Raw genomic sequence first — 57,671 nt, 5'->3', positions numbered from 1 at the left:
TTATCAGCAGCAGTTGAGAATACTTGTGACTTGCTTGTTGGGATAGTTGTATTTCTATCGATCAACTTAGTGAAGACACCACCCATTGTTTCGATACCAAGTGATAGAGGTGTAACATCAAGTAAAACAACATCCTTAACATCACCAGAGATAACACCACCTTGAATAGCAGCACCTAAAGCAACAGCTTCGTCAGGGTTGATTGAGTGATCTGGTGCTTTACCAGTCCACTTAGCAACTGAATCTTGAACAGCAGGAATACGTGTTGAACCACCATTTAAGATAACTTTGTCAATGTCAGAATTTGTTAAGTTAGCATCCTTCAATGCGTTGTCAACAGGAATCTTTGTTCTTTCAACAAGGTCTGATGTCAATTCATCGAATTTAGCACGTGTCAAAGTTTCTTCCAAGTGAAGTGGGCCATTGGCACCTGATGAAATAAATGGAAGACTGATTGATGTTTGAGCAACACCTGATAAGTCTTTCTTAGCCTTTTCAGCGGCATCCTTCAAACGTTGTAAAGCCATCTTGTCTTGACTCAAATCAACGCCATTCTTAGCCTTGAATTGTTCAACTAACCAATCGATGATCTTTTGGTCAAAGTCATCACCACCAAGATGTGTATCACCATTTGTTGAAAGTACTTCGAAGACGCCATCGCCCAATTGAAGTACAGAAACATCAAATGTACCACCACCAAGGTCATAAACAAGGACTTTTTCGTCACCCTTATCATTATCTAGACCATAAGCAAGTGCTGAAGCTGTTGGTTCGTTAACGATACGTTGAACGTTCAAACCAGCAATTTTACCAGCATCTTTAGTAGCTTGTCTTTGTGAATCGTTGAAGTATGCAGGAACTGTGATAACAGCATCTGTAACTTTTTCACCTAAGTAGTCTTCTGAGAACTTCTTGATGTGTTGCAAAATGAATGCTGAAATTTCTTGTGGTGTGTATGACTTGCCGGCTACAGTAACTTTGTAACCTGCTTCACCCATGTGACGCTTGATTGATGAAACTGTATCTGGGTTAGTGATTGCTTGTCTCTTTGCAACTTCACCAACTTGAATTTCACCATCTTTAAAAGCAACAACTGAAGGAGTTGTTCTTGCGCCTTCTGGATTAGTAATAATCTTTGGAGAGCCACCTTCAAGAACGGCTACAGCAGAGTTTGTAGTACCCAAATCAATACCAATAACTTTAGACATAAACCTAAACCTCTTTTATTTTTTATATTTATTAATTTATTTTACTTTATTGTGCAACAACAACCATTGCTGGACGAAGTACACGATCTTCAAGTTTGTAACCCTTTTGAAGAACTTGTACAACTGTATCCTTAGCATGCTTATCATCGGCTGGAACAGTTTGAACGGCTTGACTAAATGTTGGATCAAACTTTTCACCAACATTGTCAATCGCTGTCACATGATTATTTTCAAATGCTTTAACCATGTGTTGTTGAACCATTTCAATACCTTTTTTAAGTTGTTTGCTGGCATCATCGTCAGCTTCAACACTCAAAGCACGTTCAAGATTATCCAAAACAGGTAGAATTTCAGTCGCCAATTTTTGACCGTCATATTTAAGGATGTCAGCGACTTCCTTGCTATGACGCTTATTCATATTTTGCATTTCTGCTTGGCTTCTTAAAAGATTATCTTCTAAGTCGGAATTCTTTTTCTTCAAATCCGCAATTTCTTTATCTTTGGGATCGATTTTTTCAGCCTGTTTTGTTTTAGCTGATTTTTCATCAGTCTTTGGAGCTGCTTCTTTTTTAGAAGTCTTCAAATCCTGGTCTGTTTCTTTATCTGCCATTACTTCCTCCTAAAAATTTCAAGAATCATCATACCTTGAATAATAATCAATTAGTCGTTTGGCTAATTCAACTCTAAATTCTCCGAGCAAACCAATCAATTGTGAATAGTGCATCGTCTGTGGACCAAGCAAGGCAATAACACCCTTACCATGGTTACCGACATCGTAATTCGCAGTGATGATACTGTAATTTTTCAACGCATCACTACCTAATTCACTTCCGAGACGAACACGAATGCCGTCATCAGAAATGCTAGGATCAAGCAGTTTTCTCAAATCAGTACTCTGATTCATAATTGAAAATAGTGATTGAACTTGTGATAAATCATCATTGTTTGCATAATTCAAAAGATTCAATTGTCCGTCGACATAATACTTCTCGGAACCAGCCTTTTTGAAAAGCTGATCCATCATATCCAACAAACCGTCGGATGAGTACATGTACTCGGAAAGAATTGCTGGTACATCGTTGTGCAACATTTGAATAACCTTTGGTAATGGTTGTCCAACTAACTTGTCGTTCACGATGTTAACAATTTTTTCAATTAAAGAAGTATCAAAATCGTCATCTATTGTATAGATATTATTCTCAACATTATTATCGCTTGTAACGATGATTGCCATAAGTTGATGTGGGTTCAAAGGAACAATTCTAAAACCTGTTAAAAGGATTGAACTGCTCTCTGGACCTAAAGTGATAGCTGTGTAACTGGTCAGATGAGATAAGATCTTGGCGGATTGTTCAATAATATCATCAATCTGGTGATACGTTTTGCCAAAATCGTCGTCAATTCTCTGCGCAATATCTTGTGGTACGCTCGTAGGCTGTACCAAATGATCAAGATAATAGCGATATCCCATCGCTGAAGGAATTCTACCAGATGAAAGATGGGTTTTCTCGAGATAACCGACTTCCTCTAGCATTGCCATTTCATTTCTGATTGTCGCAGAACTTACATGGAAAGGTAATTCATTCATCAATGTCTTCGAACCAACCGGCTGGCCGGTATCTGTAAATATGCGCACGACTTCTCTCAAGATTGCATCTTGACGTTGTGATAGCATTATACCGTCCTCCTTTTTAGCACTATTCATACCTGAGTGCTAACAATGTAAAATATAACAATCTATCCTATTAGTGTCAAGTATGCACGCTCAATTTTTCTAATTTTTCCGCGATTATTTTAAAATCGGCATTCTATGGTAAGATTTAGGAAAAATCAAATCAATACGAGGTAAATTATGCTCAATCAAATTATTGGTGTGAAATTTCTTGCTTCCAGATCCTACGAAGAACTTCTCGAAAAGCCTTGGGACATTTTAACTTCTGGAGATCAATACAGTTATGTTAGCCGTGGCTTCAAAGTTAACGTTGATGATTTAGTCATTGTTCCTAATTCTGGATACAATGACACGGTCGTTGTTCCTGCTGTTGTTACTGAAGTTGACATCAACGAGCACGCTGACCGTGCTACTCGTCCAATATTGGCAGTTATTACTAAAGAGCAGCTTATGCATCGTGAAGGACAAGCATATGGCGTACACAAGGAACTGACCAACCGTGAGCTTATTTTCAAGCAGTTAAATAAGGAATACGACCAAGCAGTCAGAATGGAACAAATTGAAAAAATGTCCAAAACCAATCCAACAATCGCTGCCCTTTTGAATGAATTAAATAAGCAAGACAAGATTTTAGAAGAACATCGAGCATTACCCAAAACTCAAATTACTCGAGCTATTGATTCCCAATTGTTTTAATTATTTGAATTGAATTAACAAATACCCTGCAGCCAATATTGCGCTACAGGGTATTATTTTACTTTTTTAAGGCTTTAATAGAATTTTTCTTATCGAGTTCCAACTGTTTAACCAAACCATCAGCATCGTCAAATTTAACCTCGCCACGTAAATAGTGAACCCACTCAATAGCGACGTGTTTGCCATAAATGTCTCGATCAAAGTCGAAAATATTAGTTTCAATCGTTACACCAGTATTTTCTTTAAATGTCACATTATAACCAACTGATGTCATTGCATTGTACCAAACACCGTCAATCTTTATTCGTGTGGCATAAACACCAATAGCTGGAATTACTTGTGACCCATCGACTGCAAGGTTGGCTGTAGGATAACCTAGTGTCCGTCCTCTTTGTAAGCCATGAATAACGGTTCCTTGATTTTGATAGGTGTACCCTAAGAATTCATTTGCAGTACCGATATGACCTTGCAAAATAAACTCTTTGATAGCACTTGAGCCAATCTTTTGGCCATCAATCAATTGCTCAGGAACAGTAACTGTTTCAAATCGTCCTTGCGCGTAATTTGGCAAATTCTGCATATTGGCAATATCTTTTTTGCCATAAGTATAGTCAAATCCAGCTACAACAAACTTAGCCTTGAGACCGACCATATACTGATCAACAAAATCTTGCGGCTTTAGGTGAGCAAAATCATCAGTAAAGTGAACAAAAAAAAGGTAATCGACCCCTAATTGTTCTACCAATTCAGCTTTACGTTGCATAGTTGATAAATACTTAAAATTTGTTTCATGTTGATAAATCGTTCTTGGAGAACAGTCAAACGTCATCAAAGTAGCTTTGAGATGATGCTTTTGAGCTAATTCAACACCAGTTTTAATTACTGCCTGATGTCCTAAGTGCACACCATCAAAGAATCCCATTATCAAGACGGTGTCACTTGCTGGGCGTTGTTGTTCCAATAACGGATGTTTAACGTTTATAATCTGCATTTTTTATCTCTTTTATTTATATTAAGTTAACATTAACTGTTTTATAAATTACTAATATTTAGTTATTTTTCAATAACATCAAATCAGGAATCCACATATCTCTTACTTTATCATACTTGTAAAGGGCTTTCGTAACGCCGCCCCTTTGCACACGTAATTGCTTAGTTTTGTCAGAATCAACATTTTCCAAGAATCCCCCGTGCAATACGCGAACTTCCCACTCTTCGTCATTCAATTCATAACTAGGAACATCTGTTAACACATCATCAATTGATCTCAAAAAACTGTAGTCTTCGTTATCCATCATGTCTGATATTTGACCAAGTGTGAAAGTCTCTTCAATAGGAAAACCCGCACTCTTAACACGTGTCAATTGTGACATAAAAGCTGGTAGTCCAAGCATATGACCAAATTCAACTGCTAGTGTTCTAACATAAGTTCCTTTTGAACACTTAACGTGAAATTTGACAGTCTGATAACCAGTTGTCTCGTCAAAAACAGGTTCACCCATAATGTGAAAGTCATAAATATGAATATGTCTTTCTGGACGTTCAACTTCAAGTCCAGCTCGAGCGTATTCATAAAGTTTCTTCCCATTTACTCGAACGGCAGAAAACATTGGTGGAATCTGCGTTAAATCCCCAGTCATCTTTTCAAAAATTGGGTTCAATTCATCTATCGTAAAAGGCTTAGCTAATTTTTGTTCGTCAACAGTCTCCCCTTCACGATCTTCAGTAGTTGTCGACTTGCCTAAGGTTATTTCACCCTCATACTCTTTAGGAGAGCCTGTCAGCGTGTTTACCAGTTTAGTTGCCTGTCCCACACAAATTGGTAAAACCCCATTGACTAGTGGGTCTAGTGTCCCTGTGTGGCCAATTTTTCTTGTATGTAGTATTTTTCTTAGTTTGTAAACATAATCAGAACTAGTTTGTCCGATTTCTTTATTTAATGGAATTACTCCGTCCATAATAATCTCCGTATCTGTGTAATATCATCAATAATTTTACTAGTATTTGGGAGAAAAAGGTAGAGGATTGTGTTATTTGGCGATTGCCGCATGCGGGTGTCAGTGTTGGAGCCCACATGCTAGGTTGATAACCTACTATAAACATTTCATATCCTAAAACATCTTAAATACTTTTACACTCAACTAATAACGATTAATTAGTCGGAAGAGCTGGGAAATATTTGTGTGCTGTGGTTCGAGACCGAACTTTGGCTCGGACCGTTCCGCACAGCTTGAGAATATTTTCCAGCTCTTCCGACGTCATACTTAATTAAAACAAAAAAATCAGGAGTTCCTAGATATTTTATCTAAGAAAACCTGATTTTTTATTTTGATTCAAAACTAAAATTCGTAATTTTATTATAGTTTCCAAAGATGGATACTCTCTACTCTGAAAACGGCATACTCCAATTAATTAATGATTAGCTTCGTCTTGATGTAACTTAGCAATCAACTTATCAATCTTTTCACCATAGCGAATTGATTGATCTTGTTTGAATTCCAATTCAGGAACTTTGTACAAAGTTAATTTTTGACCAAGCTCACGTCTGATCAAGCCTTTAGCTTTATCCAAACCCGCTTGTGTCTTTTCAACATCACTAGCTTTTTCTGAAAGGATGCTGTAATAGATGGTTGCTTGTTGCAAATCACCTGTCATTTCAACACCTGTAACTGTTACACCTTGAACTCTTGGATCACGAACACGTTTCAAAAGAATATCGTTAACTTCTTTTTGAATTTCTTGTTCCACACGACCAATACGATGTTTAACCATATCGTACCTCCTACGTTATTTAATATATCTATTTCAATATATGGTGTTAGTTAATAATTCGCTTTAAATATCGGTTTTAATTATATTCAACATTTTGAATATTTTTATACTCAACCTATAAAAAATCTAGTCGGAAGATTTGATAGTATTTATCTGCCGTGGAAGTGGCGTTATGGCTTTAGCCATTACACCACCAGGCGTGTTTGGAGACTTACCGATTTTTGGTAAGGCTTCAAACCGAGGTTCGAGACCGCTCTTTGGCTCGGGCCGGTCCGCACAGCAGTAGAATACTATCAGATCTGGAGACGGCAAACCTAACTAACGCTACATGTTTTGCCAGTAATTCTCTATTTATTCATCACTGCTTGATTATATCACATCATGATTTCAAAAAAATAAAGTCAAAATGTTTATTAAACATCGTGACTTTATTTTAATTATCATTTAAATTACGAGTTTACTTTACAGGAACTTCTTCCATTACGTAAGCTTCAACTTCGTCGCCAATCTTAATATCGTTGTAGTTTTCGATTGTGATACCACATTCAAATCCTGAACCAACTTCTTTGACGTCGTCCTTGAAACGTTTAAGTGAAGCAAGCTTGCCTTCGTAGACAACTACGCCATCTCTAACAAGTCTAACACCACTATCACGTTGAATCTTACCACTATCAACGTAACAACCAGCAATTGTACCAATCTTAGAAACGTTGTATGTTTCACGGACTGTTAAGTTACCAGTAATCTTTTCTTCATAGACAGGTTCAAGCATACCCTTCATGGCTGCTTCAATCTCATCGATAGCCTTGTAAATAACTCTGTGTAGACGAATATCAACATTTTCATCCTTAGCTTGTACTTTAGCTTGAGCTGTTGGACGAACATTAAATCCGATGATGATAGCATTACTTGCAGAAGCAAGGTTAACATCACTTTCAGTAATAGCACCAACGGCAGAGTGAATAATATTGACACGAACGCCCTTAACTTCAATCTTCTTCAAACTTCCGGCAATGGCTTCAGCAGAACCTTGTACATCGGCTTTAATAATAACGTCGACTTGTTTAAGTTCTCCCTCTTTCATTGTTTCGAATAAGTTATCAAGTGTAACAGGATTTGTGTTTTGACGTTCCTTTTGAAGGGCACGACTAGCACGTTCCTCACCAGCTGCACGAGCAGTCTTTTCATCATCGAAGACAACGAACTTATCAGCTGATTCTGGCACATCATTTAGACCAGTAACTTCGACTGGCTCTGATGGCTTAGCATCTTCAATGTCTTTACCGTTGTAGTTTGTCATTGTTCTAACACGACCGAAGGTATTACCAACAACGATTGGATCTCCAACATGCAATGTACCTTGTTGTACAAGCAATGTAGCAACAGGTCCACGGCCCTTGTCCAACTTAGCTTCGATAACAGTACCGATAGCTTTTTGTTCAGGGTTAGCTTTCAATTCCAAAACATCAGATTCAAGCAAGATCATTTCTAGCAATTCATCGATGTTTGTTCCCATTTTGGCTGAAATATTAACAAAGATAGTATCTCCACCATAACTTTCAGGAACAAGGTCATACTTCATAAGTTCTTCAGTAACGTGTTGTGGATTAGCACCCGGCTTATCGATCTTATTGATAGCTACGATGATAGGGTCATTTGCGGCCTTAGCATGGTTTATAGCTTCAATAGTCTGTGGCATAACACCATCGTCAGCTGCAACAACTAGGATAACGATATCAGTGATATCAGCACCACGAGCACGCATATTTGTAAAGGCAGCGTGTCCTGGAGTATCCAAGAATGTAATCAATCTATCTTTAAGACGTACTTGATAAGCACCGATATGTTGAGTAATACCACCAGCTTCACCAGCTGTAACGTGTGTATGTCTCAAGTGATCAAGCAATGTAGTCTTACCATGATCAACGTGTCCCATGATAGTAACAACGGGTGGACGTGTAACAAGGTTATCTGCATTGTTAGCTTCAGTATCGAAGTACTTGTCGATATCGGCAACATCTTCTTGAACCTTTTCTTCAGCCTTAATACCATAATCTTCGGCCAACAATTCAATAGTATCTTTATCTAATGACTTGTTTTGGTTGATCATAATACCAAGCATGAATAGCTTCTTAACTAATTCAGCTGGTTCTCTGTGAAGGATCTTACCAATATCTTGAGCGTTCATACCTACTGTATAAGTAAGTGTTTCTGGCAATGGACGTTCTTTTCTTTGTGGCATTGGCTTCTTAGGTTCGGTACGTTGACGTTGTTGACGCTTGCGTTCCTTCTTCTTACGACGACTACCAAATGGATTAGCAAGGTTCATCTTGTGGCCAAAGTCACGGTTGTTATTAGTTGGTTTTGCCTTCTTGTATTCTGGCTTTGGAACTTCAACATGAGCTACAGTTGACTTTGGAGTCTCCTTAGCCTTAGCAGCTACATTGTTGTTATTGTTTGGTCTTCTGTTTTGGTTGTTATTTTGGCTATTGTTGTTACGGTTATTGCTATTGTTATGGTTGTTATTATTGTTTCTGTTAAAACGACTTTGGTTTTCGCCATTGTTGTTTGTATTAGGACGGTGATTGTTCTGATTATTTCTGTGAGTATTATCGCTACTATTGTTGCGATTATTAGGACGATTATTGTTATTTCTAGTTGGATGACTAGGAATACGACTTGCATCAGCGATGTTTGTCTTAAATTGTTCTAGATACTTGTTACCAGCACTTTGTGTTGGACGTGGTGCTTGTGATTGAGTGCCGTTAGAACGATCACGTCGGTTATTGTTGTTACGGTTTCTGTTATCACGTGATTGTGAATTGCGGTTATTATTGTTGTTACGGTTGTTTGTATTGTTGTTACGATTTCCGTTATTATTGCGGTTATCGTTACTACGGTTATCACGTGATGGGGTATTACGGTTGTCGCTTCTGTTATTACTATTAGCATTAGCAGTAGTGTTGTTAGTACGATGGTTAGTATTCGAATTATTGCTGTTTGGACGATTACCATTGGATGTGTGATTGTTGTTGCGATGGTCAAAGTGACCGTTACCCTTATTAGCATCTCTTCTTACAGCAGTAATCTTAATCTTAGTTTTGTGATCACCAGAATTGTGATTACTACCTTCGTGTTTTTCACCGGCTTTTGCAGGTTGTGCAGGTCTTGATGATTGTGTTTGATGTGTTGCAGGTTTTGATGGCTTTGCAGCTGGTCTTGTTGCAGGCTTTGATACAGCCTTTGCAGCTGGTTTGCTACCACCCTTTAAACTACTTACAATCTTCTTCTCTGTGCCTTCATCTACTGATGACATATGGTTCTTAACGTCGATACCTAATTTACTGGCGGCATCTAATACTACTTGATTCTCAACACTATTTTCTTTTGCAATAGTATAAATTCTCTTTTTGACCATCCTATCACTCTCCTTAATTGTCCATAAATTCTTTTAACCTTTTAGCAAATCCGAGATCTGTTATTCCCATAACTTTTCTGTCTTTTCCAATAGCTGTTTTTATGTCATTACTACTTATTGTATCTATCACAGGTACATTATAATAACTTGCCTTGTTGTGCAAATCTTTTTTTGTACGTGGACTACAATCTGAAGCCATAATTACCAACTTAACTTCACCATTACGAATTCCATTAATTGTTAACTCAGTTCCACTAATAACTTTTCGTGCTCTGACGGCAATGCCTAAAAAATTTAAGAAAGATTTCATTAATGTTTCTTACCTAGATCTCCGAAGAGATCCATTCTAGCTTTCTGATGATCGACAAAGTCGAATAGTTCATCATAAAAAGTCTCTGGTACTGCATGTGAGAAGACTTTTTCTAAAGACTTCTTTGACTTAGCATTTTTAATGGCTTCAGGATCCAGACCAACGTAAGCACCGCGACCGGGCTTTTTTCCGGTAGAATCAATTGAAATGTTGCCTTCTTTATCTTTGACAATTCTTACCATTTCTCTTTTTGGATACATCTTGTTTGTCAAAATATCTTTACGCATTGGTATCTTACGAGTTGCCAAATCCATCACCCCTTTTTAATTTTCTGAATCAGTTGAATCAGGTGTATCTGTGTCAGTTGCATCATCGTCTGAATCGTCATTTGAATCTTCAGCTGCTGGATTCTTTGCGTCATCCGCATTAGCTGCATTTTCACGTGTCTTTTCAATATCGATTTTACCACTCTCAACATCAGCAAGATTTACATCTTGATCGTTGTCATCCACAAATTCAACTTGTGATTCCGGTTTGATATCAATCTTATAGCCAGTTAACTTAGCAGCTAAACGGGCGTTTTGACCCTTTTTACCAATTGCCAATGACAAGTGATAATCAGGTACGATAACGATACATTGTTTCTTATCGTCATCATCAAATTGCACAGCAATAACTTCAGCAGGGTTCAAAGCGTTAGCAATGAAGTCTACTGGGTCATCAACGTAAGGCACAACATCAATGTTTTCACCGTTTAATTCATCAACAACAGCTTGAACACGTGAGCCCTTAGGTCCAACACATGTACCAACTGGGTCAACGTCTGGATTGTCTGACTTAACAGCAATCTTAGTTCTGTCCCCGGCTTCACGAGCGATTGAGACGATTTCAACTGTTCCATCATAAATTTCAGGAACTTGTTGTTCGAACAAACGCTTTACCAAACCTGGATCAGTTCTAGAAACGAACACTTGAGGTCCCTTAGTAGCATTTTCAACCTTAGTAACGTAAACACGAATTCTATCACGAGAATTGTATGTTTCACCAGGCATTTGATCAGCTTTAGGCATAACTGTTTCGATACGACCATAAGTGATATAAACATATCTACTATCACTACGTTCAACGGTACCTTGAATGATTTCGTGTTCATATTGGCTATATTCATTATAGATGATATCGCGTTCAGCTTCACGAACTCTTTGCATGATTACTTGCTTAGCAGTTTGGGCTGCAATACGTCCGAAATCTTTAGGTGTAACCTCTTCTTTGATATGATCGCCGATTTCGTAACCCTTGCTCTTTTGTTGTGCATCTTCGAGACTAACCTCTAAACGATCATCAACAACTTCTTCAACGACTTCTTTAACTGCATAAACATGTATATTACCCTTTTTGGCGTCAAATTCAACATCAACGTTTTGGGCTTGGTTGTAATTTCTTTTATAAGCAGCTACTAGAGCGGCTTCGAGTGATTCAATCACATATTCTTTTTTAATACCCTTTTCGCTTTCAAGCGCATCGAGGGCCTCAACCATTTCTTTACTCATGATTTTCTCCTTAGAATTCGATTGCAAGTCGAAGCTTAGCAATGTTATCGCGGCTAATTTCTACTTGTTTCTTTAAATTCTTAACTTTAACAATCAAAGTTATCTTGTCATCTGTTACTTCACTCAATGTTCCTTCAAAAGCTTTTTGACCATCTTGTTTTTGATATAGAGATGCATGAATATAATCATCCACATAATCAGAAAGACTTTCGTCATTCTTTAATGGACGTTCGGCACCTGGAGATGAAACCTCTAGGTAATATGCTGGATCGATTGGATTCAATTCATCCAGCTTTTCTCCGTATTCTTCACTAATAACGGCACAGTCATCAATGTTGATGCCGCCCTTTTTATCAGCATAAACTCTTAAATACCAGTCTCCACGCTCGTGGACAAATTCTAGATCAACAAGAAAGAAATCATGCTTATCTAAAATAGGCTGTAAAATGGCTTTTAATTCTTCAACTTTTGTATCCAAGGACATTCCTCCAAAGTAATTCGGCAATAAAAAGAGTGAGCATCTCTGCTCACTCATTAATCAATAATTAACTAGTAGTTAATTTAACATATATTACTATTTAAATCAACTTATAACAACCATACTAGAATAATGATAGCTGATTTTCTTCCGGCATACCATCTAAAGCATGATTTTCAGTCATATATTCGATAACCGTCTTCGAAACCTTACCACGAGTACTCAAATCTTGTTTAGATAAGAAAGGTTTTTCTTCACGAGCGGCAATGATTTGTTTAGCAACGTTATCACCCAGACCAGGAATGGCATTGAATGGTGCCAAAAGTGTCTTATCATCGATAATCTTGAACTCAAAAGCATCAGATTTTTCGATATCGACCATCTTAATCTTGAAACCACGTTCCAAACACTCATTAGCTAATTCTAACACAGTTAACAAATTCTTTTCTTTCGTTGAAGCATCCATCCCTTTATCATTGATTTCCTTCATCGCTGCTTTGACAGCATCTTTACCAGTTGTCATTGAAACGAGGTCAAAATCATCAGCACGAACTGTGAAGTAAGCACTGTAATAATAAAGTGGGTAGTGAACCTTAAAGTAAGCAATTCGAAGCGCCATGATAATGTAGGCTGTCGCGTGAGCTCGAGGGAACATGTACTTAATCTTCAAACATGAATCAATGTACCAATCAGGAACATCAGCATCCTTCATTGCTTGTTTCCAATCGTCTGGAATACCACGACCTTTACGAACGTGCTCCATAATTTGGAAAGCCATCTGTGAATCCATACCATAGTGAATCAAATCCATCATAATATTATCACGACAACCAATAACTTCCTTCAAAGTAACAATACCCTTGTCGATCAACTCTTCCGCATTTCCTAACCACACATCAGTACCATGTGATAATCCAGAAATTTGTAGCAATTCGGCAAAAGTTGTTGGATGAGTTTTCTCAAGCATTCCACGAACAAAACGAGTACCAAATTCTGGAACTCCTAATGTACCAGTCTTTGAGAAAATCTGTTCTGGTGTAACACCAAGGGATTCAGTACTTCTAAAGAGTTCCATAACTTCAGGATCTTTAACTGGCAATGACTTAGGATCAATGCCTGACAAATCTTGTAACATACGAATCATTGTGGGATCATCATGTCCCAAAATATCGAGTTTCAAGATATTATCATGGATTGAGTGGAAATCAAAGTGAGTTGTTTTCCAAAGAGCTGACTGATCATCAGCTGGATATTGAATTGGCGTGAAATCAAAAATGTCCATGTAATCTGGCACAACGATGATTCCGGCCGGATGTTGTCCAGTTGTTCGTTTAACACCAGTTGAGCCGATAGCTAAACGTTCAACTTCAGCATTACGAAGATTCTTACCAGTCAATTCTTGATAGTTCTTAACGTAACCAAAAGCTGTTCTATCAGCAATTGTACCAATGGTACCAGCACGGAACACGTGGTCTTCCCCGAACAATACTTTTGTATAATTGTGGGCTACTGGTTGGTAGTCACCAGAGAAGTTCAAATCGATATCAGGAACCTTATCACCCTTGAAACCAAGGAAGGTTTCGAACGGAATATCCTGACCATCTTTTTCCAACTCAGTACCACACTTAGGACATTTTTTATCATCCAAGTCATATCCTGAACCAACTTCACCTTTAGTAAAGAATTCGGAATACTTACATTTAGGACAACGATAATGTGGTGGTAGCGGATTAACTTCGGTAATTCCAGTCATGGTAGCAACGAAACTGGAACCAACGGAACCACGGGAACCAACCAAGTATCCATCTTTATTAGATTTGTAAACCAAACGTTGTGAAATCAAATAAATAACTGAGAAACCATTACCAATGATACTTTTTAGCTCTTTATCCATTCGTTCCTGAACAATTTCAGGTAGTGGATCACCATAAAGTTCATGAGCTTTGTTCAAAGTTAAATTCTTAATTTCATCTTCGGCACCCTCCATTTTAGGAGTGTAAAGTTTGTCTTTAACCGGAGAAATTTCATCAATTGAATCCATGATTTTCTTAGGATTATCAACAATAATTTCTTGTTCAGTCGCCTGATCCATATAATTAAATTCATCGAACATTTCATTAGTAGTTCTAAATTGAACATCAGGTAATTCAGGACGACGACCCAAAGCATTACTCTTAACCGCTTTGATGACAATATCACGGTAAACTTTGTCATGATCATCCAAATAGTGAACATCCCCCGTTGCGACAACAGGCTTATTCAATTCCTTACCCAATTTAACGATATTCTTCAAAATTTCTTCCAAAGCATTTTCGTCTTTAATAATCTTAATATCAATCAAGTGTTGATATAACGAACGTGGCATAACTTCCAAGTAATCGTAATATTGAGCTAATTCACGTGTATCGTCATATCCCTTTTGCATCATACTTGTGAAAACTTCACCATTCTCACAGGCAGATCCAACAATAATACCTTCACGATATTTGTTCAATAAACGTCTTGGCACACGAGCTGTTCGGTAATAATACTGTGTCATTGAGTAAGACACAATTTTGAACATATTCTTCAAACCAGCTTGTGTCTTAGCTAACAAAACAGCGTGAGTTGGACGAGCTTGTTTATAAGCTTCTTCCCCACCAATATGATCATTCAATTGTTCAACGTTATTAGTTCCAAACTTATCTTCCAATTCATCAAACAACTTGTACATCAAGTATCCAGTTGTCTCAGCATCAGAATCAGCTCTATGGTGATGTTCCAAAACGATATTGTAACGTTTAGCCAATGAATCCAACTTATGATTACGATATTCAGAATGCAACGTACGTGACATTTCCAACGTATCGATAATTGGCATTGCCAAACGGTCACGTCCCATACGAGTCAAAGCGGCGTTCATGAAACCCATATCGAAGGTAACGTTGTGTCCAACCAAGATATCATCGCCGATAAAGTCCATGAATTCGCCGACAATAACATTTTCGTCAGGTTCATTCTCAACCATTTCAGTCGTGATGCTAGTCAAGTTGGTTGTTATCTCTGACAATGGATGACCGGGATTGATAAATTTATCAAATCGATCAATCACTTCGCCATCTTTCATCTTTGTAGCACCAATTTCAATAATAGAATCGTAAACAGCTGATAGGCCAGTTGTTTCAGTATCAAAAATTACATATTCAGAACCTTCGAGTTTTTGGTCTCGTAAGTTATACGCAATTGGATTACCTTCATCAACTAGGTCAACTTCAACACCGTAAGCAATCTTAACGCCAAACTTTTTACCAGCATTATAAGCTTCTGGAAAGGCCTGCAAAGCACGATGGTCAGTGATAGCAATCCCTGTTTGACCCCAGTCACTAGCACGTTTGATTAAATCAGTGGCACTAGGAATGGCATCCATTTGACTCATATTAGTGTGTGCGTGTAATTCAATTCGTTTATTGCCATCTTCAGCAGTATCTTGACGTGAAGCATGCTTAATAATATTGATATCTTGAGCCATAATAACCAATTCACGTGAGAAATTATCCTCTTGAACACTACCACGAACTCTGATCCAAGCACCCTTGTCGAGTGAATTGAAGAAAGCTTCATCATCTTCGCCATTCGAGAATTTCTTGATACTGAATGAAGAAGTATAGTCGGTTACTTTCAAAATCAACAGTGAACGACCAGATTTCAATTTACGGACATCAATGTCAAAGACATTACCTTCAACAACCTTGCCACGATCTTCTTCAATGATATCAACCATTTGAGTAACTTCTTGATCATCAGGAATCTTACGACCGACCTTCGAAACATTACCAACTGGTTTAGCAGCTTTCTTTTCGCTGACTTCTTTAGCCTTTGCTTGGAACTCTTTAGCCTTTTCCGCAGCAGCAGCTTTCATGGCAGCTTCTTTTTCTTGTGACTTGTTCTGGTCAATATTAGTTCGAATCTTAAAGTCAGGGAAACCAAGACTACTGTATTCAGCCTGTAAACCGTTTAACAAACTGCCGTCAATCACATCAGCCATAAAATCATTGGAGACATCAAAATAGACGTGTCCATCTTGCATATATGGTGGTGTTTGACTGATTCGACTGATAACCATTGGTGAATTAACACCACAGTCATTTAAAACATAATTCCAATAATCCTTAATATCTTTTTCTCTTAATTCAGCTTTAGTGGTAGTTATCTCAAAATTAACTTGAGCAATTCCATCGAAACTGGCTTTCAGCGCTTTGACAAAAGTCAAAAATTCATTGAATGGCAAAACGTCTGTGAACTCAAAAAAGAAGGTCCAACGTTTACTACTCTTATGAACTTCTAGCTTATTCAATTTACCGTCAGCAAAAGAATCCTGTGACTCTAAGAGACTATCTAATTTAATTTGCTTAACAAGTATTTCAAAAAGTTGTTTTGTATCTGACATATTCTACCCTTCACAAATAAAAAAAGGCCTAAGCCTCATTACTGATTCTTAAGCAATATTTTTACTGAATTTACTAATTCATCTTTACTTACTTCGATTGTTTCGCCAGTACTTCTAATCTTAAGTTCCACAATCTCGTCGGCAGCTTTTTTACCAACTGTGATTCGAATTGGAATACCAATCAAATCTGAGTCCGCAAATTTAACGCCGGGACGTTCTTTACGATCATCAAGTAAGACATCATAGCCTTCATCTTGCAACAAAGTAACGATTTCGTCACTTAATTTGCCTTGAACATCATTGTTGTACTTGATTGGAACAACGTGAATTTGGTATGGAGCCAATTGTGCTGGCCAGATAATACCATTTTCATCACTGTGTTGTTCAATAATTGCTGAAAGCAATCTTGAAATACCAATTCCGTAACAACCCATGATCAATGGATTAGATTTACCATTTTCATCCAAGAAGTTAGCGCCAAGTGCCTTAGAGAACTTAGTACCCAATTTGAAAATGTGGCCAATTTCAATACCACGAGTAAATTTGATGTGACCATGACCGTCTGGAGAAGTTTCTCCTTCTTTGATAACACGGAAATCTCTAAACTCAGGCATTTCATCAGTAATATCTTCAAAGTTAGCGTTGATAAAGTGATGGTCTTCCTTGTTAGGACCAACAACAAAGTTAGTCAAACCAACAAGTGAGCTATCATACAATACCTTAACCTTGTCATCGATACCCTTAGGTCCGATAAATCCAGGTACACTGTGGAATACATCTTTAACTTCTTCAGGAGTAGCTTCACGCAGGAAGTCGGCACCTAAGTAGTTTTTAATTTTAACATCATTAGCGTCGTAATCGCCACGAATCATAACCATTACTGGTTCGTCATCAGCCATGTAAGCCACAGCCTTCATGATTCTAGCAGGTTCAACTTTTAGAAGTGCAGCCAAAGTATCAATTGTGTGAACGTTTGGTGTGTCGACTTCTTCAATAGATTTCTTTTCTTCAGTAGGATTTTCATCCATCTTACTTGCAGCCATTTCCAAGTTAGCAGAATAATCTGATTCGTCAGAATAAGCAATTGTATCTTCACCGATAGGAGCAATAGCAGAAAATTCTTTTGAATCAGTTCCACCCATGGCACCGGCATCACCAATAATGGCACGATAGTTCAAACCACAGGCATCGAAAATGTTGCGGTAAGCTTGTTCCATTTGGTTGAAGACAACATCCAATTGTTCCTTGTTAGCTGTAAACGAATAAGCATCCTTCATCAAGAATTCACGACCACGTAATAGACCATAACGAGGACGATCTTCATCACGATACTTCATTTGCATTTGGTATAAAACAAGTGGCAATTTCTTGTAACTGTTCAAACCTTCCTTAACCACGCTAGTAAATGTTTCTTCGTGGGTAGGTCCTAAAACAAATTCTCTTTCGTGACGATCCTTCATCTTGAAAAGATTGTCGCCATAAGTTTCATAACGCCCACTTTCCTTCCACAAATCAGCTGGTAAAATTGCTGGCATTTGCATTTCAACGGCATCAATTTTTTCCATTTCTTTGCGCATTAGATCTTCAAGCTTACGGATTACTGACCAAGCTAATGGCAAGTATGCGTACACACCTGCAGAAACTTGTCTGATGTATCCGGCTCTCAACATCAATTGGTGACTGACTGCTTCAGCATCTGAAGGAGTTTGTTTTAGTGTTGGAATATATAATTTTGATTGTTTCAAGTTCTCTTATCCCCCTATTTTATAAAGAAACGCTGGATATCATTCCACGTTACGGCAACCATCAATAGTACCAAAATCCCGACACCGATTAGGGTGATAACATTCTCATATTGTTCAGGAATTGGTTTTCTTCTAATTGCTTCAACGATATTTAACAAAATCTTCCCACCATCTAAGGCTGGAATAGGTATCAAGTTAACGATCCCCAAATTCATCGATAACATTGATGTGAACAAAATAATATTGATCAAACCAGTTGAGGCCACTTTGGAAGTCATTGAATAAATTCCGACAGGACCGGATAATTGATTAATACTAAATCCACCAGAGACCATTTTACCTAAGGCGTGGAAAATTGTTAATGATGTGCTCCAGGCATATGTAAATCCATATTTAATCTTACCAAGGACAGATGAATCCAATTTAGCAGTAATTCCAATCATGCCATATTTTTGACCTGATTGTTTAACTGTCTTGGGAGTTAATTTAATTTGTTCAGTCTTTTTACCACTTTGAACGCTTAACGTTAAGTTTTTGCCAGGGTTGTTCTGAATCTTCTCAGTCAATGTAGCCCAAGAACCAGTTTTCTTCCCGTTAACGCTAAGAATCTTATCATTCGCTTTTAAGCCAGCCTTTTGAGCCACAGAGTTGTTTTGAACTCCGCCTAGTTGATTTGTACCTGTACCAACTGAACCCATCATAAAGGCCGCTAAAATAGCAGCTACGATAGCTAGCACAAAGTTATTGAATGGACCAGCAAAGTTAGTGATCATTCGTTTCCAAACAGAAACTGATTGCAACTGAACGTCACGAGGAGCAATTTGAACTTCGGTTCCGTCCTCTTCAACAATTGTTGCATCATGATCGACTGAATATTTTTTAGTGACAGACTCATCACCATTTTCGTATCCTTCAATGATTAAATCATCGACAAGGTCAGCTTTTGAGATTTGAACTGGAACCGCGTTTGCATCGTAAACTTTACTTGAAGTTATAATTTTTGTTACTTTGTTATCATCATTCAAAACTAAAGATGACATTGTTCCGGGTTGAATCTCAGAGTCATCTTCCTGGGCACCAGCCATTCGTACATAACCACCTAGAGGCAAAAGTCTCAAGGTATATGTCGTATGGTTTTTTCTGTATGCCACAATTTTTGGACCCATTCCAACAGAAAACTCCCGAACCAAGATTCCGGATTTTTTTGCTGCATAATAGTGTCCAAATTCATGAACGATCACTAAGATTCCAAAAACGATTATAAATGTAATTATCGCGGTCATTTTAACCTCCACGAGCTGCTGTTTATACTAAACCAAAAATGTGTAACAAAGGTAGCACGATCAACATGCTATCGAAGCGATCCAAAATCCCACCATGACCTGGTAGGATATTTCCTGAATCCTTTACTTTGTAGAATCTCTTATAGGCAGACTCAATCAAGTCACCCATTTGTCCCATAATTGAGAGTACAAAGGCAATCATCAACATAGTTGTCATTGAGTACTCTTGGGGAACGAAATACATGTAAACTCCAGAAAGAATCAAAGCCATAATAATTCCGGCAATTGTGCCTTCCCAAGTTTTGTTAGGGCTAATTGCAGGCCATAACTTGTGCTTACCAATTTTTCTACCAAATGAATAAGCAAAAATATCAGTTGACCACACAACAATCAAGGCATACATCAAAAGACCTAAACCAGGAGCTGAATTTCTAACGGCTGCTAGATAGTGGAAACCAGTACCAATGTAAAGCATTGATACGACTGACACACCAGCATCTTCAAAATTAAATTTATTTTTAGTCAAAACTGTAATGATCAATAAGATGATCGAGAAAACGTAAAATAAATCCAAACGTGTGAAACTCTTTGGGAACCAACCATGATAGAAAGCATCTGGCACAACTAATGCCAAAGTTCCTAAGATAGTTACCAAAAAGTCCATTGAAACGATGATTCTTTTACGCATGATATAAACTTCAAATACACCAACTGCAGCTAAAGCTACCGCAGCAACTTCTAGCCACACTCCACCAGCAAGCAATATGGGAATAAAGATTGCTAATGCAATAACGGCGGTGATTACACGTTGTTTCATAATTTTCCCCCAAACTAACTAAACAGAACCGTATCGACGATCTCGTCTGTCAAATTCTTTAATATCCTCAATCAAGTTGTCAACTGAGTAATTAGGCCAATATGTCTTATCAAAGACCATCTCTGAATAAGCCAATTGCCACAACATAAAGTTAGAAATTCTTTCTTCGCCACTAGTTCTGATCAAAAGATCAGGGTCAGCCAAATTTCCAAGTTGATCAGTCAATAAGTGATCGGCAAACATCGCATCGTCTATCTTGTCTGGATCAATTGAACCATTTGCGGCCTCAATTGCCAAACTTTTAGCTGCATGTACAAGTTCCGCACGACCACCGTAATTAAAAGCAAAGTTGAGGATCATTCCAGTGTTATCCTTTGTGTCCTCAACTGCTTTCAATACTACTTTTCTCGTTCTGTCAGGTAAATGATCCGTAAATCCAGTTACCATTACTTTAATGTTTTCTTTAATCAAATCTGGCATAAATGTTCCAAAGAAATCTACCGGCAAGCGCATCAAGAAATTAACTTCTTTGCTTGGACGGCTCCAATTCTCTGTAGAAAAAGCATAGAGACTCAAAACCTTTACTCCCAAATGACTCGCTGCTGTTGCAATTGTTTTAACATTATTCATGCCTTCTTTATGTCCAGCAATTCTTGGTTGACCTTTTTCTTTAGCCCAACGACCATTACCATCCATAATAATTGCAATATGCTTAGGAACAGATATTTCAGGATCCAATTGTCTCTTATTATCCTCTGCCATTGAAATTAACCTTCAGTGATTTCTTTTTCTTTGGCTGCAGCTAATTTATCAATTTCAGCAATTGCATCGTCAGTTACTTTTTGGACATCTTTTTCAAGAGTATGGAATTCATCTTCAGTAACATCGTTAGCCTTCAATTGCTTCTTCAAATCGTCCATAGCTTCACGACGAACGTTTCTAACAGCGATACGACCACCTTCGGCCTCTTTACCAACTTGTTTAGCAATCTCTTGTCTGCGCTCACCAGTAAGCTGTGGGATAACCAAACGAATAACGTTACCATCATTGGCAGGGTTCAAACCAAGATCTGATGAGTTGATAGCATGTTCAATGTCATCAAGTGAAGATTTGTCATAAGGTGTGATCAAAAGAACACGTGCTTCAGGAATGTTGATTGAAGCAACTTGGTTCAAAGGAACATCACTACCATAGTATGAAACCATAACGTTGCTCAAAATTGAGGCGTTAGCTTTACCAGCACGGATGTTAGCCAATTCGCGGTTTAAAACCTCGGCTGACTTTTTCATGTTTTCTTTAGCTTTGGAAATAGCTTTATTTGTCATCATTACCATCCTCTATAATTGTTCCGATATTTTCACCTTGAACAACCTTCTTGATATTTTCAGCCTTGTTCAAGTTGAATACGATCAATGGAATATTGTTGTCCATTGACAATGATGAAGCTGTTGTATCCATAACTCCAAGATTCTTATTAATGAGATCAAGTTGTGTTAATTTAGAATATTTCTTAGCCTTTGGATCTTTCTTAGGATCAGCTGAGTATACACCATCAACGTTGTTTTTAGCCATTAAGATGACGTCAGCTTCAATTTCAGCAGCACGCAATACAGAAGTTGTATCAGTTGAGAAGTAAGGATTACCAGTACCACCAGCAAAGATTACGACACGGCCTTTTTCAAGGTGTCTGATAGCCTTTCTTCTGATGTATGGTTCAGCAACTTGGCGCATTTCGATAGAAGTTTGCACACGTGTTGGAACACCAATGTGTTCTAGTCCATCTTGTAAAGCTAGTCCATTCATAACTGTAGCCATCATACCCATGTAATCGGCTTGGGCACGATCCATACCCATTTCGGCACCAGTTTCACCACGCCAAATATTACCGCCACCACAAACGATAGCAACTTGAACACCTAAATCGTGAACACTCTTAATTTGTTCAGCTATTTTTTTGATAACTGGGGGATTAATACCAAATCCTTTTTCTCCAGCTAATGCTTCTCCAGAAACTTTTAAAATTACTCTTTTATACTTGATATCAGGCATAAGTACTCTCCTTTAATTTTGCTACTAAACATTTTAACATATTCGCTACACTAAAATTATCTAATCACTATTTTTAAATAAAAATTGCTCGGATACAACCCTTTATACAAAGAAAAGGTCGTTTAATTCAAAAAATGAATTAAGCGACCCTTCTCAAAAATAAATAAATTTATTAGTTATTCATTTGGTTCTTTACTTCTTCAGCGAAATCTTCTTGTTTCTTTTCGATTCCTTCACCGACTTCGTAACGAGCGTATGAAATTAGTTTACTGTTCTTTGATTCAACGAATTGTTGAACAGTCATATCTGAATCCTTAACAAATTCTTGGTCAGCCAAACTAATTTCTGACAAGTACTTGTTCAAACGGCCTTCAACGATTCTTGGAATGATCTTTTCAGGTTTACCTTCAGCTTTTGTTTCTTCAGTAAAGATAGCCTTTTCATGTTCAAGAACATCAGCAGGTACTTGATCACGATCCATGTACTTAGGGTTGATAGCAGCAACGTGCATAGCAACATCCTTAGCAGCATCTTCGTCTTTACCTTCAAGTGTAACAATAGCACCAATTAAGCCACCGTTATGTAGGTATGAACCGAATACTTGTGCATCAGTCTTATCAAGAACTTGGAAACGTCTCAAGCTAATCTTTTCACCGATAACAGCTGTTAAGCCAGTGATAGCGTCGTTAACTGAACCTTCGCCAAGACTTAAAGCTAATGCTTCGTCCATAGTCTTTGGTTCGTTTTCAACAATAGCCTTACCAATTGAGTTAACAAGATTGATAAACTTATCATTTGATGAAACAAAGTCAGTTTCTGAGTTAACTTCGATGATAGCAGCCTTGTTACCTGAAATTTCGATATGTGTTAAACCTTCAGCAGCAATGTTTCCACTCTTCTTAGCAGCTTTAGCAATACCTTTTTCTCTTAACAAGTCAACAGCTTTGTCCATGTCTCCATCAGCAGAAACCAATGCCTTTTTAGCATCCATCATACCAACGCTTGTCTTATCACGTAATTCTTTAACTTGAGCAGCAGTAATTTTAGCCATTCGTAAATCCTCCAGTCGTATAAATAAAGCCATCTTACTCAGATGACTCTATTTTACGGATATTATTTTAATTATTTGTTATCGTTATTGTTTGTTGCGTTTGCCAAATCTTCGATTGACTTGTCATCAGCAGCTTCTGTAGCATTATCAGCTTTTTTGTCTGCAAAGTCAGCATCTGAAACAGCTTCTTCACCTTGCTTACCTTCAACGATAGCGTCGGCCATCTTAGCAGTAATCAATCTTACGGCACGGATAGCATCATCGTTTGAAGGAATGATAACATCGATAGGATCTGGATCTGTGTTTGTATCAACCATAGCTACGATAGGAATGTTAAGTTTCTTTGCTTCGTTAACAGCAATGTTTTCCTTGTGAGGGTCAACGATGAACATAACATCAGGGATTCTTGGCATATCTTCGATACCACCAAGGAACTTCTCTAACTTAGCTTGTTGCTTTGTAAGTAAAGCAACTTCTTTCTTAGGTAGACGTTCAAAAGTACCATCAGTGGCCATAGCCTTGATTTCCTTTAATCTCTTGATACGTTTTTGGATTGTGTTCCAGTTAGTCAAAGTACCACCTAACCAACGGTGGTTAACGTAGTATTGACCGGCACGTGTAGCTTCTTCAGCAACAGCGTCTTGAGCTTGCTTCTTTGTACCAACGAATAAGAAAATTCCGTTGTCACCGGCAACAGCCTTCATATAATTGTAAGCATCGTCGATCATGCGAACAGTCTTTTGTAAATCAATGATGTAGATACCATTTCTTTGTGTAAAGATAAATGGCTTCATCTTTGGATTCCAACGTCTTGTTTGGTGACCGAAATGTACACCGGCTTCGAGCAATTGTTTCATAGAAATAACTGACATAAATAGTTCCTCCTGGTTTTTACCTCCACTCAAGTCATGTCTGACTGAAACGCTTGCGCGCACCATCAATCAAATCGTTGAGTGTGTGTATTCAATACAGGTAAATATTATATTGGAAAATACTCATTAAATCAAGTAGTCTTGCCAATTTATTCCGTTACTTTTTAATAAAGTGATTTTTTGTTGGCGACTAAGCTTCTTAATCGCAATCTCGCGCTTCAAAGCTTCAGACTTATTAGCCAACTCTTCGGAATACATTAATTTGACCGGACGCCTAACTTTAGTATATTTAGCACCCTTACCTGCATTGTGGGTCGCAACACGTTTTTCAACATTATTGCTGGTACCAGTATAAAAGGTTTTATCGTTGCAGAGCAACATATAAACGTAATATTTTTTATTTTCCATTGATAATTAAACTTGCCTCTTTACTTAACTGATGGTTCTCATCATAAATTACTAAATCTGGTTCAACACGTAATGATGACGCTTTGACAGTTTTAACAACATCCAGTAAAACTAGGTTGGCATCTTTGGTGGCAGTCGATCTGACAAAACGTATACGCTTGGGTTGCAATTTTTCTTGAGTCATAATACTGAATAATTCACTCAGACGTTCTGGTCGGTAAACGATAAACGCATGCGAATTTTCTTTTAACAGTATCTTAATAGTAGAAAGAATATCGGTAAGATCTGCTTTTAACTCATGACGAGCAATTGCCAAAACCGGATTATCTTTAATTACTGTTGAATCCGATAGCTTGAAATACGGCGGATTGCAGACAATTGTATCAATCGTATCGTGTGATAGATATTTCTGAACATTTTTTAAGTCATCATTAATTGAATGAACTTGTTGTTCCAAATGATTGTCCAAAATACTCTGCTGTGACAATTTGGCAAGTTCTGCTTGAATTTCCACAAGATAGATTTGGGCGTGGGTCTTTGCAGCTAATGACAAGCCAATTGCCCCATTTCCAGCACATAAATCCACGACTTTACCTTTTTTTACTGGTTTGGCGAAATTATAGAGTAAAATAGTATCAAGGTTAAATGAGTAGAGTTCTTTGTCTTGATTGATGATAATTCCACTGTTAGAAATTATATCTTGCGAATTAATCGACATATTGCACCTGCTTTATGTTATTTTAAATAAGTCAAAATTATTTTTGGGAGAATGATATTTCTATGTTTTATAAAGTTATCCGTGTTTTAGTGAGAGGTATAGTATTTTTACTAAACGGGCACTTCGATGTCGTTGGTAAAGAAAATTTACCAGATAAACCATATATTTTGGTTGCGCCCCATCGAACTTGGTGGGAGCCAATCTTCTTCGCGCTCGTCATTGCACCACGAGATGCAACTTTTATGGCTAAAAAAGAACTCTTTAAAAATCCAATTTTACGATATATTCTAGTTCACGCTCACGCATTTCCAGTTGATCGAGCCCATCCAGGTCCTTCAGCAATTAAAACTCCAGTTAAAGCTTTGAGAAAAGAAGGTCGAGTTTTAATTATGTTCCCTTCCGGTACTCGTTACTCAGAAGAACTCAAAGGTGGCGCTTCATTGATTGCCAAATTATCTAAGGCCCCATTAGTTCCATTCGTTTATCAAGGACCTTTAACTTTTGGCGGCTTGATGATGCATAAGCAAATCACTGTTGGCGTTGGTCCTGAAATCGACTTCGATTTTAAGGCTAAACTCAATGATGAACAGACCAAACAAGTTAATGAAGATATGGAACAAGCTTGGAAAGATATCGATAATGAAATTGATCCAAGTTTTGAATATATTCCACCAAAGAAAAAGTAGTTTTTTCCTTTTATCATTGGGTTTTAATTAAATATGCCGTCTACAGAGCTGGGAAATATTCTCAAGCTGTGCGGAACGGTCCGAGCCAAAATGCGGTCTCGAACCTCAGCACACAAATATTTCCCAGCTCTTCCGACTAATTAATAGCTATTAACTGAATACAAGAATATCCAATTAATTATTAACTAGCTCCATACATTAATACTAATTAAAATTCTAACAAATGTTTTAACCACAATTTATAGTAAATAATTATATACCAAAAATAGCCCCAGAATCTTGATAGATTCTGAGGCTATTATTTTATTCAAAATTCATTAGATTAAGCTTTAGAAAGTTAAATTGAATTCTTTCCGATATCGCGTCGATAGAAAATATTTTCTTGTTCCATCTTATCTAATTCACGGTAAATCTCTGTTTGAGCTTCTGACAGTGTTTGTGACTGTGTCTGCATCAAATATAAACGACCGCCATTACTAATCAGATGATGGTCCTCCTTGCGCACGCCGGCAAAATTTGTTGTCAGTGGGCAATTTCTGAAGTCGTCAGTACTGCCTAGGTCTCCAGAAACTTGTTTAGTTGGATAACCTTTGCTGACGGCGAAAACTCCAAGGTTTAAACCAGTCTTTTCCCATTCGATTTCGGCAATCTTTTTGTGATGGAGAATTTGGTCGATTATTTCTGATAAATCAGATTGTAATCTTGGCAAAACTACTTCAGTTTCAGGATCACCGAAACGAGCATTGAACTCAATTACTTTGATACCATTTTTTGTCAGGATCAAGCCTGCATAAATGATACCGGTATACTTGATACCTTGTGTATAAAGCTCTTTCACAAATGGCTTGATAACTGTTTCAATGGCTGTTTGTTCAATCTCAGTTGAAATATTAGCTACCGGACAAACTGCACCCATTCCACCTGTATTAGGTCCTTTATCATCTTCAAAAATCTTTTTATAATCTTGAGCTAATGGCATTGAGTAAAAACGCTTATGGTCTACAAACGCCATTAGTGAAAATTCTTCACCCTCTAAGAATTCTTCAATTACAACTTTGCGAGTATTGAATTTATGACCATCCAATAACTCTGACACTTTTTCAAGCGCGTCTGCTTGATCAGGTGAAATATAGACACCCTTACCAGCAGCTAAACCATCAGCTTTAATAACAATTGGAAACTCAGCATCAGTCTTCAAGAAATCTGTGGCTTTTTGTAAATCAGTAAATTCTTGATAACTAGCCGTTGCAATGCCAGCATCAGCCATTAATTTTTTAGTAAATGACTTTGAACCTTCAATTTGAGCAGCTTCTTTGGTTGGTCCAAAAACTAATAATTTACGACTCTTAAAGAAATCAGCAATTCCGTTAACCAATGGATCTTCTGGACCCACAATCGTATAGTCGATCTCATTTGTTTCCGCAAAATTTGCTAAATGGGAAAATTCATCTTCATCAATCGAAATTGTCTTGATACCATTCAATTTCATCCCATCATTACCGGGAGCACAAAAGACAACGTTCCTTGGATTCTTGAGTAGTGACTGACAAATGGCATCCTCACGTGCACCTGAACCGACTACGAGTATTTTCATTAAAAGACCTCTCTTCTAGTGTTTAAAGTGTCTTCTACCAGTGAAGACCATTGCAATTCCAAATTTATCAGCCATGTCGATTGAATCTTGATCCTTGATTGAACCACCTGGTTGAACAATTGCAGTGATGCCATGTTCAGCAGCGTATTGCACACAGTCGTCCATTGGGAAGAAAGCATCTGAAGCCATGATAAGCGGTGAATGTGTTTCAGCCTTTTCTTCTTGTTCGATAGCGATTTTAACTGAACCGATACGATTCATTTGACCAGCACCGATACCTAAAGTCTTGTCAGTTGTTGTAATAACAATGGCATTACTCTTAACATGCTTAACAACTTGTTGACCGAATAATAGAGCCTTCATTTCTTCGTCAGTTGGAGCTTTCTTAGTAACAACTTTGAATTCGTCCATTTGATCAACTGTTGTATCACGTTCTTGAACTAGCAAACCACCCATAACTGAAACGTATTCGTGTTTGTCAGCTGCTTGTGCTTGTGAAAAGTCGAGTGTCAATAGACGGATATTTTTCTTAGCTTCCAAGATTTCCAAAGCTTCATCAGTAAAACTAGGAGCAATAACGATTTCAAGGAAAATTTTATGCATTTCTTCAGCAATTTCTTTAGTAACTTCACGGTTAACCGCAACGATACCACCAAAAATTGACATTGTATCGGCTGTATAAGCTTTGTGCCAAGCTTTGTAGATACATTCGTCATCAACACCGACACCACACGGATTCATGTGCTTCAAAGCAGCAACACATGGTTGATCGAAGTCAGCGACAATTCTCAAGGCAGCATCCGCATCTTTGATATTGTTGAATGAAAGTTCCTTACCATGCAATTGTTTTGCGGAAGCGATTGAATAAGCTGAAGGCATTGCACTTTGATAGAAAGCAGCCTTTTGATGTGAATTTTCACCGTAACGTAATTCTTGATGATAATCGTAACCTAGCACTTCAACATCAGGGAATTCGTCGCCATTAAGGTCTGTCAAATAGTGAGCAATAATACTGTCATATTCAGCCGTGTGACGGAAAGCCTTAGCAGCCAAACGACGTCTGAGAATTGCATCATCTTCATCAGATTTGATGCTTTCCAAAACTGTTTCATAATCGCTAGCATCGATAACAACGTAAACGCTCTTAAAATTCTTTGAAGCAGAACGAATCATTGATGGACCACCGATATCAATTTGTTCGATTGCTTCGGCAGGTGTTACACCATCTTTAGAAATAGTTTCTTTAAATGGATATAAATTAACGCAGACAAGGTCGATAGTTTGAATATTGAGTTTTTCCAAAGTTTGCATGTGTTCTGGATTATCACGTTTTGCTAATAGTCCTGCATGAACCATTGGGTGCAATGTCTTAACACGGCCATCAAGAATTTCAGGGAACTTAGTTACTTCGTCAATTTCAGTAACTTTAACGCCGTTTTCTTGAAGTTTCTTGTATGTACCACCGGTTGAGATAATTTCAAAATCATTAGCAATTAAACCCTTAGCAAATTCAACAACACCTGTTTTATCTGAAACACTGATCAAAGCTCTTTTCATTTTTTATCTACCCCATTAGTTTTATTTAGTAAATCAAGAATTACTTGGCGATACATTTGATGCTCAGTTTGGTGAATCCTAGCTTCCAAACTCTCTTCAGTATCGTTGGTCAAACGGACAACTTTCTCTTGCTTGATAATTGGGCCCGTATCGACTCCTTCATCAATATAATGAATCGTTACCCCAGTCACTTCATCCCCAGCCTCAAAAGCTCGTTCAATCGCTTCTAGGCCAGAAAACTTAGGTAATAGTGACGGATGGATATTGATAATATGATTTGGATAAGCCGCCAACAAGACAGGTGTGACAACACGCATATAACCTGCTAATAAAATGTACTCAATTTGAAGTGGCTTTAATTTTTCGATAATAGCTTGTTCATACGCACCACGGTTTGGATAATCACTCAATTGATTAACGAAAACGGGGATATTATATTTTGCTGCTCGTTCAATCACGTGGGCTTTATTTTGATCACAAACGACCAATTCGATTTCCAAACCGGCGTTGCGTAATTCATCTGACTTGGCAATAGCTTCAAAGTTACTACCGTTTCCAGAGGCAAAAATTGCTACTCTCATAGCTGATCCCCTTTCAAAATCAAACTTTCTTCCGACTTAGGAACAACTTCCCCAATCGTATATGCAACCGTTTCTTTTTCATTCAACAACTCTAAAACTTCTAACTCTTTAGAAGAATCGACAGCAATTACCATTCCTAGACCCATGTTGAAAATATGATACATATCAGCAGTTTCTAGTTGACCGTACTTTTGCAATAAACCAAATATTGGTAACTTAGGCCAAATATCTACGTTAATTTCAGCAGCTAAATTGTCTGGTAACATCCGCGGAATATTCTCATAGAAACCACCACCTGTGATGTGTGAAATACCTTTAATCAAACGCTCATCAAGTAATGGCACAATATCTTGCACATAAATTTTAGTTGGTGTTAGTAGTAACTCACCTAAAGTTTTCTCGGTATATTCTGGCAAAACACTCTCAACAGTTAATTTATGATCTTGGAAGAAAATCTTACGAACTAGTGAATAACCATTAGAATGAATTCCACTAGACTTCAAACCAATCAAAACATTGCCAGCTTGAATATTTTCTTTCTTTAATAGATCATCTTTTTCACAGATACCGACCGAAAAACCAGCGATATCGTAATCTTTAGCATCATAAACTCCCGGCATTTCCGCAGTCTCGCCACCGATTAAATTAGCATTAGCCTGATCACAGCCGGCGATAACTCCCTTGAGAATTTCTTCAATTTTGTCATCAACCTTACCAGTTGAAATATAATCCAAGAAATATTGTGGAGTCGCCCCCTGAGCCAAAATGTCATTGACACACATAGCGACACAATCGATACCGATGGTATCCCACTTTTTAGCTTCAGTAGTTAACAATAATTTAGTTCCCACACCGTCATCACTCGAAACTAAAACGGGGTGCTTATAACCTTCAGGAATCTCATAGACGCCACCGAAATTACCAATATTACTGTTATGTGTATTCTGTTTCACAAATTTAGAAATTTTATAACCTGATTCGACGTTAACGCCCGCATCTTGATAGGGATTAGACATTGAATGCCTCCTTATTTTCTAGATTCATAATCGTAAAGATAAGTTGGATAGTCACCATTGAAATATGACATATCTAAACCTGAATATGGCGCATCAGACTTCAAACCAATTGCATCGATCAAGCCTTCTTCACTCAAGAATTTCAACGAATCAGATCCGAATATTTCATTCATTTCTGGAATCGATTTGTGAGCTGCAATTAACTCACTCTTTTCTTGAATATCAATGCCGTAGAAACAAGGATGCATAAATCTTGGTGATGCGATGCGCAAGTGTACTTCAGTAGCACCGGCATCTCTCAACAATTGCACGATGTAGGCACAAGTTGTTCCACGCACGATTGAATCATCAACTAAAATAACTCGTTTGCCTTGGACAACACCTTTAACGGCAGCCAATTTTTGACGAACACTCTTTTCACGTAATTCTTGAGTTGGCTGAATAAATTCACGGCCCATATATTGGTTCTTGATCAAGCCCATTTCATATGGCAAACCACTAGCTTCCGCATATCCACTGGCCGCAGATAATGATGAATTCGGTACACCAACAACAATATCGCCAGGCGCTGGAAACTCTTTAGCCAAGTTAGCACCCATACGTTTTCTAGCCGAGTGAACGTTAACTCCTAAAATATCTGAGTCCGGACGAGCAAAATAGATGAATTCCATTGAACAAATAGCCAATTTAGTATCAGTTGTCCATTGATCAATTTTCATTCCATCATTGTCAATCGTAATCAATTCCCCAGGTTGCACATTGCGAACTAATTTGGCTCCAACAGCATCCAAGGCACAAGTTTCACTGGCAACAACATAAGCTCCATTATCTAATTGACCGATTGAAAGTGGACGGAAACCATGAGAATCCAAAGCAACAATCATGGCATCTTTTGTTAAAAGTAAATAGGCAAAGCCACCTTGAATCTTGTTCAATGCTTCAACAATTTTTTCGTGGAAAGTTGGAGCGTTGGAAACTTTGATCAAGTGAACTAATACTTCGGAATCAGAACTAGATTTAAAGATATGACCTTTTTCTTCCAATTCCTTCTTCAAAGTCACAGCGTTAGTTAGGTTACCGTTGTGGGCCAAAGCAATTTGGCTATCTGTAAAATCGAATAAAAGTGGTTGCACATTCTCAATCTTATTTTCGCCGGCAGTCGAGTAACGAACGTGTCCAATTGCAGAATCACCGACTAAAGAATTCAAATATTCTGGTTTAGAAAAGACTTGTGTCAACAATCCTAAATTACGATAAGCACGAAGTTTTTTGCCATCATTAGCAACAATTCCGGCACCCTCTTGACCACGATGTTGCAGACTGTGGAGTCCTAAATACGTTAGATAATTAGCATTTTCAGCGCCCCATACACCAAAGACACCACATTCTTCATTTAAACTTCTTACTTCATTAGGCACGCAATGGCCTCCTTCCAGTTTTTACATGCTGTTGATCCGTTGATTTCAACCGATTCATCAGCTGTAGTAACTTTGAATTCTGGTGCAGCAGTAACTGTTCCCAAACATTCAATATCAGTAGCTACTAGTTCTTCAAAAACAGCTTGGTTCTCTGGAGTAACTGTAACTAAGAAACGTGATTGTGTTTCTGAGAACATCTGAGCTGAAGTTAAGTTTGTATTGATTTCAAAACCTAATTCATTGTCAAAAGCCGATTCCGACAAGGCAATGGCCAAACCACCTTCTGATAAATCGTGACAACTCTTAATTAATTTTTGAGAAATTGCTTGGCGAATAATATCTTGATGTAATTTTTCTTGATCTAAATCTAAATTACGCAAGTTTCCTTTTAATTTTCCTAATTGAGCCATTTGTAATTCTGATCCATTGAAATCATCTTGAGTTTGACCAACTACATAGATCAAATCTCCAGCATCTTTAAAGGCAACAGTTGTGACATTGTCGATATCGGAAATCAAGCCGACCATCCCAACCATTGGACTTGGATAGATTGCAACATCGTTATATTCGTTATAGAGCGAAACATTACCTGAAATTACTGGTGTATTGATCTTTTCACAGGCACTAGCAATTCCTTCAACACTCTTGTCCAGTTCCCAGAAAGCTTCCGGGTTTTCAGGGTTACCATAGTTCAAGCAGTCAGTAACCCCAATTGGTTCACCACCACTAGCAACAATATTTCTAGCTGCTTCCATGACGGCAATTTGACCACCAACATATGGATTTAAGTAAACATACTTTGAGTTGCTATCGTTAGTCATGGCGATGGCTTTTTTAGTACCACGGATTCTAACAACGCCGCTGTCGCTACCAGGACGAACCAATGTATTAGCTCTAACTTGTGAATCATAAGTTTGGTAAAAATGTTTTTTGCTAGCAATATTAGGTCGTTGCAACATTTCATTCCAAGTTTTTTCTAACGAATCAATTTCGGGAACAAATTGATAATCTTTGTCATCAATCATGCGTTGTGGTTGAGTTTCTTCACGGTCATATTCCGGAACATCTTCAGTCAAACTGTCGACAGGAATATCGGTCACCAATTCATCATGGTGATAAATCTTATATTGCTTATCCGTTGTAACTTGACCAATTACGACTGCATCAAGTTCAAAGTGCTTGAAGAAAGCCAACACATCCTCAACGAATTCTGGTTTAACGCAGAGAACCATTCGTTCTTGCGATTCAGATAGCATCATTTCGTAAGCGTTCATTTCAGTTTCGCGTTGTGGAACTTTATCCAAGTTCAACACGAGACCAGAACCAGCTTTTGAAGCCATTTCGGCAGTTGATGAAACTAATCCAGCAGCACCCATATCTTGAATACCTAAGATCCATTCAGGATGTTTTTCGATAATTTCAACACAGGCATCCATCAATAACTTTTCAATAAATGGATTACCAACTTGTACAGCTGAGCGTTGCTTATTCTTAGTATCAGTAAATTCATCAGAAGCAAATGTTGCGCCGTGGATACCGTCTCGACCGGTTTTAGCACCGACATAAACAATCAAATTCTTATCTCCACTGGCTGTACCATGTTTGAAGTCAGTGTTATTCAATAATCCGACACACATTGCATTGACAAGTGGATTGTGTTCGTAGCAATCTTCAAAAGCAATCTCACCACCAACTGTTGGCAAACCAATACAGTTACCATAGCCACCGATACCAGCAACAACTTCATTAACTAAATGTTTGGTTTGACCATCTTTTAGCGGTCCAAATTTCAAACTATTTAAAAGTGCAATTGGTTGAGCACCCATTGAAAAAATATCTCTAATAATTCCACCGACACCAGTTGCTGCACCTTGATAAGGCTCAACTGCTGAAGGATGATTGTGACTTTCAGCTTTGAAAACAACAGCCTGATTATCACCAATATCCAAGATTCCGGCATCTTCACCAGGACCTGCAATTACACGTTCACTCTTATTAGGCATCTTGCGGAGAACTTTTTTAGAATTCTTATAAGAACAATGTTCACTCCACATTACTGAATAAAGACCAGTCTCAGTGTAGTTTGGCAAACGTTTGAGAATTTTTGTGCTGATCAAATCATATTCGGAATCTGTTAGACCCCATTGTTGATAAATTTTTTCATCTTTAATTTGTTTTGCCGTAGGTTCAGTCATTAATTATTCACCTTTACTTGATAATTGATTATTGATTGAAATAGTTTCAGTCCATCGTCAGAACCGAGAATTTCTTCAATTGCACGTTCTGGGTGGGGCATCATGCCTAGGACATTCTTTTGTTTGTTAGTTACACCGGCGATACGTTCCACACTGCCGTTAACATTTTCAAGATATTGGAAAGCAATTTGATCATTAGCCCTCAATTCAGCTAAAGTCTTGTCATCACAGTAATAGCGACCTTCACCGTGTGCGATTGGAATATTGATAACTTCGTCTTTTTCATAGCCATTTGTAAAGGCAGTTTGATTATTGACAACTTTTAGAGCAACTGTTTCACAGATAAAGCGACCTTGCTCATTTTTAATCAAGGCACCCGGCAATAAACCAAGTTCGGTCAAAATTTGGAATCCATTACAAATCCCGAGGACAATTTTGCCTTCGTTAGCGAAACGAATAATTTCTTTGACAATCGGAGCATGAACGGCAATCGCACCACTGCGCAAGTAGTCACCATAAGAAAAGCCACCAGGAATCAACACGCCGTCAAAACCAGCTAAACTTTCTGCTCGATAGTCGACAAGTTCAACTTGTTGTTCAATACCATCACGAATGGCGTAGTACAGATCCATATCGCAGTTGGAGCCAGGAAAATTGATTACGGCAAACTTCATCTATTCTGCCTCCGTAATTTCATAACGATAAGTTTCAATATTGGGATTGGCTAAAAGATCATCACAGATGGAATCAACGTCTTTTTCTAAGTCAGCATAATCATCAGCAAACTTCAATTCGAAATATTTTCCCATGCCGACATTTTCAACTTTGTTGTAACCCATAGAATGGATAGCTGATTTAATAGCTTCACCTTGAGCGTCTAATACGGAATCCTTTAGAGTGACATACACTTTAACTAATTTCATAATTCTCTCCTATTTGTCTTGTAGTCGTTGTAAGACTGTTTGATAAGTTTCTACTAAATCGCCTTCGTGCTTGCGGAAAACATCTTTATCCATTGAATGATGATCATTCTTGTTCCAAATTCGGCAATTGTCTGGTGAAAATTCATCGACAAGGATAATTTCACCGTTATATTTACCAAATTCCAATTTGAAATCGACTAAATCAAAGTCGGCTTTAGCAAAGAACGGAATCAACAATTGATTGATTTTCAAAGTCTCTTGTTTGATATATTCAATGTCTTCTTTATCAGCAATACCTAAAGCATGGATTTGCGATTGATTAATTACGGGATCATCCAAGGCATCACTCTTGTAATAAAATTCAATAATTGGTTCTTTTAATTTTTGGCCTTCTTCAATTTGGAACTTACGTACCAACGATCCAGAGGTGATATTTCTCAAAACGACTTCCAATGGAAATACTTGAGTCTTCTTAACTAATTGTTCATGGTCAGAAAGGTTTTTAACTAAGTGTGTTTTGATACCATTTTCGATTAAATAATTAAAAACAATTTGTGAAATCTGGCAATCTAGAACACCTTTACCTGGTAAAATTTCTTTCTTCTTACCATTCAATGCTGTGGCTTGGTCTTTATAAACAATCAAAACTTCGTCGTCATTTTCTGCTTGGTAAACATTCTTAGCCTTACCTGTATAAAGCAACTTATCTTCTGTCATAAATTTACACATCCCAAATTGAATTATTTTCAATAACTTGTTTTGTAGCTTGTAAATCATCACTCAAAATCGTGATATGACCCATTTTGCGGTTATCCTTAACACTGTCCTTGCCATAATCGTGGAAATGCCATTCTGGATGTTCAGCTAATTCATTCTTAGCATTTTCCAAATGTTGTCCGAGCAAGTTGACCATTGCAGCAGGTTTCAACAATTCAATCTTGGGCATGGCTAAATTACAAACGCCACGGATATGAGCATCGAATTGTGAAATGTTGCAGGCTTCAATCGTCAAATGACCTGAATTATGTGGACGTGGAGCAATTTCATTAACGAAAACTTCGTCAGAGTCCGAAATGAAAAATTCGATACACATCGTTCCAACTAATTCGAGCTTATGAGCTAAGGTCTCACCAACTTGATAAATATGTTGTTCAGACTTTTCACTGATATCAGCTGGGCAAGTGCTAAGGTGCAAGATGTTGTGACGGTGAACATTTTCAATAACGGGAAAGATTGAGGTTTCACCACGACTGTTAGCAGAAACGATAACTGAAACTTCTTTTTTCAGATTGATCTTCTTTTCCAACATACATGGACCGTGCATCAATAACTTTTCAACGTCGGCGTAACAAACTTTTTCAGGATTCTCAATTAAAATCTGGCCTTTACCGTCATATCCACCACGAATTGTCTTCAAGATTACCGGAGCACCTAATTTTTCAACTCCACGATGATATTCAAATATATTAGTAATTTCAATATGTGGTACAACTTTGAAACCACTGTCTTCGATAAAGTTCTTTTCAGACACACGATTCTGAGTCGCTTTCAAAGCCTTAGTACCTTGTGGAACTTGGGTATATTTCTTAACTTCATTGATAGCATCCGCATCGACATTTTCAAATTCATAAGTCAAAACATCACATTGCTTAGCTAACTCAATTAATTTATCAAGATCATCGTATTCAGCGACAATTTGACCATCTGATACTTGGGCAGCAGAACAATTCTCTTGCGGATCCAAAATGATAACTTTATAACCCATCTCTTTAGCTGAAAATGACATCATCTGGCCTAATTGACCACCACCGATAATGCCGATTGTTGCTCCTGGCAGTAACGTTTTATCCAAGGTCTTTCCCACTTTCTACTGACTTATCGTGCATCGCTTGAACATATGCTGATAAATTATTTTGATAAGTTGGATTATTTAAAGCACAAATTTTTATAGCTAGAATAGCTGCATTTTTTGCACCAGCCTCACCGATTGAAACTGTCGCAACCGGTACACCAGCTGGCATTTGAACAATTGACAACAACGAATCCATTCCCTTTAAATACTTGGAAGGAACGGGAACACCGATGACTGGTAAAGTTGTTGAAGAGGCAATCATTCCTGGTAAATGAGCTGCACCTCCAGCTCCAGCTATGATAACTTGATAATTTTCATGTGCATGATTGGCGAAATCTAGCATCTCATGTGGCATCCGATGTGCCGAAATTACTTTCGTTTCAAAACTAACTCCCAGTTCATTCAAAACATCAATTGTGTTCTGCATGATCTTCAAATCAGAAATTGAACCCATAACTATTGCTACGTCGTGCATTACTTTTTCCACCTTTCTTGCTTTGGTATCCAAAGTTTATCAGGGATTGAAACTTCTTTCAATGATAAATACGCATTTTATTCATTTATTTTTGTCTATTGTTCGTATTTACCGTTTACATTTTGTATTTAATAATTATAAAAATATTAATAGTTCGTGTTTAGCTATCATTTTATTTTTTTAGACAAAAAAATAGGCGATACACATATAAATATATGTATATCGCCTAAATGACATAACTATTTGTTATTCTTTTGTGAATTCTTCATAGTATTCATTAATTGATTAAGCTTCTTTTGTGAAGGTTTTTGACCCATTTGCGCCATCATTTGTCTGATCATATCAGCACTGATTGGTGGATTGTCTTGGAAGTATTTCTTCATATACCATCTGGCAACGAAGAAACCACCAACTAATCCAACTAGCAAAGCTATAACGCCAACAACTATTGTGATTCCCATTTATGTTCTCACCCTTTCCATACAACTATTAATATTACAAAAAAAGTTAGACAATTGAAAGTCTAATCGTCACGTAATCCTTTTTTCCGTTGAATTTCTCGAACTTTTTCAGGAGTTACTTCATTTCCTGCTTTATCATAGACCTGTGTCATCTCTAATTGGGACTTAAATGCGGCACGGAAGTTCTTCAAGTATTCTTTACGTAATTGTGCCTGTTGATCTTCTTCTTCCTTAGTAATAGTACCGTTTTTAGCCTTATGAGCTAGTTCGTTAATTTTCTTGAGCAATTCTTCTTGTTCGTTCATTATTCCAATTCCCCTCGATACAATCGAACACTTGTTTGAAGTTGTATTCAAATTTTGATACAATCTATTTAAGATATTAACAATGAGGTGTTCTAATGTCAAAAGCTGAAGGCTCTAAACAGTCACAAATTTTACAATGTATTTATGATTATTTAGATGAACATGGATATCCGCCAACTGTTAGAGAAATTTGCGAAGCCGTAGATCTCTCTTCAACGTCAACGGTTCATGGTCACCTATCTCGTCTTGAGAAAAAAGGATTTATCCAAAGAGACCCTACAAAGCCCCGTGCTATTGAGCTTACTGGTGCTGGTCTTAATTCAATTGGTATCAAATCCAAACAAATTCCTATTTTAGGTGCCGTTGCTGCCGGTCAACCTATTACTGCTGAAAGAAATCCTGATGGATATTTCCCAATCCCACCTGACCTTACTCGTGAGTCTGGTGAATTATTTATGTTGGAAATTCACGGCGAAAGTATGATCAATGCCGGAATTTTTGATGGCGACCATGTTATTGTACACGAACAAAATTTTGCTAATAACGGTGAAATTATTATTGCCATGACTGAAGATATTGAAACTACATGTAAGAGATTCTATCAAGAAAATGGACATTACCGCCTACAACCTGAAAACGATACAATGGATCCAATTATTTTGGACAATGTTGAAATCATTGGTAAAGTTGTTGGATTATATCGTTCACAAATATTTTAAAAGGAAACCACTCGAATAAGGGTGGTTTTTTTGTTTTGCCGTCTCCAGGACTGAGAACATTCACCTGCTATGCGGACCGGCCCGAGCCACAGTACGGTCTCGAGCCTCGGTTTGAAGCCTTACCAAAACCCGGTAAGTCTCCAAACACGTCCGGTGGTGTAATGGCTGAAGCCATAACGCCACACCCACAGCTGGTGAATGTTCCCAGTCCTTCCGACTCTTTTATTGCTTATTATATAAACAATCATATTTAATAAATTGTAACTATAACCATTACTTATGTTTAATCACTCTTACCTTATAAACTTCCTTAATACTTTCCAACGCTGTTATTAAAGCATCTTGGTCCTTACCTTGCAAATCATCAACATCAATAATCGTATACGCGACTTTTTCTTTAGCGGCATTCGCCATATTTTCGATATTGATTTCTCGATTGGCAATTTGAGTACTGATTTGTCCGACCATGTTAGGAACATTTTGGTGAATTACGGTCACTCGGTACGCTGTTTCAAATGGTACTTGCATATTTGGTAAATTCACACAATGTGTTGTATCGCCTTCTTCAAGGTAATTCATCACGGTAGTAGCTCCCTGAACAGCTCCGTTTGTTTCCGCTTCTAACGTTGAGCCTCCAATATGGGGTGTGATTGTAATTCTTTTTTGATCAGCAATGATTGGCTCGCCAAAATCTGTACAGTAATGGCTGATTTTTTGACTGCGAATTGCTTTAACGGCTGCTTTATTATCGACAATGCCGATTCTTGAATAATTTAATAACACGGCACCATCTTTCATCTCAGTAATTTCTTTCGTACCTAACAAACCTATTGTTTCATTATTCTTAGGTACATGGACGGTGACAAAATCAGCACTCTTCACAGCATTTTTGATTGAATCCACTCTTTTAACGCGATTATTGATTCTCCATGCCGCATTGGCTGACAAATATGGATCATAACCAATTACTTTCATTCCTAACGCCAAGGCAGCGTTGGCAACTAATGAACCAACATTTCCTAAACCGATAACTGCTAAGCGTTTGCCTGCTAATTCAGTACCATTGAACTTAGTTTTATCCTTTTCAGTTCGTTGAGAAACATCAGCTTCGGTATGTTCGTCTGAATAATTATGAGCTTCAAAAAGATTTCTAGCTGTCGCAATCATTAATGAAATAACTAATTCTTTAACAGCGTTGGCATTACTTCCGGGAGTATTAAAAACGGCGATTCCTTGAGCTGTTGCGCGACCTAGTGGCACATTGTTGACCCCTGCTCCAGCACGGACGATAGCTTTCAAACTATCTGGCAAATCAGCTTGTAACAAATTTACCGAACGAATCAAGTATGCATCTGGTTCATCTGTTTGGTTAATTCCAAAATCAGTGGTAAAGGTATCTAAACCTGCCTGTGCGATTGCATTAAAAGTTTTTACTTCATACATTAGTGGAGCCCCCTGTAATCTTTTTCAAATTTAGTTAGAAAGTCGACCAATTTTTCGACTCCTTCATATGGCATTGCATTGTACAAACTGGCACGCATACCACCAACAGAACGATGACCTTTAATATTAACTAGACCATTGTCAGCTGCTTGAGCAACTAATTGCTGGTCAATTTCTGAGTTGCCTGTCACAAATACAACATTAGTTAATGAACGGTCAGCTTTGACAACTGGTGCTGTGAATAAATCTGAGTTATCTAGAAAATCATATAATAGTCCCGATTTTCGACGGTTGCGTCGTTCCATTTCAGCAATTCCACCTTGATTTTTTAACCATTGCAGAACTAGACCAGCTGCATAAATAGCAAAAACTGGTGGTGTATTAAACATTGATTCTTTATTAGCAAATAATTGATAATCAACCATGCTTGGCAAGTTTGGCACCTTACCAATTAAATCATTACGAACGATAACTACTGTTAATCCAGCAATTCCTAAGTTCTTTTGAGCGCCTGCCATGATGGCACCAAACTTTTTAACATCGTATGCTTGTCCCATGAAATTAGATGACATATCTCCCACCAACTCAGTCGTACCGGTTTCCGGTAACTTCGTATAAGCGGTACCTTCAATCGTATTGTTAGTAGTGATGTGCAAATAGTCGTAAGTATCGGCTGGCAAACTCTCCAAAATTGGCAATTTCGTATAATGGTTCGCTTTAGTTGAATCCAAAACATCGACTTTAACTCCGACTCTCTTGGCCTCGTCACCAGCTCGATCAGCCCAGTGACCACTGTCTAATAAGGCAATTCTGTGATATTCGTTAGCCAAATTAAGTGGTGCAGCATTGAATTGTAATGTACAACCACCTTGGAAAAACAAAACTTGATAATCATCAGGGATCTTTAATAAATCACGCATATCTTGTTGTGCTTTTTGAAAAACATCTTCAAACAGAGCGGAACGATGAGAAATTTCCATAATACTCATGCCTGAATCGTTATATGAAGGTAAATCGGCCTTAATTTGTTGAATAACTTCGGCTGGCATTGTTGCTGGACCAGCTGCAAAATTGTAAATTGTCATATCTATTCCACTCCTTGAATTTTAAAATTAGATAAAAAAATCCCCACAGATTAGAGTCTGTGAGGAGTCAAATTTTCTAAGAATTAAGCGACCTCACAGATGTAATTGTTTTACATACATGAGGGTTGTTTACTAAGCGCACTAGTTAATAAGCCTACATGTATTGTATGTAGACTTGGAGGAGACTGTTAAAATGTTAAGATTTAATGTTCTCATATTAAAATGCCTCCAATTAACTTAAAATTACTTTAACATTTATATTTTAATTGTCAACCGGATATTGTACAATTTTTTGCATACAATTAGTTTCTAACCGTCTCCAGGTATTAGAATATTCACCTGCTATGCGGACCGGCCCGAGCCACAGTACGGTCTCGAACCTCGGTTTGAAGCCTTACCAAAGACCGGTAAGTCTCCAAACACGCCCGGTGGCGTAACAGCTAAAGCTGTAACGCCACACCCACAGCTGGTGAATATTCTAATCCCTTCCGACTAATTTATCTTTAACTATTACGTTTCAGACTTTTTATTTCTTAATCAACAAACCGAATACAATATTTTCGATAATAAAAAATCACAGAACAACAAAGGAGCTTTTTTATGACTGAATTTTACTTTATAAGACACGGGCAAACCACCGCTAACGTGATGAAAATGAAACAAGGTACGATTAACACTGAAATGACTTATTTAAACGACAACGGTCAGAAACAAGCTCATGATTTGGCTGATAATTTTGATATTAGCTTTGCTGACCGGATCATTTGTAGTCCTTTGGAACGTACTAAACAAACGGCTGCTATCTTAAATGAAAAAGCTCAATTGCCAATTTCTTATGACAAACGTTTGATGGAAATTTCTTACGGCGAGTGGGACGGTCATCAAAACGCTGAATTGCGTAAACTTCATCCTGACGCTTACAATAGTTATCTCAATGACGTACTACCGCTTTATGTTAAATATGCTCCAAGTGGTGAAACTTTTGAGGATGTTATCAATCGTGTACACGAATTCATTATGGACGCGATGAAAAAATATCCTGATGACAAAATTATCTGTGTGACTCATGGTTTTACAGTTAAAGCTGTTGCCTTAGATGTTCTGAAGCCTCAAGATCCAATGACTTTGCCAGAGCCAAGAAATACTAGTGTTACCAAAGTAATTGCGTTACCTGATACCAATGAATCTTATCTCGAATATTACAATCAAGCTTTCAACTAAAAAACTCACAATCATTAGTTTAACAACTACGGATTGTGAGTTTTTTACGTAATTTTATTTAAATACTCGTACTCCAAATGATGGTCTGAAACTTGAAGAAATACGGTCGATTTTAACATTGGTACCTGGGCGTAAAGCATTCAAATATTGATTATTGCCCAAATATAATGCCACATGATAACTGGCACCTGATGGTCCCCAGAATACTAGGTCGCCACGTTGCAATTGATTAATTGAGACTTTAGTACCTGCCGTTTCTTGTGGGACTGTCCATGAACCAATATTCTGACCAGTTGCTTGTCTGAAGACGTATTGCATCAAACCTGAACAGTCAAAACCGGCTGGTCCCTTGGCATTCCATACATAAGGTTTACCAAGTTGTTGCTTAGCTGCAGAAACTACAGCGTCGATAGTTTGTTGCTTAGTTTTACCATTCAAAACTACTGGTGAACGATAATTTGTCATTTCTGTCACAACTGTTGAAGGAATCCAACCGCCGTTACTCAATTCATACCAGATAACATTGCCCGTCTGCTCGGTTGAAGCCACTTGTAACAACGTTCCAGCTGCAGAGGACTCTTTAACGCCAGACTTATAATTGCTGTCATTATAAACAGATGCTTTTTGATTTACTTTGACGACTGCAAAGTTAGGATCCCAGTTTTGCGCTGCACTAGTATCAAAAACTTGGTTAGTAATTTTAGTATAAGTTCCTTCAATCCATTGATTATTGCCAATCATATACCAAGCATCCCCGTTGGCATCAATAACTTTCTGAGAAAAGTTCCATTCGGACCCATTGGTTAATTTTTGGCCGGTAGCAACTTTATGCGTACCATAACCAGTCCACAAATTGATTCCACTTGCTGGAGCGTAACTGATTTTGGCAACTCCAGAATTATTAATGAAATTCGAAGTTGAGGCATCATCGCTGTTGATCCAACCATCGGCGGTAACTTGATACCAAGTTTTACCATTAGCATTGTCGACTTTACTGTATTGCCATGCGCTACGTGCAGCTAGTTTAGTACCAGTTGACTTGTAATTTCCTGCATCGTAACCATACATCAAAGCACCATTTGAGCCTGTTCTAACAATTCCATTTTCGGCCTTACCATGTTGAACTGAAACATCACTAGTTTTGACGAATTCATGTGTTGCCACTCGATAAAAACTACCTTGATCACCAATTTGAATCTGTTGGTCATAGACCCAAGCAGTTTTAGGACCTAACGCACGGTCCTTAACAAGCTTTCCTTGTTCATTATAAAGAAATGTCATTTTGGTTGTGTTGACAATTCCCTTGCTAGCAGCATCTACATCCAGCTGGTTACTATTGAATAGCAAACCGCCAGTCATCCCTGTCGCTATTAAAAAAGCAGTTATTACTTTCTTAGACATTATTTGTTCTCCCCTTAACGTAACATTGGAATCCTTAATTCCACATTGCACTTAATCAGATTAGCACCAATTTACAAGCTGTTCAATTAAATTATATGAATATACTTGTAAAGTATTAAAGGCTACATTTTAGGTCTTTTATGCTTTACTCTAATCGAGGAGGCATTTAAAAGAGAAGCAACTCTCAAGAGACTTAACCTAAAATAACAAAATACAACTAAAAAAAGATAAGTTCTCCTGTACAGGATTACTTATCTTTTTTAAATGGCATGATAATCGTATCTGAAGATTATTTCATTGGTCATAATTGCAATTTATTTAATATGTTGCACCAAAACTTTAACAAAATCGGCCAATTCATTCTCTTCAGCTTCAGTAAAGCGGTTCAATGATGGTGAATCAATATCTAAAACACCAATCTTTTTACCATCTTTGGTAATTGGCACAACAATTTCTGAATTACTGGCACTGTCACAGGCAATATGTCCGGGAAATTCATGGACGTTAGCTACACGGTGAATTTGTTGGTCTGCAAAAGCCGTTCCAACTACGCCGTTGCCGCTCTTGATATGCATACAAGCAACTTTACCTTGAAATGGTCCCAAATCCAATTCGTCAGTCTCTTCGTTGTATAAATAAAATCCTGACCAATTCAAATCCTCATAGGTATCGTTTATCAAAGCACTGGCATTAGCCAAGTTAGCAATCAAATTATTTTCTTGATACAGTAATGCATCTAATTGTTTGTTCATTAATGACATTTTCGTCTCTTCCATGAAAATCCTCCTTAAAGTTATATTTTCTCACAAATTAAGGTTTTTTAATCCCATTTTGCCTGACAAAATAGCGTGAAATGACACCTCGTAAATCAAATTGAGCAATTAAAGTTGCCATAATGATTAAACTGCCGCCAATTATCAGATGTTGAGTTAAAGGTTCAACATGGAATACAACAGATACCAAGCTGGCAAATAATGATTCGGTCATCAGAACTAAGCCTGCAGTAACAGTATCGGTATACTTTTGACTCATTACTTGTAGGACTTGAGCTGCAAACGTAGCTACTACACCTAAGTAGATTACTGGTCCAATAGCCGTCGCCCAATCGATCTGGGATAACTTACCATAATCAATTGTAAAAGCGTATAGAGCTCCACAGATAGCCTGAATAAAGCCTAGTTGAAAGGCAATCACCTGTGATCTAGCATTGTGTGTCGCATAGCCATAGTATGTCATCTGGAATGCATAGAAAATTGCACTCAACACAGTCAAGAAATCGCCCATGTGAAATTCAAATCCAGTCGAAATAATCCCAGTCAAGAAGACCATTCCCAAGATGCACATTAAAATCGACAAATAAATTTTCAAAGGTGGCACTTTCTTAAAAATCAGCCAAGCAATAAATGGCAACAGAATAACGTAAATCGACGTAATAAACGAGCTATTGCTTGGAGTCGTGTATTTCAATCCACTGGACTGCAATTGAACAACCACAAAATTAAAAATCGCACAGACGGCTCCAATTTTAAATTCTTTCCAAGTCATCGTATTAATGATTTTCCGAAAAAATATGTACACCAATATTGCTGAAATCAATCCCCGTAAGGTGTTAATGACTGACGGCGGCATTTTCGCAGCAATCGCCATTTTGATAAATGTATAACTTGTTCCCCACATGAATGCAACCAATAAAAGGTTTCGATTGGCTCTAGATTGCACCATAAAACCACCTGTTTCACTATATAATTCTAATTATATTAACCTTTATTTTTGGCGGGTGCAATAGGTTTCCACCTCCAGTTTTGAGGGATAGAACCTGCTGTGAGGAACGGTTCGAGCCAAAGTTCGGTCTCGAGCCTCGCTTTTGAGCCGAAAACCTCGTCTCAAAAGTCGTCCGTGGTGTAAACGCTAAAGCGTTAACGCCACCTTCACTGCTGTCTCTATCCCTCAAAACTTCCGGCTAATATATTTGGATTTAATAATTTCTTTTACTAGTATTCAAATCAAAATTCGTTACTACTCTAATTTCAAATTGGCTGATTTAAGTGCTTGGTCAACAACCCACATAACATCTTCACTATGTTGCAATCTCTTCGCAACTTCTTTTAAGTCATTATTTTGAATAATCTTTTCAAACTCAACGAATTCTTGATACATTCGGTGTGGGTAAATATTATGATCCACTTGTTCCAATAAATTCTTATCTTTATCGTAAACGTCGAATGAACGCATCTCATTAGTTGGTCCATTCACAACGATTGAACCCTTGTTACCTTGGACAACTGTTTTTCTAATTGGTGAAACGGAATCCTTAGCACCAATTGCCACTGCTTTGGAATTACCATAATCGAGCATCAAAATACCTGACGTATCAATATTACGTTCAATATTTGGCAAATATGAAATCTTTTGGGGACGTCCTAATAATCCGACAATAAAGTGGATATTATAAATATTCAAATCCATCAAAGCTCCACCACCCTTTTTAGGGTCGAATGCTGGCAAAATTTTACCTGCTTCAAAAGCATCATAACGTGATGAATATTGAGAATAGTTACTTTCAATTAATTTCATATCACCTAATTCTGGTAATTTTTCCTTTAAATCAACGTAATTTTGTAAGTATTGATTGGTAATTGCTTCAAGTAAAACTAGATGATTCTTCGTTGCAATTTCTTTCAAATCCATAAATTCAGATAATTTGACGGTAAAAGGTTTTTCAGAAATTACATTTTTGCCATTTTCCAAGGCCTTTTTAGCAAATTGATAATGTAGAAAATTGGGAACAGCCACGTAAACAGTGTCGAAGTCACTTTCCGCTAAAGCTGTGTCAAAATCCGTATAAACTGCTCCAATATGATATTCAGATTTCAATTGTTCCAAGATATCAATGCTGTGGTTTGTCCCAATAATGGCTGTTAATTCCGTATTTTTTAAGTCTTTCGTGATTGTTAAAAAGTCATGTACAATATTTCCTGATCCGATAATTGCTAGTTTCATCATTAACCACTCCTTATGCTTTGCTCATCCTTATTAAAACACGGTAAAATGATATAAATATCTTAATAGACGTATTGGTAATATTGTTCCAGAAATTCTACTAATATACTTTTATAATTTGGAACATTTTTTCATATTTAACAACGGAGGTATCAGGATGACCATTATTTATCAATTAACAAAAGCTGACAAATTCAACGGTTCGGAAAAGCAATTGGCTGATTATATTCTCAAAAATAAGGAATCTGTCATCAACCAGTCCATTCAATCCCTTGCGACAGCCACTTTTTCTTCAACTTCAACCATCGTTAGACTTTGTCGAAAAATTGGTCTCAAAGGATATAAAGATTTCAAAATCAAATTATCTGCTGAACTGCAACAACACTACAATGATATTTCAGCCGTTAATCCTGATTTTCCGTTCACTGAAGATGATTCCAATAAAGAGATTGCCCAGAAATTATTAGAATTAATGCAAACCTCGCTAAAGCAAACGAGTGAATTATTGACCAATGATTTGTTGGAACACGCCGTTCGTGACATTTTTCAATCACAAAAATTAGGTATCTTCGCTTATGGAGATACTTATATCTCAGCCTTAAGTTTCCAAAATAAGTTAATGAAAATTAATCTAAATGCCAACTTGCCAAATCTGACTGAAGAAAGCAAATTCATGGCCGCTAACTACTCCAAAAATGACTGTGCGATCTTAATTTCATACAGCGGACAAAGTAAGAATACATATCAGCTTGCACAGATACTTCGTCTAAATGGCGTCAAAATTATCACTATTACATCTGACAAAGATTCTAAAATTGCCAAATTGAGTGATATTGTTGTGCCAGTAGCTAATACAGAAAGTAACACTGTTAAAATTTCACCTTTTGCTTCACAAGTGGGCATCGAATATGTTTTAAATACCCTTTACTCCTGCCTATTCGTTGCCAATTACGATGAAAATCAAAGACATCGCCTAGCTTCAGAAAAATTATTTGCTGATTCGCGATTTTCTGAATAATATTTGATAGCTTTATCAGCTGATATAACGCTTGCTGGTGTTATGATTTAATTAATAATAATGATTAAAAAAGGAAGTTACAATATATGAATATTTCCATATTAAAGAACGTCACTAAAACTACTAATAAAATGGCGCTCAGCCTTTCTGTAGACAACAAGGTCAACGTTAAAATCGTTAACTTTGTTTGGCTGGAAGATCAACCAGATACACTCTACTTCTCATCAGTCAAAGGGGCTGCCGGAACGCTCGAATACGATCAAGCTCAAAGCGTCGCATTTATCAGCATCCCTAACAGCGACATGATTGGCAACCCATATATTCGTTCACAAAATGTCACGATTGAACATTCAGACAAGACGATGGAAGATTTATTGCCAAAATATTTAGATTCTGTCCCTAATTATCAAAAAGTTTGGGATATGATTGGTCCCAAGTTACAAGTCTTCGAATTAAAACTCAAAGATGTTTACGTTGATCCAGGCCTTGGTCGTGAAAAATTAACTGTGCAATTTAACTAACTAAAACTGAGGAACTTTTCATGCAAAATACTACCGAATCCATTTTGATTGATGCATTAAATACTCTTTTACAAACTAAGCCAATCGACAAAATCACTGTGAAAGATATCGTCACTGAATGTCAATTGACGCGTCAAACTTTCTATAATCATTTTTCTGATATTTATGAATTAGTCGAATTTTCAGCTCGACAAAATGCCGATAATATCCTTGGTAATGTGGCTGATTACGACAACTGGCACAAGGGTTTCTATGATATTATGATTGCCCTACGCGACAGTGGCAACATTACTAAAAATGTTTACAAATCAGAATATCGTGATTTAATGGAACGATATATTTATAAAGTTATTTATGGATATATTATTAAAGTCGTTGAAAAACAAGCCGCTGGTATGTCTGTTGATCAAAAACACAAGGATTTCATCGCCCACTTCTACAGCCTGGCCTTCATTGCCCTGATTTTGGAGTGGATCATGGATGGTATGAAAGATGACCCACAAGAGATTGTTGAACAAACAGGCGTCCTAGTCCAAGGGGATTTTAAGAAAGCCTTGAACAAATATGCCGAATAATCATCAACTTTACAAAAAAAACGAAGTGTAAATCAAATTTACATTTCGTTTTTTTTGTAAATTGTCTCAGCACTCACTTTATTTTATTGTTGGACTTGTAAGTAAGAACTAACAATGAAAGAAGGTATTTATGATGAATATTTATAAAACAATGTATCATCCTCATAAAGCAGCTGGCGTTGATGGTCGAAAGGCCAATATTGTCGGTGGTGGTATCGCTGGTTTAGCAACAGCAGCATTCTTAATTGATGACGCTAAAATGCCTGGAGATAACATTACTATCTATGAAAAGAAACCTGTTATGGGTGGTTCCATGGACGGTACTAAGGGCAATGAGGGTTACCTTTGCCGAGCTGAACGTGAACTAGAACCTTACATGGAATGTCTCTGGTATCTTTGTAGTAAAATTCCTTCACTCGAAAATGAAGGTAGAACCGTTCTTGATGATGTAGTTGATTTCAACCGTGATGATCCAATTCACAGTGAGGCTCGTGTTATCGTCAATCAAGGTGAAATTGATGGACAGTATCACAATTACAAGCTTCCTCAAAAATATGTTACTGCCATGGCTAAAGTTGTCGCTTCTTCAGAAAAAGATTTAGCTAACAAACGTATCGATGAATTCTTTGACGAAGACTTTTTCAAGACTAACTTCTGGGTTTGTTTCCACAGTCAATTAGCTTTCAAACACTATCACAGTGCCATCGAATGCCGTCGTTATTGGCAAAGATTTACCTTTATCAACCGTCACGAATACCTCGAAGGATTCATTCACACTAAATATAACGAATATGACGCAATTATTCTTCCTATCGAGAGATGGCTAATCGACCACGGCGTTCACTTTGTTAACAACTTTACCGTTTACGATTTAACACTCGATGAAAAGAACGATACCGTTCAAGCAATCCTAGCTCACCATAATGATGAAGATGTCGCAATTTCTGTCAGCAGCAAGGACTTAGTCTTTGTTACAAGTGGTTCAATCAGTGAAAATAGTACATTCGGGGACAACGATACTGTCGCTGTAACTAACACTGATACAGAACACATGGGTACTTTCACTATTTGGAAGAACCTAGCTAAGAAAGACAATAAATTTGGCCACCCAGATAAATTCTTGGGACAAATTGATAAAACTAAGTGGATCTCATTCTTCCCTACTGTTAAGGATTATCCAGAATTTTTCAGACGTATCGAAGAGTTATCTGGTAGTAAAGCTGGTACTGGTGGTTTAATGACATTCAGAGATTCAAATTGGGATATGTCATTCGAAATTCACCACAAGCCATTCTTCCCATATCAAGCTGACGACGAAGAAGTTGGTTGGGGCTATGGACTTTACGGTGAAAACGTCGGTAACTACATCAAGAAACGTATGTGGGATTGTACCGGTGATGAAATCATGACTGAACTCCTCTATCACTTGGGAATGCTCGACATTAAAGATGAAGTTTTGAAACACACATACATGTCAACAGCCATGATGCCTTATGTAACAAGTCAATTTATGCCACGTGAACTCGGCGATCGTCCAAAAGTTGTTCCTGACGGCTGCACTAACCTAGCTTTCTTAGGACAATTTGTTGAAGTTGATGATGATGTTGTCTTCACAGTTGAAACTTCAGTTAGAACAGGTTTGGAAAGTGTCTACGAACTATTGAACATTGATAAAGATGTCATCGAAGTTAACCCTTCACGTTACGATATCCGTTATCTATTAGAACGTGTTAAGAGATTCAATGGTATCAAGGGTGAAATCAAAGCTAGTGACCTTCCAGCAGTTACACCTGAAGCATTACCAGCCATTCAAAAGATGCTGTTAGATTACGTAAACAACGTACCGCCTTATTATCAAATGTACTTAGGACGCGATAAGACTATTCCATTGAAAGAATCAGTTTTGCATCCTAAGGCTCCACATAGCAAATAATTAGCCAAATAAACCACTGTAATTTCCAATTTGGAGATACAGTGGTTTTTTATTTCTCAATTGTTGACACGGTGTCACTAAATGGTTATACTTTGTTCATGTTAAAAAGTGACACAGTGTCACAAAGGAGGAAATATGGTTTCTACAACTTTCGAAAACTTAAACGAATCAAAAAAATCATTAATAACTGATGCCCTATTAAATGAATTTTCCAATCATAGTTTAACTGATGCCCAAGTTTCAAGAATTGTTAAAGAATCTGGTATTGCACGTGGTGCCTTTTATAAGTACTTTGATGATCTAAACGATGCCTATCATTATATATACGGCTATGCATTAAAAGATATTCACCAAGATATCGCCACCAGCTCTAGTCATGAACTAAAACCAGACGAATATGTTGGGCAAGTCAGAGATTTTATTGAAAAAAGTACTAGCAGTCGTTACTTTGCCTTAGTCAAAATGCATTTGCTTTACAACGAATCGCAATTTCAGGCCCCTTTCAATAATCACATGATAACTGAAAACGAATTCCATTGGGCCACTCAAGTCATGATTCACGAATCTATTAAACAAATCATGATTGACCCCAGTACTAAAGAAATAATATTAAAGAAGCTGGCTCGCATCTTGAATGCCCTAGCCAAAGAGGATGACGAACATGTTCCTATCACTTAAAGAAATCAAAAAAGAAAAATTCAGATACGGCCTAATCATCGGTATGATTGTTTTAATTTGTTACTTAATTTTCATTTTAACGAGCCTTTCAATGGGACTCGCTAATGAAAATACCGATGCCATCAATTCATGGAACGCCAAGAGTATTGTCCTCGACAAAGATTCCAACACTAGTTTGACGCAATCACTCATTACTAAAGATCAAATCAAGAATTCTAAAATAACTAAAAATGAAGCCTATATTGGACAAGCAGCGGTTGTTGCTAAGAAAAGTGGTCTCACTAAAGAGTCGGCTCAATATTTAGGATTAGACAAGAAACAATTTATCGCTAAAAATCTCAAAATCAGCTCCGGACATAACTTCAATAAAACAAATCAAGTTGTAGTTGACGATAAATTTAAAACAGACGGCTACAAACTTGGCGACAAGATCAAATTCAATTCAGCTTCAACTAGTTACACAATCGTCGGATTTGTTAAGAATGCTAAATTGAACGTTGCCCCAGTCGTTTATGGGCAAATTGACAACTGGCTATCAATCAAGAACTTGAACGGACCTTTCAAGGCCAGCGCAGTCGTTTCCAAGAATGCCAACTTTGATGTCAAAGACAAACAACTCAAGACTTATAAAATGAAAGCATTTATTTCTAAATTACCGGGCTATTCCGCACAAAACTCAACCTTTACCTTTATGATTGGCTTCCTAATGATCATTTCTCTAATTGTTATCGCAGTCTTTTTATACATCCTAACAATCCAGAAAATTCAAAATTACGCTGTCTTACGTGCACAAGGAATTCCTTCCAAAACACTTGTCAACGCCACAATTTCTCAATCAGTTATCCTCGTAGTCAGTGGCTTGATAATTGCGACAGTCCTCACAGGAATCACCGCTTTTGCCATGCCAACAGCAGTCCCAATGAGTTTCAATATCCCTATACTTTCCGCAGTCGGCCTCGGTTTAATTCTGACCGGACTACTTGGATCGCTTATTCCCATCAAAATAATCTTAAATGTTGATCCTGTCAGCGTAATCGGAGGCTAATTAAATGGCAACTTTACAATTAAATAATATCAATAAATATTTCGGTACCGGCACCAGTCGAGTTCACGTTTTAAAAGACGTCAATTTCACCGCTCAAAAAGGCCAAGTAAACTTAGTAATCGGACCTTCAGGTTCCGGTAAGAGTACCTTTCTAACTATCGCTGGAGGCTTGCAGACACCCACAGACGGCACAGTTCAACTCGAAGGCAAAGCTGTGAAATCAATGACTAGCAAACAACGCGATGCAATGCGCTTGAATAGTATCGGCTTTGTGCTCCAATCATACAGCCTAGTTCCCTACCTAACTGTCAAAGAACAATTCAAACTAGTGAAAAAAGTTAAGAAAGAACACAATTTGACTAACCTTTCGCTGGAAAGTCTAATGGATAAACTAGGCATCAGGGAATTAGAAAATAAATACCCTGGTGAACTATCAGGTGGTCAAAATCAGCGAGTAGCAATCGCTAGAGCACTTTACACCAGACCTGATATTCTCTTAGCTGACGAACCAACAGCAGCCTTAGATAGTGAACGAGTCATCGAAGTTGGCAAAATATTCCAAGACTTAGCACGTGAACAAAATACAGCTGTAGTAATCTTAACTCACGATTTAAGATTACGTGACTTTGCAGATAATGTTTACAAGATCATGGATGGTCAAATGACATTAGATTCAGAAATGCGTATGGCTGAGTAAGTTTTTAGTTCATATATAATTTATCAATTTAAAGCAAATAGGCCTGTAATCCAAAATTGGATTACAGGCCTTGTTCGCTTTATGGATCGGTCTTAGCAAATATTCCCAACTATTGATAGATCACCAAATAGCGAATAAAAGAGCCAGGGGGTGACAGTAATAAATATAGCCAGCGGTGAAATTGTTGTTAGACCAGCGGTTTTCTGGCCTTACAACACGGACGAGTTTTGAGATTTGCGGTTTATGCAAAGCTCAAAATTGAGACTTGAGACCTTGGCTCAAGTCGGTCCCACCGCAGACTATATTTATTACTGTCACCCGGAGGCGGAAAAAAAATCCGTTATCTCTTAATTGAGATAGCGGATTTTTTAAGCTATTTGCATTAAATTAGATGTCACGACGACGTTCTTTAATACGAGCAGCCTTACCTGTACGAGCACGTAGGTAGTAAAGCTTGCTACGACGTACACGACCATGTCTGATAACTTCGATTTGTTCAACACGAGGTGTGTTTAGTGGGAATGTTCTTTCAACACCAACACCATTACTCATCTTACGAACAGTGTATGTAGCACTGATACCAGCACCATGTCTCTTGATGACAACACCTTCGAATAATTGAACACGTTCACGGCTACCTTCAACAACCTTAGCGTGGACACGAATAGTATCACCACTACGGAAGTCAGGTACGTCAGAACGTAATTGTTCTGATGTAATATCTTGAATTAATTTATTCATAAATAATTTCTCCTAGCCGACACTCATACATATCCTTTGATACACAGCGGAATATCGTTAATATGTGCGTTTAAACACTTATAATATAATACTTTATTTGAACATAATTGTAAACTAGTTATTTCGACGAATTTCACGTAAGTACTTTTGTTCCTCATCGGTCAACTCAGCCTTTTCCAATAAATCAGGACGACGTTCAAGTGTTTTCTTCAAAGCTTGTTTAAGACGCCAAACACGGATTTTTTCATGATCCCCACTGATTAATACATCAGGTACCTTTTTACCGCGGAAATCGGCTGGACGTGAGTATTGAGGGTACTCTAATAAGTTATTAGAGAAAGATTCTACCTCAGCTGACTCAGAATTGCCCAAAACTCCAGGTACGAAACGCAATGTAGCGTCAATCATACTCATAGTTGGCAATTCCCCACCAGTCAAAATATAATCACCGATTGAAACTTCATCAGTGACTAAATCTTTTACTCGTTCATCGAAGCCTTCGTAATGTCCACAGATAAAGACTAATTGATCTTCTTTAGCAAAGTCTTTGGCCATTTTCGTGTTGAAAGTTTTTCCAGCTGGATCCAACAAGATAACTCGCTTTTTACCAGGTTTCTTCTTTTCAACATAATCCATTGCATCATAAATCGGTTGAGCCTGCAATAACATCCCAGCTCCACCACCATATGTGCCATCGTCAACATGATTTTGTTTGTTAGTCGTGAAATCACGAAAATCAACGACATCAATATTAACGAGGTCTTTTTCCTGAGCTTTACCAATCAATGATTCGTCTAAAGCCTGAAACATTTTTGGAAAAATACTTAAAATTGTAATATCCATTAATCCATCAACCCATCCGGTATTTCAACATTAACAACGCCATTATCAATATCTACATCTTTAACAACATCGTCAATGTAAGGCAACAAGATTTCTTTATACTTAGGTCCTTTAACGACCCAAACGTCATTTGAACCCAACTCAATAATTTCAGTAACCTTGCCGACTTCGCCTAAGTCTTTATCAATCACAGTCAAACCAATAATTTGCTTATAAAGAAATTCACCTTCATTGAGGTTAGAAACTTCTTCGCCATCAGCAAATAATTCTGATTTAACATACTTTTCAACATCATTGATATTATCGTAACCCTTAAATTTCAATAGAATAAAACTCTTGTGTGGACGTGATGACTCAACAGTAAATTCAGTCACTTGATCTTTGTTCTTCAAGTAAACCTTGGCACCGGCCTTAAAGCGGTCCTCTGGGAAATCAGTAATTGAAATCACTCTTACTTCGCCTTTAATACCGTGAGTATTGACGATTGTACCAACTCGATATAATTTTTCGGTCATTTTTCCTCCGTGAATAAAAATAGGACCACGACAACTCTTGTCAGGCCCCATCAAAAATTACTATTTTGTGAATTTGCTTTCGTGATACTTTTGCATAATTCCGTGTTGTTTCAACAAGTGACGAACAGTATCTGAAGGTTGTGCACCTTTGTTTAACCATTCAACGATCTTGTCGTCTTCTAGGTGAATTTCTTCTGGTTGTGAGATTGGGTTGTAATAACCAACTTGTTCGATAAAACGACCATCACGTGGTGAACGTGAATCTGCAACAACTAATCTATAAAATGGGCGTAACTTACTACCCATACGTTTCATTCTAATCTTAACTGACATATGTTTGTTTCCTCCTAAATACTTAACTTTGTTAGTATACACAAAATTACAAGAACTGTAAAGTTTTTTTCTTTACACCAGTTGATTTTTTTATATTCCGTCTCCAGAGCTGAGAAGTATTTCGCCTGCTGTGCGGAACGGTCCGAGCCAAAGTTCGGTCTCGAACCTCGGTTTGAAGCCTTTCCACAGACCGGAAAGTCTCCAAACTCGCCCGGTGGTGTAACGGCTGAAGCCGTAACGCCACTTCCACTGCTGGTGAATACTTCTCAGCTCTTCCGACTAGTTTCCTTTAAGGAACACTGATAATTCAATAATCATTACAGCATATTTTAGGCAATAGAATACTAGGTTAGCCTCTTAAATAAAAAAAATATCATCATCACTTTTAAAAACTGCGATAAATGATATTTAATATATTATTCATATTAATATTAAAAATTGAAACCAGTCAAAATCTAGCCGGAGGGTGACAGTAATAAATATAGACAGCAGTGAAATTGTTGTTAGGTCAGCGATTTTCTGGCCTTACAACAAGGACGAGTTTTGAGATTTGCGGTCTATGCAAAGCTCAAAACTCGAGGCTCGAGACCGCACTTCGGCTCGAACCGGTCCCACCGCAGACTATATTTATTACTGTCACCCGGAGGCGGCCCCCAAAAAATTATGACTTAAAGCGTTTAATCTTCTTCAAACGTTTCTTCTTATTTTTCTTGTTCTTACGAACCATAGAATGCATAGCCATCTTACCCAACTTACCTTTGACACCATTGCCCATAAGTTGATCCATTCCAGCCATGTTACCCTTGCTCATCTTGTTCATCATGTCTCGTGATTGCTTGAATTGCTTGATCATTCGGTTAACGTTTTGCACGCTTTGACCGGAACCGGCAGCAATTCTACGACGACGTGATGGATTCAATGAATCGGGATCTTCACGTTCTGATGGTGTCATTGAGTAAACAATTGCCTTTAAATGGGCAATATCTTTTTCACCAATATTGATATTAGCTAAAGCAGGGTTGTTGGCCATTCCTGGAATCATCTTCATGATTTCATCCAAAGGACCCATCTTTTGAATCTGGTCCATTTGGTCGATAAAGTCGTTAAAATCAAAACTATTCTCACGAATCTTTTCAGCAACTTGCTTAGCTTGTTCTTCGTTGTAATCAGTCTGAGCCTTTTCAATCAAGGTCAGCATGTCACCCATACCTAAGATACGGTTGGCCATACGATCAGGATGGAAGACGTCTAATTGGTCGAGTTTTTCACCTTGTCCAATAAACTTGATTGGCTTACCAGTCACGTCACGAATTGAAAGAGCGGCACCACCACGGGTATCACCATCCAACTTAGTCAAAACAACACCA

57 protein-coding genes (2 of these 57 only partly in view) are annotated in these 57,671 nt (G+C 37.6%); 11 read left to right on the top strand and 46 right to left on the bottom strand.

Annotation, left to right across the window (positions count from 1 at the left end; translation table 11 throughout):
* The 3 genes in view from dnaK to hrcA are tightly spaced (at most 46 nt apart) and all read right to left on the bottom strand, a layout consistent with a single transcriptional unit that may run on beyond the window.
* Positions 1-1,208: the 5' portion of a molecular chaperone DnaK gene (gene dnaK, locus AAA923_RS01485; RefSeq protein WP_338214173.1), read on the bottom strand. The gene continues 655 nt to the left of window position 1, outside the view; only the first 1,208 of its 1,863 coding nucleotides appear in the window; it begins with the start codon at positions 1,206-1,208; its stop codon lies off the left edge, out of view.
* Between the two features lie 46 nt (positions 1,209-1,254).
* Entirely contained in the window at positions 1,255-1,818 is a 564-nt protein-coding gene (gene grpE, locus AAA923_RS01480; RefSeq protein ID WP_338214171.1) for a nucleotide exchange factor GrpE, read from the bottom strand.
* Positions 1,819-1,836: 18 nt separating this feature from the next.
* Positions 1,837-2,883: a heat-inducible transcriptional repressor HrcA gene (hrcA, locus tag AAA923_RS01475; protein WP_338214169.1), complete on the bottom strand. Its 1,047-nt coding sequence runs from the start codon at positions 2,881-2,883 to the stop codon at positions 1,837-1,839.
* 177 nt (positions 2,884-3,060) lie between these two features.
* Here hrcA and AAA923_RS01470 point away from each other — a divergent pair, with 177 nt between their 5' ends.
* On the top strand, positions 3,061-3,576 hold the full coding sequence (locus AAA923_RS01470; protein ID WP_338214166.1) for a hypothetical protein: 516 nt from the start codon (positions 3,061-3,063) through the stop codon (positions 3,574-3,576).
* 58 nt (positions 3,577-3,634) lie between these two features.
* Here the strand turns inward: AAA923_RS01470 and ribF are convergent, their stop codons facing one another.
* From ribF to AAA923_RS01375, 19 genes are all read right to left on the bottom strand, one after another.
* Positions 3,635-4,567 carry a riboflavin biosynthesis protein RibF gene (gene ribF / locus AAA923_RS01465; protein WP_338214164.1) on the bottom strand — a complete coding sequence of 311 codons (933 nt, stop codon included), beginning with the start codon at positions 4,565-4,567 and terminating at the stop codon, positions 3,635-3,637.
* Positions 4,568-4,625: 58 nt separating this feature from the next.
* Positions 4,626-5,534 carry a tRNA pseudouridine(55) synthase TruB gene (gene truB / locus AAA923_RS01460; protein WP_338214162.1) on the bottom strand — a complete coding sequence of 303 codons (909 nt, stop codon included), beginning with the start codon at positions 5,532-5,534 and terminating at the stop codon, positions 4,626-4,628.
* Positions 5,535-5,988: 454 nt separating this feature from the next.
* Positions 5,989-6,348 carry a 30S ribosome-binding factor RbfA gene (rbfA, locus tag AAA923_RS01455; protein WP_338214160.1) on the bottom strand — a complete coding sequence of 120 codons (360 nt, stop codon included), beginning with the start codon at positions 6,346-6,348 and terminating at the stop codon, positions 5,989-5,991.
* A 457-nt stretch (positions 6,349-6,805) separates the two neighbouring features.
* Positions 6,806-9,766: a translation initiation factor IF-2 gene (gene infB / locus AAA923_RS01450; protein ID WP_338214158.1), complete on the bottom strand. Its 2,961-nt coding sequence runs from the start codon at positions 9,764-9,766 to the stop codon at positions 6,806-6,808.
* A gap of 13 nt (positions 9,767-9,779) precedes the next feature.
* On the bottom strand, positions 9,780-10,076 hold the full coding sequence (locus AAA923_RS01445; protein ID WP_041501777.1) for a L7Ae/L30e/S12e/Gadd45 family ribosomal protein: 297 nt from the start codon (positions 10,074-10,076) through the stop codon (positions 9,780-9,782).
* Positions 10,076-10,384, bottom strand: a complete 309-nt coding sequence (gene rnpM / locus AAA923_RS01440; RefSeq protein ID WP_338214155.1) for an RNase P modulator RnpM — start codon at positions 10,382-10,384, stop codon at positions 10,076-10,078. Before rnpM ends, AAA923_RS01445 begins: the two co-directional genes overlap by 1 nt.
* Positions 10,385-10,399: 15 nt before the next feature.
* Positions 10,400-11,626: a transcription termination factor NusA gene (nusA, locus tag AAA923_RS01435; RefSeq protein WP_338214153.1), complete on the bottom strand. Its 1,227-nt coding sequence runs from the start codon at positions 11,624-11,626 to the stop codon at positions 10,400-10,402.
* 10 nt (positions 11,627-11,636) lie between these two features.
* Positions 11,637-12,110 (bottom strand): ribosome maturation factor RimP, encoded by a 474-nt coding sequence (gene rimP, locus AAA923_RS01430; RefSeq protein ID WP_041501775.1) that lies wholly within the window; start codon positions 12,108-12,110, stop codon positions 11,637-11,639.
* Between the two features lie 118 nt (positions 12,111-12,228).
* Positions 12,229-16,530 (bottom strand): PolC-type DNA polymerase III, encoded by a 4,302-nt coding sequence (locus AAA923_RS01425; protein WP_338214150.1) that lies wholly within the window; start codon positions 16,528-16,530, stop codon positions 12,229-12,231.
* 38 nt (positions 16,531-16,568) lie between these two features.
* Positions 16,569-18,275: a proline--tRNA ligase gene (locus tag AAA923_RS01420; protein WP_338214148.1), complete on the bottom strand. Its 1,707-nt coding sequence runs from the start codon at positions 18,273-18,275 to the stop codon at positions 16,569-16,571.
* A 14-nt stretch (positions 18,276-18,289) separates the two neighbouring features.
* The gene (gene rseP, locus AAA923_RS01415; RefSeq protein ID WP_338214146.1) at positions 18,290-19,558 is read right to left on the bottom strand and encodes an RIP metalloprotease RseP; all 1,269 of its coding nucleotides are present in this window, start codon (positions 19,556-19,558) and stop codon (positions 18,290-18,292) included.
* Positions 19,559-19,580: 22 nt separating this feature from the next.
* Entirely contained in the window at positions 19,581-20,375 is a 795-nt protein-coding gene (locus AAA923_RS01410; protein ID WP_338214144.1) for a phosphatidate cytidylyltransferase, read from the bottom strand.
* An 18-nt stretch (positions 20,376-20,393) separates the two neighbouring features.
* Positions 20,394-21,143: an undecaprenyl pyrophosphate synthase gene (gene uppS / locus AAA923_RS01405; RefSeq protein ID WP_338214448.1), complete on the bottom strand. Its 750-nt coding sequence runs from the start codon at positions 21,141-21,143 to the stop codon at positions 20,394-20,396.
* Positions 21,143-21,700, bottom strand: a complete 558-nt coding sequence (gene frr / locus AAA923_RS01400; protein WP_338214447.1) for a ribosome recycling factor — start codon at positions 21,698-21,700, stop codon at positions 21,143-21,145. The genes uppS and frr overlap by 1 nt, the downstream gene beginning before the upstream one ends.
* Complete coding sequence (gene pyrH / locus AAA923_RS01395) at positions 21,690-22,424, bottom strand: UMP kinase (protein WP_338214142.1); 735 nt, start codon at positions 22,422-22,424, stop codon at positions 21,690-21,692. Before pyrH ends, frr begins: the two co-directional genes overlap by 11 nt.
* Before the next feature lie 172 nt (positions 22,425-22,596).
* Positions 22,597-23,475, bottom strand: a complete 879-nt coding sequence (gene tsf / locus AAA923_RS01390) for a translation elongation factor Ts (protein WP_338214140.1) — start codon at positions 23,473-23,475, stop codon at positions 22,597-22,599.
* A gap of 71 nt (positions 23,476-23,546) precedes the next feature.
* On the bottom strand, positions 23,547-24,347 hold the full coding sequence (gene rpsB / locus AAA923_RS01385) for a 30S ribosomal protein S2 (protein WP_338214138.1): 801 nt from the start codon (positions 24,345-24,347) through the stop codon (positions 23,547-23,549).
* A gap of 126 nt (positions 24,348-24,473) precedes the next feature.
* On the bottom strand, positions 24,474-24,755 hold the full coding sequence (locus AAA923_RS01380) for a GIY-YIG nuclease family protein (RefSeq protein WP_338214135.1): 282 nt from the start codon (positions 24,753-24,755) through the stop codon (positions 24,474-24,476).
* Entirely contained in the window at positions 24,745-25,473 is a 729-nt protein-coding gene (locus AAA923_RS01375) for a tRNA1(Val) (adenine(37)-N6)-methyltransferase (protein WP_338214133.1), read from the bottom strand. The genes AAA923_RS01380 and AAA923_RS01375 overlap by 11 nt, the downstream gene beginning before the upstream one ends.
* Positions 25,474-25,535: 62 nt before the next feature.
* Between AAA923_RS01375 and AAA923_RS01370 the strand changes: the two genes are divergently transcribed.
* Entirely contained in the window at positions 25,536-26,159 is a 624-nt protein-coding gene (locus AAA923_RS01370) for a lysophospholipid acyltransferase family protein (RefSeq protein WP_338214132.1), read from the top strand.
* 337 nt (positions 26,160-26,496) lie between these two features.
* Here AAA923_RS01370 and purD read toward each other — a convergent pair whose 3' ends face one another.
* From purD to AAA923_RS01305, 13 genes are all read right to left on the bottom strand, one after another.
* Positions 26,497-27,753 carry a phosphoribosylamine--glycine ligase gene (gene purD, locus AAA923_RS01365; RefSeq protein WP_338214130.1) on the bottom strand — a complete coding sequence of 419 codons (1,257 nt, stop codon included), beginning with the start codon at positions 27,751-27,753 and terminating at the stop codon, positions 26,497-26,499.
* A 15-nt stretch (positions 27,754-27,768) separates the two neighbouring features.
* On the bottom strand, positions 27,769-29,310 hold the full coding sequence (purH, locus tag AAA923_RS01360) for a bifunctional phosphoribosylaminoimidazolecarboxamide formyltransferase/IMP cyclohydrolase (protein ID WP_338214129.1): 1,542 nt from the start codon (positions 29,308-29,310) through the stop codon (positions 27,769-27,771).
* Complete coding sequence (gene purN, locus AAA923_RS01355; protein ID WP_338214127.1) at positions 29,307-29,891, bottom strand: phosphoribosylglycinamide formyltransferase; 585 nt, start codon at positions 29,889-29,891, stop codon at positions 29,307-29,309. The genes purH and purN overlap by 4 nt, the downstream gene beginning before the upstream one ends.
* Positions 29,888-30,907 carry a phosphoribosylformylglycinamidine cyclo-ligase gene (purM, locus tag AAA923_RS01350; protein ID WP_338214125.1) on the bottom strand — a complete coding sequence of 340 codons (1,020 nt, stop codon included), beginning with the start codon at positions 30,905-30,907 and terminating at the stop codon, positions 29,888-29,890. Before purM ends, purN begins: the two co-directional genes overlap by 4 nt.
* Positions 30,908-30,918: 11 nt before the next feature.
* Positions 30,919-32,325 carry an amidophosphoribosyltransferase gene (purF, locus tag AAA923_RS01345; RefSeq protein ID WP_338214123.1) on the bottom strand — a complete coding sequence of 469 codons (1,407 nt, stop codon included), beginning with the start codon at positions 32,323-32,325 and terminating at the stop codon, positions 30,919-30,921.
* The gene (gene purL / locus AAA923_RS01340; protein ID WP_338214121.1) at positions 32,310-34,520 is read right to left on the bottom strand and encodes a phosphoribosylformylglycinamidine synthase subunit PurL; all 2,211 of its coding nucleotides are present in this window, start codon (positions 34,518-34,520) and stop codon (positions 32,310-32,312) included. Before purL ends, purF begins: the two co-directional genes overlap by 16 nt.
* Complete coding sequence (gene purQ / locus AAA923_RS01335) at positions 34,520-35,194, bottom strand: phosphoribosylformylglycinamidine synthase subunit PurQ (protein ID WP_338214119.1); 675 nt, start codon at positions 35,192-35,194, stop codon at positions 34,520-34,522. The genes purL and purQ overlap by 1 nt, the downstream gene beginning before the upstream one ends.
* Positions 35,195-35,443 (bottom strand): phosphoribosylformylglycinamidine synthase subunit PurS, encoded by a 249-nt coding sequence (gene purS, locus AAA923_RS01330; protein ID WP_338214117.1) that lies wholly within the window; start codon positions 35,441-35,443, stop codon positions 35,195-35,197.
* Between the two features lie 9 nt (positions 35,444-35,452).
* Positions 35,453-36,160, bottom strand: a complete 708-nt coding sequence (purC, locus tag AAA923_RS01325) for a phosphoribosylaminoimidazolesuccinocarboxamide synthase (protein WP_338214115.1) — start codon at positions 36,158-36,160, stop codon at positions 35,453-35,455.
* Between the two features lie 4 nt (positions 36,161-36,164).
* Positions 36,165-37,295, bottom strand: coding sequence for a 5-(carboxyamino)imidazole ribonucleotide synthase (purK, locus tag AAA923_RS01320; RefSeq protein ID WP_338214113.1), 1,131 nt, complete (start codon positions 37,293-37,295; stop codon positions 36,165-36,167).
* A complete protein-coding gene (gene purE, locus AAA923_RS01315; protein WP_338214111.1) occupies positions 37,288-37,770 on the bottom strand; it encodes a 5-(carboxyamino)imidazole ribonucleotide mutase in 483 nt (160 codons plus the stop codon). The genes purK and purE overlap by 8 nt, the downstream gene beginning before the upstream one ends.
* Positions 37,771-38,009: 239 nt before the next feature.
* Positions 38,010-38,231 (bottom strand): YneF family protein, encoded by a 222-nt coding sequence (locus tag AAA923_RS01310; RefSeq protein WP_338214109.1) that lies wholly within the window; start codon positions 38,229-38,231, stop codon positions 38,010-38,012.
* A 62-nt stretch (positions 38,232-38,293) separates the two neighbouring features.
* Positions 38,294-38,536, bottom strand: a complete 243-nt coding sequence (locus AAA923_RS01305; protein ID WP_338214108.1) for a DUF896 domain-containing protein — start codon at positions 38,534-38,536, stop codon at positions 38,294-38,296.
* Between the two features lie 95 nt (positions 38,537-38,631).
* Between AAA923_RS01305 and lexA the strand changes: the two genes are divergently transcribed.
* Positions 38,632-39,255 (top strand): transcriptional repressor LexA, encoded by a 624-nt coding sequence (gene lexA / locus AAA923_RS01300; RefSeq protein WP_338214106.1) that lies wholly within the window; start codon positions 38,632-38,634, stop codon positions 39,253-39,255.
* Positions 39,256-39,528: 273 nt separating this feature from the next.
* Here lexA and AAA923_RS01295 read toward each other — a convergent pair whose 3' ends face one another.
* Both AAA923_RS01295 and serC read right to left on the bottom strand, forming a co-directional pair.
* The gene (locus AAA923_RS01295; protein WP_338214104.1) at positions 39,529-40,698 is read right to left on the bottom strand and encodes a phosphoglycerate dehydrogenase; all 1,170 of its coding nucleotides are present in this window, start codon (positions 40,696-40,698) and stop codon (positions 39,529-39,531) included.
* Positions 40,698-41,783: a 3-phosphoserine/phosphohydroxythreonine transaminase gene (serC, locus tag AAA923_RS01290; RefSeq protein ID WP_338214103.1), complete on the bottom strand. Its 1,086-nt coding sequence runs from the start codon at positions 41,781-41,783 to the stop codon at positions 40,698-40,700. The genes AAA923_RS01295 and serC overlap by 1 nt, the downstream gene beginning before the upstream one ends.
* Positions 41,784-42,383: 600 nt before the next feature.
* On the opposite strand from serC, the gene AAA923_RS01285 reads away from it, so the two are divergent.
* The gene (locus AAA923_RS01285; RefSeq protein ID WP_338214101.1) at positions 42,384-43,004 is read left to right on the top strand and encodes a histidine phosphatase family protein; all 621 of its coding nucleotides are present in this window, start codon (positions 42,384-42,386) and stop codon (positions 43,002-43,004) included.
* 54 nt (positions 43,005-43,058) lie between these two features.
* On the opposite strand, the gene AAA923_RS01280 is transcribed toward AAA923_RS01285, so the two are convergent.
* The 4 genes from AAA923_RS01280 to AAA923_RS01265 all read right to left on the bottom strand — a co-directional run bounded on the left by AAA923_RS01280 (position 43,059) and on the right by AAA923_RS01265 (position 47,405).
* A complete protein-coding gene (locus AAA923_RS01280; RefSeq protein WP_338214099.1) occupies positions 43,059-44,405 on the bottom strand; it encodes a C40 family peptidase in 1,347 nt (448 codons plus the stop codon).
* A 314-nt stretch (positions 44,406-44,719) separates the two neighbouring features.
* Entirely contained in the window at positions 44,720-45,181 is a 462-nt protein-coding gene (locus AAA923_RS01275; RefSeq protein ID WP_338214096.1) for a GAF domain-containing protein, read from the bottom strand.
* 34 nt (positions 45,182-45,215) lie between these two features.
* The gene (locus AAA923_RS01270; RefSeq protein WP_338214094.1) at positions 45,216-46,127 is read right to left on the bottom strand and encodes a DMT family transporter; all 912 of its coding nucleotides are present in this window, start codon (positions 46,125-46,127) and stop codon (positions 45,216-45,218) included.
* A 294-nt stretch (positions 46,128-46,421) separates the two neighbouring features.
* On the bottom strand, positions 46,422-47,405 hold the full coding sequence (locus AAA923_RS01265) for a Gfo/Idh/MocA family protein (protein WP_338214446.1): 984 nt from the start codon (positions 47,403-47,405) through the stop codon (positions 46,422-46,424).
* A gap of 157 nt (positions 47,406-47,562) precedes the next feature.
* Here AAA923_RS01265 and AAA923_RS01260 point away from each other — a divergent pair, with 157 nt between their 5' ends.
* From AAA923_RS01260 to AAA923_RS01230, 7 genes are all read left to right on the top strand, one after another.
* The gene (locus tag AAA923_RS01260) at positions 47,563-48,423 is read left to right on the top strand and encodes a MurR/RpiR family transcriptional regulator (protein WP_338214092.1); all 861 of its coding nucleotides are present in this window, start codon (positions 47,563-47,565) and stop codon (positions 48,421-48,423) included.
* Between the two features lie 86 nt (positions 48,424-48,509).
* On the top strand, positions 48,510-48,944 hold the full coding sequence (locus AAA923_RS01255) for a pyridoxamine 5'-phosphate oxidase (protein WP_338214090.1): 435 nt from the start codon (positions 48,510-48,512) through the stop codon (positions 48,942-48,944).
* A 20-nt stretch (positions 48,945-48,964) separates the two neighbouring features.
* On the top strand, positions 48,965-49,519 hold the full coding sequence (locus tag AAA923_RS01250) for a TetR/AcrR family transcriptional regulator (RefSeq protein WP_338214088.1): 555 nt from the start codon (positions 48,965-48,967) through the stop codon (positions 49,517-49,519).
* Between the two features lie 130 nt (positions 49,520-49,649).
* Positions 49,650-51,452, top strand: a complete 1,803-nt coding sequence (locus AAA923_RS01245) for an oleate hydratase (protein ID WP_338214086.1) — start codon at positions 49,650-49,652, stop codon at positions 51,450-51,452.
* Positions 51,453-51,587: 135 nt separating this feature from the next.
* The gene (locus tag AAA923_RS01240; RefSeq protein WP_338214085.1) at positions 51,588-52,130 is read left to right on the top strand and encodes a TetR/AcrR family transcriptional regulator; all 543 of its coding nucleotides are present in this window, start codon (positions 51,588-51,590) and stop codon (positions 52,128-52,130) included.
* Positions 52,114-53,175 carry an FtsX-like permease family protein gene (locus tag AAA923_RS01235; RefSeq protein ID WP_338214084.1) on the top strand — a complete coding sequence of 354 codons (1,062 nt, stop codon included), beginning with the start codon at positions 52,114-52,116 and terminating at the stop codon, positions 53,173-53,175. Before AAA923_RS01240 ends, AAA923_RS01235 begins: the two co-directional genes overlap by 17 nt.
* A gap of 4 nt (positions 53,176-53,179) precedes the next feature.
* Complete coding sequence (locus AAA923_RS01230; RefSeq protein WP_338214082.1) at positions 53,180-53,872, top strand: ABC transporter ATP-binding protein; 693 nt, start codon at positions 53,180-53,182, stop codon at positions 53,870-53,872.
* A 387-nt stretch (positions 53,873-54,259) separates the two neighbouring features.
* On the opposite strand, the gene rplS is transcribed toward AAA923_RS01230, so the two are convergent.
* From rplS to ffh, 5 genes are all read right to left on the bottom strand, one after another.
* Positions 54,260-54,613 (bottom strand): 50S ribosomal protein L19, encoded by a 354-nt coding sequence (rplS, locus tag AAA923_RS01225; protein ID WP_041499654.1) that lies wholly within the window; start codon positions 54,611-54,613, stop codon positions 54,260-54,262.
* A 114-nt stretch (positions 54,614-54,727) separates the two neighbouring features.
* Entirely contained in the window at positions 54,728-55,456 is a 729-nt protein-coding gene (trmD, locus tag AAA923_RS01220; RefSeq protein WP_041499653.1) for a tRNA (guanosine(37)-N1)-methyltransferase TrmD, read from the bottom strand.
* Entirely contained in the window at positions 55,456-55,971 is a 516-nt protein-coding gene (rimM, locus tag AAA923_RS01215) for a ribosome maturation factor RimM (RefSeq protein ID WP_338214079.1), read from the bottom strand. The genes trmD and rimM overlap by 1 nt, the downstream gene beginning before the upstream one ends.
* Positions 55,972-56,031: 60 nt before the next feature.
* Positions 56,032-56,304, bottom strand: a complete 273-nt coding sequence (rpsP, locus tag AAA923_RS01210; RefSeq protein ID WP_041499650.1) for a 30S ribosomal protein S16 — start codon at positions 56,302-56,304, stop codon at positions 56,032-56,034.
* A 661-nt stretch (positions 56,305-56,965) separates the two neighbouring features.
* Positions 56,966-57,671, bottom strand: the final stretch of a protein-coding gene (gene ffh, locus AAA923_RS01205; RefSeq protein ID WP_338214076.1) for a signal recognition particle protein. It continues 731 nt past the right edge of the window; the window shows 706 of its 1,437 coding nt (coding positions 732-1,437); its start codon lies off the right edge, out of view; the stop codon is at positions 56,966-56,968.

It is taken from the genome of Companilactobacillus muriivasis (assembly GCF_036246245.1).
Taxonomy (GTDB): Bacteria; Bacillota; Bacilli; order Lactobacillales; family Lactobacillaceae; genus Companilactobacillus; species Companilactobacillus muriivasis.
The sequence above is the reverse complement of the archived record's forward strand: the minus strand, read 5'-3'. Positions and strand labels throughout refer to the sequence as shown.

Bases quoted from the DNA above. Each gene is read 5' to 3' on its own strand.
- AAA923_RS01425 (WP_338214150.1), bottom strand. From the start codon at position 16,530: ATGTCAGATACAAAACAACTTTTTGAAATACTTGTTAAGCAAATTAAA.
- hrcA (WP_338214169.1), bottom strand. From the start codon at position 2,883: ATGCTATCACAACGTCAAGATGCAATCTTGAGAGAAGTCGTGCGCATA.
- AAA923_RS01275 (WP_338214096.1), bottom strand. From the start codon at position 45,181: ATGGAAGAGACGAAAATGTCATTAATGAACAAACAATTAGATGCATTA.
- purC (WP_338214115.1), bottom strand. From the start codon at position 36,160: ATGACAGAAGATAAGTTGCTTTATACAGGTAAGGCTAAGAATGTTTAC.
- AAA923_RS01410 (WP_338214144.1), bottom strand. From the start codon at position 20,375: ATGAAACAACGTGTAATCACCGCCGTTATTGCATTAGCAATCTTTATT.
- AAA923_RS01270 (WP_338214094.1), bottom strand. From the start codon at position 46,127: ATGGTGCAATCTAGAGCCAATCGAAACCTTTTATTGGTTGCATTCATG.
- AAA923_RS01470 (WP_338214166.1), top strand. From the start codon at position 3,061: ATGCTCAATCAAATTATTGGTGTGAAATTTCTTGCTTCCAGATCCTAC.
- AAA923_RS01250 (WP_338214088.1), top strand. From the start codon at position 48,965: ATGCAAAATACTACCGAATCCATTTTGATTGATGCATTAAATACTCTT.
- serC (WP_338214103.1), bottom strand. From the start codon at position 41,783: ATGACAATTTACAATTTTGCAGCTGGTCCAGCAACAATGCCAGCCGAA.
- ribF (WP_338214164.1), bottom strand. From the start codon at position 4,567: ATGCAGATTATAAACGTTAAACATCCGTTATTGGAACAACAACGCCCA.
- AAA923_RS01295 (WP_338214104.1), bottom strand. From the start codon at position 40,698: ATGTATGAAGTAAAAACTTTTAATGCAATCGCACAGGCAGGTTTAGAT.
- rimM (WP_338214079.1), bottom strand. From the start codon at position 55,971: ATGACCGAAAAATTATATCGAGTTGGTACAATCGTCAATACTCACGGT.
- purE (WP_338214111.1), bottom strand. From the start codon at position 37,770: ATGCACGACGTAGCAATAGTTATGGGTTCAATTTCTGATTTGAAGATC.
- AAA923_RS01445 (WP_041501777.1), bottom strand. From the start codon at position 10,076: ATGAAATCTTTCTTAAATTTTTTAGGCATTGCCGTCAGAGCACGAAAA.
- AAA923_RS01380 (WP_338214135.1), bottom strand. From the start codon at position 24,755: ATGGAAAATAAAAAATATTACGTTTATATGTTGCTCTGCAACGATAAA.
- purQ (WP_338214119.1), bottom strand. From the start codon at position 35,194: ATGAAGTTTGCCGTAATCAATTTTCCTGGCTCCAACTGCGATATGGAT.
- infB (WP_338214158.1), bottom strand. From the start codon at position 9,766: ATGGTCAAAAAGAGAATTTATACTATTGCAAAAGAAAATAGTGTTGAG.
- rpsP (WP_041499650.1), bottom strand. From the start codon at position 56,304: ATGTCAGTTAAGATTAGAATGAAACGTATGGGTAGTAAGTTACGCCCA.
- AAA923_RS01245 (WP_338214086.1), top strand. From the start codon at position 49,650: ATGATGAATATTTATAAAACAATGTATCATCCTCATAAAGCAGCTGGC.
- rpsB (WP_338214138.1), bottom strand. From the start codon at position 24,347: ATGTCAGTTATTTCTATGAAACAATTGCTCGAAGCCGGTGTACATTTC.
- AAA923_RS01370 (WP_338214132.1), top strand. From the start codon at position 25,536: ATGTTTTATAAAGTTATCCGTGTTTTAGTGAGAGGTATAGTATTTTTA.
- purN (WP_338214127.1), bottom strand. From the start codon at position 29,891: ATGAGAGTAGCAATTTTTGCCTCTGGAAACGGTAGTAACTTTGAAGCT.
- AAA923_RS01375 (WP_338214133.1), bottom strand. From the start codon at position 25,473: ATGTCGATTAATTCGCAAGATATAATTTCTAACAGTGGAATTATCATC.
- grpE (WP_338214171.1), bottom strand. From the start codon at position 1,818: ATGGCAGATAAAGAAACAGACCAGGATTTGAAGACTTCTAAAAAAGAA.
- AAA923_RS01310 (WP_338214109.1), bottom strand. From the start codon at position 38,231: ATGGGAATCACAATAGTTGTTGGCGTTATAGCTTTGCTAGTTGGATTA.
- AAA923_RS01235 (WP_338214084.1), top strand. From the start codon at position 52,114: ATGTTCCTATCACTTAAAGAAATCAAAAAAGAAAAATTCAGATACGGC.
- AAA923_RS01255 (WP_338214090.1), top strand. From the start codon at position 48,510: ATGAATATTTCCATATTAAAGAACGTCACTAAAACTACTAATAAAATG.
- AAA923_RS01230 (WP_338214082.1), top strand. From the start codon at position 53,180: ATGGCAACTTTACAATTAAATAATATCAATAAATATTTCGGTACCGGC.
- AAA923_RS01285 (WP_338214101.1), top strand. From the start codon at position 42,384: ATGACTGAATTTTACTTTATAAGACACGGGCAAACCACCGCTAACGTG.
- AAA923_RS01305 (WP_338214108.1), bottom strand. From the start codon at position 38,536: ATGAACGAACAAGAAGAATTGCTCAAGAAAATTAACGAACTAGCTCAT.
- rimP (WP_041501775.1), bottom strand. From the start codon at position 12,110: ATGTCCTTGGATACAAAAGTTGAAGAATTAAAAGCCATTTTACAGCCT.
- purM (WP_338214125.1), bottom strand. From the start codon at position 30,907: ATGTCTAATCCCTATCAAGATGCGGGCGTTAACGTCGAATCAGGTTAT.
- purH (WP_338214129.1), bottom strand. From the start codon at position 29,310: ATGAAAAGAGCTTTGATCAGTGTTTCAGATAAAACAGGTGTTGTTGAA.
- AAA923_RS01260 (WP_338214092.1), top strand. From the start codon at position 47,563: ATGACCATTATTTATCAATTAACAAAAGCTGACAAATTCAACGGTTCG.
- truB (WP_338214162.1), bottom strand. From the start codon at position 5,534: ATGGACGGAGTAATTCCATTAAATAAAGAAATCGGACAAACTAGTTCT.
- rbfA (WP_338214160.1), bottom strand. From the start codon at position 6,348: ATGGTTAAACATCGTATTGGTCGTGTGGAACAAGAAATTCAAAAAGAA.
- purL (WP_338214121.1), bottom strand. From the start codon at position 34,520: ATGACTGAACCTACGGCAAAACAAATTAAAGATGAAAAAATTTATCAA.
- trmD (WP_041499653.1), bottom strand. From the start codon at position 55,456: ATGGATATTACAATTTTAAGTATTTTTCCAAAAATGTTTCAGGCTTTA.
- AAA923_RS01280 (WP_338214099.1), bottom strand. From the start codon at position 44,405: ATGTCTAAGAAAGTAATAACTGCTTTTTTAATAGCGACAGGGATGACT.
- rplS (WP_041499654.1), bottom strand. From the start codon at position 54,613: ATGAATAAATTAATTCAAGATATTACATCAGAACAATTACGTTCTGAC.
- nusA (WP_338214153.1), bottom strand. From the start codon at position 11,626: ATGAGTAAAGAAATGGTTGAGGCCCTCGATGCGCTTGAAAGCGAAAAG.
- purD (WP_338214130.1), bottom strand. From the start codon at position 27,753: ATGAAAATACTCGTAGTCGGTTCAGGTGCACGTGAGGATGCCATTTGT.
- tsf (WP_338214140.1), bottom strand. From the start codon at position 23,475: ATGGCTAAAATTACTGCTGCTCAAGTTAAAGAATTACGTGATAAGACA.
- pyrH (WP_338214142.1), bottom strand. From the start codon at position 22,424: ATGCCTGATATCAAGTATAAAAGAGTAATTTTAAAAGTTTCTGGAGAA.
- AAA923_RS01240 (WP_338214085.1), top strand. From the start codon at position 51,588: ATGGTTTCTACAACTTTCGAAAACTTAAACGAATCAAAAAAATCATTA.
- rseP (WP_338214146.1), bottom strand. From the start codon at position 19,558: ATGACCGCGATAATTACATTTATAATCGTTTTTGGAATCTTAGTGATC.
- lexA (WP_338214106.1), top strand. From the start codon at position 38,632: ATGTCAAAAGCTGAAGGCTCTAAACAGTCACAAATTTTACAATGTATT.
- purS (WP_338214117.1), bottom strand. From the start codon at position 35,443: ATGAAATTAGTTAAAGTGTATGTCACTCTAAAGGATTCCGTATTAGAC.
- frr (WP_338214447.1), bottom strand. From the start codon at position 21,700: ATGACAAATAAAGCTATTTCCAAAGCTAAAGAAAACATGAAAAAGTCA.
- AAA923_RS01265 (WP_338214446.1), bottom strand. From the start codon at position 47,405: ATGAAACTAGCAATTATCGGATCAGGAAATATTGTACATGACTTTTTA.